The sequence below is a fragment of the Streptosporangium longisporum genome (assembly GCF_039534895.1).
Lineage (GTDB): Bacteria > Actinomycetota > Actinomycetes > Streptosporangiales > Streptosporangiaceae > Streptosporangium > Streptosporangium longisporum.
Genome location: NZ_BAAAWD010000006.1, coordinates 171,882 through 229,552, shown reverse-complemented (window position 1 = coordinate 229,552; position 57,671 = coordinate 171,882). Strand labels below are relative to the sequence as shown.

The 57,671-nt window shown below is 72.2% G+C and carries 40 protein-coding genes, 1 tRNA gene and 1 pseudogene (2 of these 42 cut by a window edge); 23 read left to right on the top strand and 19 right to left on the bottom strand.

The features are described from left to right. Window positions 1-220: pseudogene (locus ABD832_RS05185) on the bottom strand (acyltransferase family protein); its annotated part reaches 608 nt to the left of the window's first position; the annotation flags it as partial. Window positions 221-421: 201 nt separating this feature from the next. Between ABD832_RS05185 and pgfA the strand changes: the two are divergent. From pgfA to ABD832_RS05170, 3 genes are all read left to right on the top strand, one after another. Further along, window positions 422-1,339, top strand: coding sequence for a cell envelope lipid trafficking protein PgfA (gene pgfA / locus ABD832_RS05180; RefSeq protein ID WP_344889128.1), 918 nt, complete (start codon window positions 422-424; stop codon window positions 1,337-1,339). Between the two features lie 246 nt (window positions 1,340-1,585). Then, the gene (locus ABD832_RS05175) at window positions 1,586-2,701 is read left to right on the top strand and encodes an NAD(P)H-dependent flavin oxidoreductase (protein ID WP_344889125.1); all 1,116 of its coding nucleotides are present in this window, start codon (window positions 1,586-1,588) and stop codon (window positions 2,699-2,701) included. A 137-nt stretch (window positions 2,702-2,838) separates the two neighbouring features. Then, window positions 2,839-4,572, top strand: a complete 1,734-nt coding sequence (locus ABD832_RS05170) for a hypothetical protein (RefSeq protein ID WP_344889122.1) — start codon at window positions 2,839-2,841, stop codon at window positions 4,570-4,572. 63 nt (window positions 4,573-4,635) lie between these two features. On the opposite strand, the gene ABD832_RS05165 is transcribed toward ABD832_RS05170, so the two are convergent. Then, window positions 4,636-5,019: a nuclear transport factor 2 family protein gene (locus ABD832_RS05165; RefSeq protein ID WP_344889119.1), complete on the bottom strand. Its 384-nt coding sequence runs from the start codon at window positions 5,017-5,019 to the stop codon at window positions 4,636-4,638. Window positions 5,020-5,121: 102 nt separating this feature from the next. Between ABD832_RS05165 and ABD832_RS05160 the strand changes: the two genes are divergently transcribed. Continuing rightward, a complete protein-coding gene (locus ABD832_RS05160; protein WP_344889116.1) occupies window positions 5,122-6,060 on the top strand; it encodes a LysR family transcriptional regulator in 939 nt (312 codons plus the stop codon). 75 nt (window positions 6,061-6,135) lie between these two features. On the opposite strand, the gene ABD832_RS05155 is transcribed toward ABD832_RS05160, so the two are convergent. From ABD832_RS05155 to ABD832_RS05140, 4 genes are all read right to left on the bottom strand, one after another. Continuing rightward, a complete protein-coding gene (locus ABD832_RS05155; RefSeq protein ID WP_344889113.1) occupies window positions 6,136-7,344 on the bottom strand; it encodes a cysteine desulfurase-like protein in 1,209 nt (402 codons plus the stop codon). Window positions 7,345-7,483: 139 nt separating this feature from the next. Beyond that, window positions 7,484-9,157, bottom strand: coding sequence for a TROVE domain-containing protein (locus tag ABD832_RS05150; protein ID WP_344889110.1), 1,674 nt, complete (start codon window positions 9,155-9,157; stop codon window positions 7,484-7,486). A gap of 299 nt (window positions 9,158-9,456) precedes the next feature. After that, window positions 9,457-9,516, bottom strand: a tRNA-Ser gene (locus tag ABD832_RS05145). Window positions 9,517-9,769: 253 nt separating this feature from the next. Next, window positions 9,770-11,926 (bottom strand): 3-keto-alpha-glucoside-1,2-lyase-like domain-containing protein, encoded by a 2,157-nt coding sequence (locus tag ABD832_RS05140; RefSeq protein ID WP_344889107.1) that lies wholly within the window; start codon window positions 11,924-11,926, stop codon window positions 9,770-9,772. 242 nt (window positions 11,927-12,168) lie between these two features. On the opposite strand from ABD832_RS05140, the gene ABD832_RS05135 reads away from it, so the two are divergent. From ABD832_RS05135 to ABD832_RS05115, 5 genes are all read left to right on the top strand, one after another. Next, window positions 12,169-13,188: a LacI family DNA-binding transcriptional regulator gene (locus ABD832_RS05135; protein WP_344889104.1), complete on the top strand. Its 1,020-nt coding sequence runs from the start codon at window positions 12,169-12,171 to the stop codon at window positions 13,186-13,188. A gap of 206 nt (window positions 13,189-13,394) precedes the next feature. After that, window positions 13,395-14,741 (top strand): extracellular solute-binding protein, encoded by a 1,347-nt coding sequence (locus ABD832_RS05130; RefSeq protein ID WP_344889101.1) that lies wholly within the window; start codon window positions 13,395-13,397, stop codon window positions 14,739-14,741. 189 nt (window positions 14,742-14,930) lie between these two features. Then, window positions 14,931-15,710, top strand: a complete 780-nt coding sequence (locus ABD832_RS05125; RefSeq protein WP_344889098.1) for a carbohydrate ABC transporter permease — start codon at window positions 14,931-14,933, stop codon at window positions 15,708-15,710. Further along, the gene (locus tag ABD832_RS05120) at window positions 15,710-16,561 is read left to right on the top strand and encodes a carbohydrate ABC transporter permease (RefSeq protein WP_344889095.1); all 852 of its coding nucleotides are present in this window, start codon (window positions 15,710-15,712) and stop codon (window positions 16,559-16,561) included. The genes ABD832_RS05125 and ABD832_RS05120 overlap by 1 nt, the downstream gene beginning before the upstream one ends. Before the next feature lie 2 nt (window positions 16,562-16,563). Further along, window positions 16,564-18,192, top strand: a complete 1,629-nt coding sequence (locus ABD832_RS05115; RefSeq protein WP_344889092.1) for an FAD-dependent oxidoreductase — start codon at window positions 16,564-16,566, stop codon at window positions 18,190-18,192. Window positions 18,193-18,325: 133 nt separating this feature from the next. On the opposite strand, the gene ABD832_RS05110 is transcribed toward ABD832_RS05115, so the two are convergent. Further along, a complete protein-coding gene (locus ABD832_RS05110) occupies window positions 18,326-19,141 on the bottom strand; it encodes a crotonase/enoyl-CoA hydratase family protein (RefSeq protein ID WP_344889089.1) in 816 nt (271 codons plus the stop codon). 257 nt (window positions 19,142-19,398) lie between these two features. On the opposite strand from ABD832_RS05110, the gene ABD832_RS05105 reads away from it, so the two are divergent. The 6 genes from ABD832_RS05105 (at window position 19,399) to ABD832_RS05080 (ending at window position 26,962) form a co-directional block, all read left to right on the top strand. Further along, window positions 19,399-20,949: an acyl-CoA synthetase gene (locus ABD832_RS05105; RefSeq protein ID WP_344889086.1), complete on the top strand. Its 1,551-nt coding sequence runs from the start codon at window positions 19,399-19,401 to the stop codon at window positions 20,947-20,949. Between the two features lie 73 nt (window positions 20,950-21,022). Next, window positions 21,023-21,904: a Zn-ribbon domain-containing OB-fold protein gene (locus ABD832_RS05100; RefSeq protein WP_344893320.1), complete on the top strand. Its 882-nt coding sequence runs from the start codon at window positions 21,023-21,025 to the stop codon at window positions 21,902-21,904. Continuing rightward, window positions 21,905-22,924, top strand: coding sequence for a thiolase domain-containing protein (locus tag ABD832_RS05095; RefSeq protein WP_344889083.1), 1,020 nt, complete (start codon window positions 21,905-21,907; stop codon window positions 22,922-22,924). 85 nt (window positions 22,925-23,009) lie between these two features. Beyond that, on the top strand, window positions 23,010-24,167 hold the full coding sequence (locus tag ABD832_RS05090; protein WP_344889080.1) for a thiolase domain-containing protein: 1,158 nt from the start codon (window positions 23,010-23,012) through the stop codon (window positions 24,165-24,167). An 18-nt stretch (window positions 24,168-24,185) separates the two neighbouring features. Then, complete coding sequence (locus tag ABD832_RS05085; protein ID WP_344889077.1) at window positions 24,186-25,778, top strand: acyl-CoA synthetase; 1,593 nt, start codon at window positions 24,186-24,188, stop codon at window positions 25,776-25,778. 170 nt (window positions 25,779-25,948) lie between these two features. Further along, window positions 25,949-26,962 carry a hypothetical protein gene (locus ABD832_RS05080; RefSeq protein WP_344889074.1) on the top strand — a complete coding sequence of 338 codons (1,014 nt, stop codon included), beginning with the start codon at window positions 25,949-25,951 and terminating at the stop codon, window positions 26,960-26,962. Here ABD832_RS05080 and ABD832_RS05075 read toward each other — a convergent pair. Both ABD832_RS05075 and ABD832_RS05070 read right to left on the bottom strand, forming a co-directional pair. Continuing rightward, complete coding sequence (locus tag ABD832_RS05075; protein WP_344889071.1) at window positions 26,868-28,787, bottom strand: Ig domain-containing protein; 1,920 nt, start codon at window positions 28,785-28,787, stop codon at window positions 26,868-26,870. The two genes, ABD832_RS05080 and ABD832_RS05075, sit on opposite strands and share 95 nt — an antisense overlap. 128 nt (window positions 28,788-28,915) lie before the next feature. Further along, window positions 28,916-30,310, bottom strand: coding sequence for a glycoside hydrolase family 43 protein (locus ABD832_RS05070; RefSeq protein WP_344889068.1), 1,395 nt, complete (start codon window positions 30,308-30,310; stop codon window positions 28,916-28,918). A gap of 320 nt (window positions 30,311-30,630) precedes the next feature. On the opposite strand from ABD832_RS05070, the gene ABD832_RS05065 reads away from it, so the two are divergent. The 4 genes from ABD832_RS05065 to ABD832_RS05050 are packed head-to-tail and all read left to right on the top strand — an operon-like array spanning window position 30,631 to window position 35,895. Further along, on the top strand, window positions 30,631-32,559 hold the full coding sequence (locus ABD832_RS05065) for a glycoside hydrolase family 127 protein (protein WP_344889065.1): 1,929 nt from the start codon (window positions 30,631-30,633) through the stop codon (window positions 32,557-32,559). Beyond that, window positions 32,556-34,085 (top strand): extracellular solute-binding protein, encoded by a 1,530-nt coding sequence (locus tag ABD832_RS05060; protein ID WP_344889061.1) that lies wholly within the window; start codon window positions 32,556-32,558, stop codon window positions 34,083-34,085. The genes ABD832_RS05065 and ABD832_RS05060 overlap by 4 nt, the downstream gene beginning before the upstream one ends. Beyond that, on the top strand, window positions 34,061-34,933 hold the full coding sequence (locus tag ABD832_RS05055) for a carbohydrate ABC transporter permease (protein ID WP_344889057.1): 873 nt from the start codon (window positions 34,061-34,063) through the stop codon (window positions 34,931-34,933). Before ABD832_RS05060 ends, ABD832_RS05055 begins: the two co-directional genes overlap by 25 nt. Then, window positions 34,930-35,895, top strand: a complete 966-nt coding sequence (locus tag ABD832_RS05050) for a carbohydrate ABC transporter permease (RefSeq protein ID WP_344889054.1) — start codon at window positions 34,930-34,932, stop codon at window positions 35,893-35,895. Before ABD832_RS05055 ends, ABD832_RS05050 begins: the two co-directional genes overlap by 4 nt. Window positions 35,896-35,988: 93 nt before the next feature. Here the strand turns inward: ABD832_RS05050 and ABD832_RS05045 are convergent, their stop codons facing one another. The 3 genes from ABD832_RS05045 to ABD832_RS05035 all read right to left on the bottom strand — a co-directional run bounded on the left by ABD832_RS05045 (window position 35,989) and on the right by ABD832_RS05035 (window position 38,880). Continuing rightward, window positions 35,989-36,426, bottom strand: a complete 438-nt coding sequence (locus ABD832_RS05045) for a hypothetical protein (protein WP_344889051.1) — start codon at window positions 36,424-36,426, stop codon at window positions 35,989-35,991. A 123-nt stretch (window positions 36,427-36,549) separates the two neighbouring features. Beyond that, on the bottom strand, window positions 36,550-37,554 hold the full coding sequence (locus tag ABD832_RS05040; protein ID WP_344889048.1) for a LacI family DNA-binding transcriptional regulator: 1,005 nt from the start codon (window positions 37,552-37,554) through the stop codon (window positions 36,550-36,552). A 126-nt stretch (window positions 37,555-37,680) separates the two neighbouring features. Beyond that, window positions 37,681-38,880: a LacI family DNA-binding transcriptional regulator gene (locus tag ABD832_RS05035; RefSeq protein WP_344889045.1), complete on the bottom strand. Its 1,200-nt coding sequence runs from the start codon at window positions 38,878-38,880 to the stop codon at window positions 37,681-37,683. Window positions 38,881-39,323: 443 nt separating this feature from the next. Between ABD832_RS05035 and ABD832_RS05030 the strand changes: the two genes are divergently transcribed. Together ABD832_RS05030 and ABD832_RS05025 are read left to right on the top strand one after the other, a co-directional pair. Beyond that, entirely contained in the window at window positions 39,324-42,596 is a 3,273-nt protein-coding gene (locus tag ABD832_RS05030; protein WP_344889042.1) for a galactose-binding domain-containing protein, read from the top strand. Window positions 42,597-42,994: 398 nt separating this feature from the next. Next, window positions 42,995-44,461, top strand: coding sequence for an aldehyde dehydrogenase (NADP(+)) (locus ABD832_RS05025; RefSeq protein WP_344889039.1), 1,467 nt, complete (start codon window positions 42,995-42,997; stop codon window positions 44,459-44,461). 158 nt (window positions 44,462-44,619) lie between these two features. On the opposite strand, the gene ABD832_RS05020 is transcribed toward ABD832_RS05025, so the two are convergent. The 7 genes from ABD832_RS05020 to ABD832_RS04990 form a co-directional block, all read right to left on the bottom strand. Continuing rightward, the gene (locus ABD832_RS05020) at window positions 44,620-47,322 is read right to left on the bottom strand and encodes a hypothetical protein (RefSeq protein WP_344889036.1); all 2,703 of its coding nucleotides are present in this window, start codon (window positions 47,320-47,322) and stop codon (window positions 44,620-44,622) included. Beyond that, window positions 47,319-48,647 carry an SWIM zinc finger family protein gene (locus ABD832_RS05015; RefSeq protein WP_344889034.1) on the bottom strand — a complete coding sequence of 443 codons (1,329 nt, stop codon included), beginning with the start codon at window positions 48,645-48,647 and terminating at the stop codon, window positions 47,319-47,321. The genes ABD832_RS05020 and ABD832_RS05015 overlap by 4 nt, the downstream gene beginning before the upstream one ends. A gap of 206 nt (window positions 48,648-48,853) precedes the next feature. Next, complete coding sequence (locus ABD832_RS05010; RefSeq protein ID WP_344889031.1) at window positions 48,854-50,185, bottom strand: pectate lyase family protein; 1,332 nt, start codon at window positions 50,183-50,185, stop codon at window positions 48,854-48,856. A gap of 121 nt (window positions 50,186-50,306) precedes the next feature. Beyond that, window positions 50,307-51,626, bottom strand: coding sequence for an ABC transporter substrate-binding protein (locus ABD832_RS05005; RefSeq protein WP_344889028.1), 1,320 nt, complete (start codon window positions 51,624-51,626; stop codon window positions 50,307-50,309). A 91-nt stretch (window positions 51,627-51,717) separates the two neighbouring features. Continuing rightward, a complete protein-coding gene (locus tag ABD832_RS05000) occupies window positions 51,718-53,976 on the bottom strand; it encodes a DUF6807 family protein (protein WP_344889025.1) in 2,259 nt (752 codons plus the stop codon). A gap of 81 nt (window positions 53,977-54,057) precedes the next feature. After that, a complete protein-coding gene (locus ABD832_RS04995) occupies window positions 54,058-54,939 on the bottom strand; it encodes a carbohydrate ABC transporter permease (protein WP_344889022.1) in 882 nt (293 codons plus the stop codon). Beyond that, window positions 54,936-55,850, bottom strand: coding sequence for a carbohydrate ABC transporter permease (locus ABD832_RS04990; protein ID WP_344889019.1), 915 nt, complete (start codon window positions 55,848-55,850; stop codon window positions 54,936-54,938). The genes ABD832_RS04995 and ABD832_RS04990 overlap by 4 nt, the downstream gene beginning before the upstream one ends. Window positions 55,851-56,109: 259 nt before the next feature. Between ABD832_RS04990 and ABD832_RS04985 the strand changes: the two genes are divergently transcribed. Together ABD832_RS04985 and ABD832_RS04980 are read left to right on the top strand one after the other, a co-directional pair. Continuing rightward, window positions 56,110-57,081, top strand: coding sequence for a LacI family DNA-binding transcriptional regulator (locus ABD832_RS04985; protein ID WP_344889016.1), 972 nt, complete (start codon window positions 56,110-56,112; stop codon window positions 57,079-57,081). Beyond that, window positions 57,078-57,671, top strand: the 5' portion of a protein-coding gene (locus ABD832_RS04980; RefSeq protein ID WP_344889013.1) for an aldose epimerase family protein. 393 nt of this gene lie beyond the right edge of the window; only the first 594 of its 987 coding nucleotides appear in the window; the start codon lies at window positions 57,078-57,080; the stop codon falls past the right edge of the window. Before ABD832_RS04985 ends, ABD832_RS04980 begins: the two co-directional genes overlap by 4 nt.

Here is a 57,671-nt window from a genome sequence, read left to right as displayed (position 1 = left end):
CGTGGGCCCCGTGAACCCGGCCGGCCCCGGTCCCCTGTACGGTCCGGCGTGCCCAGGGCCGGTAGAGCAGGAAGCCCGAGAGCAGGAAGAAGATCGGCACCCCGATGTCGCCCCGGGAGAGCAGGGAGGGCAGGAATCCCTCCCGCAGGGAGGCCCCCGTCGTGCTCGCCACGTGATAGAGAAGAACGCCGAAAGAGGCGACCGCACGGACGCCGTCCATGGCGTCCAGGTGCCCGCCGACCGCGGGGAGATCGCCCACGTCACCGCCGGCCGGCCTCCGGTGAACCGGCATAGAACCTGTTTCGGTCACTTTTTGGCATCCCTGGTGACGTAGATGACTCCCAGCACTAACATATCGCGAAATGGAACTTGTTATAGGGCAATCGGCACACCTGTATAGCGGACGGCCCCTGGAGGAGCGATGCGTCGCGTCATCGGTTTGGTACTGATCGGAATCGGGGCATTTCTCCTTGTTCTCGCGCCTCTGGTGCGGTTCCAGGTGGCGCCCGCTCTGATCGCCGCGCCGGCCGACCAGTACGGGATCAGCAAGCTCGAGGCCGACGACGCGCAGTACTTCAGCGTCGGGGACAAGGGCAAGGTGGTGACCGGCGATCTCGACATCACCGTCACCACCAGGGGAGACGTCGCCGGAGCCCAGGGGGACCGGGTCGTCTGGGACGAGGTCATGGTGGTGAACGACGTCACCAACTCCAACCCCCTCATCACCTACAGCGAGCGTCGCAGCGCCTTCAACAAGTACACCGGCGAGGGCATCAACTGCTGCTCGGTCAAGATCAACGATGAGCCTGCCCAGCTCCAGGGCCAGATCTACAAGTGGCCGTTCGACGTGGAGAAGAAGACCTACAGCGTCTTCAACTCCACCACCGGCAAGGCGTTCGACGCCAGGTTCGTGACCGAGGAGCAGGTCGGCGGCCTGAGGGTCTACCGGTTCGAGCAGACCATCCCGCCGACCACGATCGACACCCTCTCCGCCCCGGCCTCCTACCTGGGCATGGACGAGACCGGTGACGTGGAGGTCGACCGCGTCTACGACGGCGTCAACACCTTCTGGATCGAGCCGGCCACCGGCTCTCCGGTGCGCCAGGAGCAGCAGCGTCACGACGTGCTCAAGACCAAGGACGGCGTCGAGCGCTCGGTGGCCTTCGTCGCCACCGCGAAGATGACCCAGCAGACCCAGGACGATCTGGTCAAGAACGCGACGGACGGCAAGAACACCATCGCGATGCTCAGGACCACGATCCCGCTGGTCCTGCTGGTGCTCGGGCTGGCCCTGGTGATCTCCGGCCTGCTGCTGGTCAGGCGCCGCGCGGAGCGGTGAGGCGTCCCGGCCGGTGGCCGGGGTCCGCGACGCGACCGGAGGCGACCGGACGAGAACGGCGGCGGGAGGCCGCGGGCGACGCCCGCGGCCTCCCGCTTTTCGCATGCCTTCACGGCCATAGAACTGGAACGCGTTCCACGTTTCTTGATGTTGATTACTCACGAGTAGCTTAGGTTTCGGAACGGAAGAAAGGTTCTGCATTAGAACACGTTGCAGTTTGTTCCCGGGCGGTCGTACAGTCACAGCATGCGGACACGTGTAACCGACATGCTCGGGATAGAGTTGCCGATCTTCGCGTTCAGCCATTGCCGTGACGTCGTCGCCGAGGTCAGCCGTGCCGGGGGGATGGGTGTCCTCGGCGCCCTCTACTTCACCCCCGAGGAGCTCGAGGTCGAGCTCGCATGGATCGACGACCACGTCGACGGCAGGCCCTACGGCGTCGACGTGGTCATGCCCGCCTCCTACGCGGGCTCCGACCTGGGCCTCGACTCCCCCGAGGACCTGGTCGGACGCCTCCAGGGCATGATCCCCCAGGGGCACCGGGAGTTCGTCGACGGCCTGCTCGCCGCCCACGGGGTGCCGCCGCTGTCGGCCGGCGCGGACGCGGGCAGGGTGCTGCTCGGCTGGACCGACGCCACCGCCCGCCCGCAGGTGGAGGTGGCGCTGCGCCACCCGATCGCGCTGCTCGCCAACGCGCTCGGCCCGCCCCCGGCCGACGTGGTCGACCAGGCCCACGCCAAGGGGGTGAAGGTGGCCGCGCTCGCCTCCACCCCCCGCCACGCGATCAAGCAGGTCGAGGTCGGCGTGGACATCGTCGTCGCGCAGGGCACCGAGGCCGGCGGGCACACCGGGGAGATCTCCACGATGGTCCTCATCCCGCAGGTGGTGGACGCCGTCGACGTCCCGGTGCTGGCCGCCGGGGGCATCGGCGACGGCCGTCAGATGGCCGCGGGGATGGCGCTGGGCGCCGAAGGGGTGTGGACCGGCTCCATCTGGCTGGCCGTCGAGGAGGCCGACACCCCCGAGATGGCCAAGCGCCGCATCCTGGAGGCCACCTCGCGCGACACCGTCCGCTCGCGGTCCTGGACCGGGAAGCCCGCCCGGCTGCTCCGCAACGAGTGGACCGACGCCTGGGAGGCGGCCGACTCGCCCGGCACGCTGCCGATGCCACTGCAGTTCATGCTGGTCTCCGACGCGCTCCGGCGAATCGGCCGCTCGGACGCGGCCGAGCTGGCGACCTTCCCGGCCGGGCAGATCATCGGCACGATGAACCAGGTCAGGTCCTCCAGGGACGTCGTCTTCAGCATGATCGAGGGGTATCTGGGCGCCGTGGAACGATTGGGTCGCATCACCGATGAGTAGGTAGCCTCTCCGGGGCGCGTACGTTAGGAACTCATCCAGAGCGACGAGTGTGGAGAACGATGCCGTCCCCCCAGGTCACAGAGCGTGTCCCCGCCTCCCGGGCAGGCGCCCCCCGGCCCCCGTCCCGGGACCGGCGGGTGTTCGCCGTCGCCCTGGTGCTCGTCGTGGGCCAACTCGCCTGGCGGGCCACGATCCTGAACCGGGGCGGCTTCTTCGGCGACGACCTCAACATGATCGGGCGGGCCACGGCCGAGCCGCTCGACCCGGGGTACCTCTTCGGCGTCTACTCCGCGCACGTGATGCCGGTGGGGATGATCGCCAACAAGCTGATCGTCGCCTTCGGCGCCTACGACTGGACGGTGACCGCCGCCGCGCTGCTGCTCCTCCAGCTGGCCGCCTCCCTGGCGGTGTACCGGATGCTGCGCGTGCTGTTCGGGACGCGCCTGGCGATCCTGGTGCCCTTCTCCCTGTACCTGTTCTCCCCGCTCGCGCTGCCCGCCTTCTACTGGTGGGCGGCGGCGGTCCAGGCGCTGCCGCTGCAGATCGCCATCGCCCTGGCCGTCGCCTCGCACGTGACGTACCTGCGCTCGGGACGGGGGACGGACGCGCTGGTGACCGGCCTGTGGTTCCTGTTCGGGCTCTGCTCGTTCCACCTCAAGGCCGTCTTCGCCATCCCCCTGCTGCTCGTCCTGGTGACCGTGCTGTACTTCCCGGTCCGGGAGCGCCTGCGTTCCCTGGCGGTGGTCCTCGGCGCCTACGCGGCCGTGGCGGGCGCGTACTCGATCCTGTTCGTCCTGCAGCTCGACCGGCTGCACGGCCAGAGCGTCGAGACGCCCGCGGCGGAGGTGGCGGGCCGGGCGACGGCCCGGATGCTGGGCGTGACCTTCCCGGTGCTGGCCTCCGGCGGGCCGGGGACGTGGTGGTACACCTTCTACGCGGTGCCGCCGCCGCTGATGGTCGGCGCGGCCTGGCTGCTCGTCGCGGCGGTCGTCGCGGTCACCCTGTTCTTCCGGCGGGGGGCCTGGAAGGCGTGGCTGATCCTCGCGGTCTACCTCCCGGTGCTGATGGTGCCGATCCTGGCCGGGCGCGCCTTCGACAAGGCGCTGGGGGAGGAGGCCCGCTACCTCGCCGACGCCGTCCCGGTGCTCGCCCTGTGCCTGGCACTGGCCACGCTCCCGCTGCTGGGCGAGGCGCGGGCCTACCGGCGCCGGATCCCGGCCCGCGGCGCGGTCCGGGCGGCCTGCGTGGCGCTGGCGGTGGCCGTCACCGCCTGCTCGGTGTACTCCGGGGAGAGGTACGTGGCCGGGACCGAGCCCGGACGCGCCGAGATCCGCTCCTACCTCGCCTCGGTACGCGCGACGCTGGCCGCGGCCCCGCCCGGCACGGACGTCTACCCGCAGAAGACCCCCTACGACCGGTTCGGCTTCGGCTACGGCGACGAGGGCCTCAGCAACCTCACGCTCAGCCCGCTGGCCCCGCCGGAGCTGGCCGCGCTGATGCGCAACCCCCGGCCCGCCGCACGCCCGCTCGTGCTCGACCCCACCGGCCGCAGGCTGGTCCCGGCCCGGCTCACCGGCCCCTACGTCGCGGCCCCGGGCGGCTGCTTCCCGCAGCAGGGTGGGGTGATCTCGATCCCCCTCGCGCACCGGGGCGGCATGGTCGTCCTCGGCCTCGACTACCGCTCGACCGCCCGGACGGCGGCCTACGTGCGGGTCGGCGGGCAGGAGACCGAGGTGGTCTTCGAGCAGGGACCCGGGAAGATCCACGTCCCGTTCACCGAGCCCGGCGGCTCGGTCCGGATCGAGGTGCTCTCGGCCCAGGCCCAGGTCTGCGTCACCGGCGGCCTCTTCGGCGGCCCGGCCCCGGGATGAGGCCGCTCCGGCCGGACGCCGCGTCCCCGGGGCACCGGGAGGCCGGCGGCGTCGCTGCCGGTCTCAGAACATGGTGTTCGCGTTCGCGGAGTGATCGGGAACGGCCTGCACCACGTCCCAGTGCTCGACGATACGGCCGTCCTCCAGCCGGAAGATGTCCATCACCGCGCTTCCGCGGTCCTCGGGCGAGACCTTCAGCAGGCTGTGGGCGACCACCAGATCGCCCTCGGCCACCATCCGCCTGACGTCGATACCGAGCTCGGGGAACCGCTCGACGAATCCCGACACGGCCGCCACGAACCCCTCGGGCCCGTCCGCCGCGTGCGGGTTGTGCTGGATGTAGTGGTCCCCGACGTACCTGGCCGCCGCCTGCGCGGGATCCTTGGCGTTGAAGGCCAGATCGAGGTAGGCCCGCACGACCTGTTTCCCATAATCAAGATCATTCATGATGTGGCCCTTTCCGGCTGATCGTCGATGCGGTTCCCACCTCACCAGACCCGTCCCGCAGCGGGGAAAGACCGTTCCGGACCCTCGCTATACCCTGCGGGTATGGTCGATCTAGAAGTTCGTGAACTGCGCTACTTCCAGGCGGTGGCCGAGGAGCTCAACGTCACGCGCGCCGCCCGGCGGCTCGGGATCGCGCAGCCGCCGCTCTCCAGGGCGATCCGCCGGCTGGAACGCCGCCTCGGCACCGACCTCCTCGATCGCACCGGCCACCGGCTCTCCCTCACCCCCGCCGGGCTGAGGCTGCTCGACGAGGCGCGCCGCGTCCTCGACGCCGTCTCCGCCGCCGCGCACCGCACCCGCAGGGCGGCCCGGCCCACCCTTGTGATCACGGCGAAGCCGTGCGTGGCGACCGGCCTTCTGCGGGACATCGTGTCGGCGGTCGCCGGGATGCCGGAGGCCCCGCACGTCGAGGTCGCCGTCAGCGGCTACGGCGAGCAGCCCGGCATGCTCCGCGACGGCCGCGCCGACCTGGCCCTGCTGGGCTCGCCGTACGACCTGTCCGGCCTCGAGGCCGAGCCGCTCCTCACCGAGCCGAGGGTGGCGGCCCTTCCGCGCACCCATCCCCTCGCCGCCCGCGCCGTTCTGACCTGCAGTGATCTCGCAGGGTCGCCGATGCCGCGATGGCCGGGCGGGAACACCGCCGAGCAGGACTACTGGGCGGGCCGCGACACCGCCCCGGGCGGCGAGCGGCCGGCCGGCCCGACGGTCCACGACACCTCCCAGCTCCTGGAGGTCGTCGCGCTCGGCCAGGCCGTCGCGCTGATCCCCTCCTCGTTCACCGGGCGGTACCACGGGGACGACATCGTGTACCGCCCGGTGCGCGACGCGAGCGCGTACACGATCGCCGTCGCCTGGCGCGAGGGCCTGCGCGATCCGTGGATCGCCCGGGTGGTCCGCGCCGCCGCCGAGGTCGCGGCCGACGGCACGGACCGCGCGGAGCCCGCGGAGCCCGTCCGGTGCCGCGTTCCCCAGAGCGTGTAGGCGGTGGCGAGGGGCCGGTCCCCGGAACGCCCCTGGGCGGGATCGGCCACGGTCACCCGTCGTGACCGGGTACGCCTAGACCCGGCGGGCCAGCTCGCGGACGCCCTCCAGCAGCCGGTCCACGTCGGAGGCGTCGGTGTAGGGGGCGATCCCGGCCCGGACCGCGCCGGTGTCGCCCAGGCCCAGCCGCCGGGAGCACTCCAGGGCGTAGAAGTTGCTCGCGGGGGCGTTGACGCCGCGCCCGGCCAGGAACCGGTAGACCTCGGCGGGCTTGACGCCGTCGACGGAGAACAGCGTCGTGGGCGTGCGCTCGCGCGTCGCCGCGCCGTACGAGGTCACCCCGGCGATCTGGGCCAGGCCGGTGTCGAGCCGGTCGAGCATGGACCTCTCGTGCGTCTGCAACGCCGCCATGGAGGCGGCCAGCCGGTCGCGTCTGCTCCCCTCGCCCGGCACGAGATCGGCGAGGAAGTCGACCGCCGCCGTCGTCCCGGCCAGCAGCTCGTACGGCAGCGTGCCCAGCTCGAAGCGCTCGGGCACCGCGTCGGCGGAGGGCAGCAGCTTGTCGGGGTGGATCGTCTCCAGCAGGGCCGGGTCGGCGGCGAGCACGCCCAGGTGCGGGCCCAGGAACTTGTAGGGCGAGCAGGCGTAGAAGTCGGCGCCGAGCCGGGCCAGGTCGACCGGGGCGTGCGGCGTCAGGTGCACGCCGTCGACGTAGAGCAGGGCCCCGGCCGCGTGCACGCGCTCGGCGATCGCCGGGACGTCCGGCCGGGTGCCCAGCAGGTTCGACGCGGCCGTGACGGCCACCAGCCGGGTGCGCTCACCGAGCAGCCCGGCGATCTCGGCCACGTCCAGCTCGCCGCGCCCGGGGTCGAAGTCGGCCCAGCGGACCGTGACCCCGCGCGCCTCGGCCGCCTGCACCCAGGGCCGGATGTTGGCGTCGTGGTCGAGCCGGGTGACCACCACCTCGTCACCGGGACGCCAGTCCTTGGCGAGCGTGCGGGCCATGTCGTAGGTGAGCTGCGTCATGCTCCGGCCGAACACGACGCCTCCCGGCCGGGCGCCGAGCAGGTCGGCCATGGCCTGGCGGGCCTCGGTGACGATCCGGTCGGCGCGCCGCTCGGCGGCGGTCTCGACCCCCCGGTTGGAGACCGCCGACCCCAGCGCGCCGGCCACGGCCCGCGCGACCCGCTCGGGGACCTGTGAGCCGCCCGGCCCGTCGAAGTGCGCCGCCCCCTCGTCCAGGGCGGGAAAACAGGCCCGTACGGCCGCCACGTCGTATGCCATGAGGTCTCCTCTGTCGCGCCTGCGGCCCATCCTGCCAGGGCACGACCGGCACGAGGCGGGCCGGTGTCGTGCGACCGGGCGGGGGGCCGGTCCGCGACCGGCAGGAGGCGGGCCGGTCGCGGACCGGCCCGCCTCGTTCTCAGCGGCTCCGGAGGAAGCCGTTCACCACCGACGGCAGGGACGCGTCCAGGCCCGCCATGTTGAGCACGCCCGCGTCCTTCGGGTCGCCGATCGAGTGCCCGGCCGCGGTCATCGCGGTGACCACGACGCGCACCTGCGGGTTGACCGCCTCGCGGTAGGCGGCCAGCGCCTGGCTGGGGTGGGAGCGGCCCGCCCAGGTCTCGTTGTCGGTGAAGACCACGATGCCGTCCACGTGCCGCTTCTTCCGCAGCGCCCAGTCGAACGGCAGCGACAGGTCGGTGCCGCCCCCCGAGGGCCGCCAGGAGGCGATCTCCCGCAGGTTCGTCCGCGCGCTCACCCGGGAGGCGTGCACGGCGGTGTCGACGTCGATGACGTGCACGTTCCCCCTCTCGATGCGGGCCAGCATGACCGCCATGGCGCAGCCCACCTCGTACGGGGAGCCGATCTCCGACCCGCCCACGGTGAGGCGGCCGCCCCAGGTGCCGCTCATCGACCCCGAGGAGTCCACCGCGACCAGCAGCCGCCTGTCGGACGGCTCGACCGTGCCGAAGGAGAGCTCGTAGGTCTCCTCCAGCGCGTCCAGGATCGCCGGGACCGGCCGCCACGTCTGGACCTCGGCCCGCGGGTTCGGCCGGGAGCGGCCCGAGGCGTAGACGCGCAGGGCCAGCCACGCGTCCATCGGGTGGATCCGCGCCCGCAGCAGCGCCTCGGCGTCGGTGAGGCGCGCGACCGCGCGGCCGGTGGCGTCGCCCAGGGGGACGAGCGTGCCGATCCTGGTCATCCGCGCGAGGTTGCGGATGAGCGCGGTCAGGCCGACCGTGTCCACCAGCGCGTCCCAGACCTCGGGCTCGCGCAGCATCGCGTCGGGCAGGAACTCCCACGGCACCCGCCGCCCGGACACGACCCGCACGGCCTCGGCCGGCGTGGTGACCGCCCTGGCGGTGAGGAACGCGTCGATCGCGGGCAGCGCCTCCCGGGCCGCGTCGTCGCCGACGTTGCCCGCGATCCAGCCGAACAGCGCCCGGTGCGCGGGCGTGGCGGCCGCGGGGTGGGCGATGCGCAGCACGTCCCGCAGCGCGAGGGCCTCCCCGGCGGGGGTCCTGCGCTGCATCGCCTTGCACGCCCGGAACGCCACCGCGTCCGGCTCGTCGCGCAGGAACCAGCTCGCCAGGGTCGTCCGCAGCGCCCGCCCTGCGACCAGGGAGGAGCCGTTGCGGCTCGGCTTGCCGCCGAGAGCCTTGAGGTAGCCGACGAACATCGCCAGGTGGTCGGTGGTCCGCACGACCAGCGGGAACGCGGCCTTGACGGCCTGGCGGGTGCCGGGGTCACCCCGGGCGAACGCCGCGGCGAGCGCGAAGACGGCCGGGCGGGGCTTGGGCGCGCGGGGCGGCCGCGCGGTGGAGACGTCCACGATCAGCCGGACGGCGCGGGGGCCGTCCTCGTCGATCGCCCGGAACAGCACGTCGGCGTTGTCGGCCGTCAGCCGGTCCTCGCCCACGTAGTACGTGCCCCCGGTGGTGCCGAGGATCAGGAAGTCCTCCAGCCCGTTCCAGACGTCCTTGGCGAAGCCGTAACCGCCGGCGTTGTTGCGGACCTGGTCGCGGCGGCCGGGGAGGCGCCGCATCTGCGACGTCACGATCGTGGAGATCCTCGCGAGTGGATCACGTGCCATGGCGCTCTCCTTCTGGCTCGACCCGCCGGGGCGGATGCGGGGACGCGGCCCGCCGGGGTGCGGGCACGCGAAAGGGGAGGGCGGATGTGGTGACGAACGCCGGGCTTTTCCAATTGCTCTGCCGTCTGAGCTACACCGTGGCCGGGCCACGGTGACGGGACTCGAACCCGCGACCCATTGATCCCATAACCGACGTTCTTCGACCCGCCCTCCCCTTCCGGTCGGTCCTGCCGGTGGTACGGATGTGGGAGCTCCGACCGGCATAGGTGTCCTGGGCCGCTGGACGACGGATCCACGGGTGGATCCGGCGGGATTCGAACCCGCGTCACCCGCTGAGAAGGCGGTAACCGACCGGATTCGACCCGTACCGCAGGCAGGACCGACCGGTTCACCGGGCCGGGAGAAGACGCGGATGTGGCGACCCCGGCCGGCGTCGAGATCCGAGGATCCCGTCAGGAATCGAACCTGTGAACCGATGACCGACCGGGCTCGACCCGTGCCCTCTCCGAGCCCGGCGAACCACGTGAAACGCTACAGAGCCACCGCAGACCGCGCACCTGCATTTCCGGTGGGGCTCACCCAGGCAGCCCGCGTCCGGGGCCCTACGGGGTCCTACGGTGTCGTGACGAGCAGGTCGTCGAGGGTCGCGGTGCCGGAGTGCATGCGCAGGCCGACCCTGCCGGACGCCGGTCCGGTGGCGGGGCCGGCCCAGGTGAGCACCTGGGCCCCGTCGACGAAGCCGGTGACGGCCGGGCCGGACATGGTCACCCTGAGCGTGCGGAACGTGCCGGGGACGACCGGGACGGAGGCGCCGGCGAGCAGGGTGAGCGTGCCGCCGCTCTTCCTGTACAGGTCGGCGGTGTCGGTCGTGTCGTTGAGCCGGAACAGGTAGAAGTCGGACGTGCCCGCGTACCGGAAGACCAGGCCCGCGTTGGCGCCCGCGGTGTTCACCCGGACCCGTCCCTGGACGGTGTGGTCGGTCCAGGGGACGGAGCCGGTGACGGCGAGGCTCTCGGCGGGCGCGGTGGAGGTCTGGGAGTACGCGCCGCCGGTGACCGACCACGACCCGCCGGAGGTCGTCCAGCCCGCCGCGTCGCCGTCGCCGAAGTCGTCCGACAGCAGGACGGTGGCGGGGACGGCGGCCGACTCGTGCGCGCCGCGGTCGGGGGAGCCCTGGTAGAGCGCGGTCCCGAAGAAGTCCCGGCCGCCGGACGGGGAGACCGCGACGCCGCTGTCGATCGCGGGTGAGCCCGGCCGGAGCCGGTAGGCGCCCGCGGAGGCCAGGCCGGTCGCGCCGCCCGGCGTGACGAACCGGGGATCGGCGATGATCTCGTGGGGATCGTCGGGCTGGGAGGCGTTGGTCCCCCAGTAGAGGTTGTGGTCGTAGGTGACGTTGCCGCCGATGCTGTAGGCGCCGCCTGCCTGGTTCACGAAGATGTTGCCGACGTAGGCCACCTGCCCGGTCGACGTCCCGGTCATCTGGCCGGTCTGCCCGGCCGAGCGGTAGAAGACGTTGTTGTGGACCTTCAGGTCGCCCGACCCGTTGACCAGGTGGAACACCCCGACGCTGCGGTCGAGGTCGTTCTGGGAGATGTTGTAGCGGAACACGTTGTCGTCGGTCTGGTCCATCACGAGCAGCGTGCCGCCCTCGTTGTCCTGGCTGTAGTTGTACTGGTAGACGCTGCGGTAGACCTTCTGGTCGAAGTCCCAGGGCTGGCCGTCGCCGTCGAGCCTGCGGGTGCGGAAGGCCTGGTTGAACTGGAAGACCGCGTCGGTCGTGGCGTACATCCACTGCGCGGCCACGACCGCGATGTCGTCGAGGTACGGCAGCGCCGAGGTGGTGGACTCGCCGATCCGGTCGGTGGTGTTGTGCTCGACGAGCGGGGCCAGCCCGGACCGGACGAGGATCCCGTCGCGGTGGATCCGGGTGACGGTGTTGCCGCGGATCACCAGGTTCCGGAAGGCGTCGAGGTCGTGCGCCCAGGTGGTGTTGAGCAGCGCGTCGGTCATGGTCTGGATGCCGGTGTCGGCGACGTTGTCGATGGTGTTGCCCTCGATGAGCACGTCCGTCCAGGTGCTCTCGGGGTCGGTGGCGGCTCCCCGGGCGTGGACGTTGATCCCGCCGGTCCGCCGGTCGGTGCCGAACACGTCGTGGACGTACATGTTCCTGACGTGGATGTGTGCGAGGTTCCCCGCGCCGGTGCCTTCGCCGACGACGAGGACGCCGCTGCGCCGCCGGTCGGTGGGCTGCTGCCCGCTGGTGATCTCCAGGTCGCCGATCTCCCAGTGCGAGACGTTCCGCAGCCGCACCCCGAAGCCCTCGCCGTTCACGGCCGTGTCGGCGAAGTCGACGCGGGGCCTGGCCCCGGTGCCGTACCGGCCCAGCACGATCGGCGATCCGGCCGCTCCCGAGCCGCGCAGGTCGAGGTACTGGCCCGTCCAGACGCCGCCGGACCTCAGCAGGATCCGGTCGCCGGGCCCGAAGGTCTGGGCGTTGACCTTGCCGAGCGTCCTCCAGGCCGTCGAGGGCGAGGTCCCGGCCGCGGTGTCGGAGCCGCCGGTCGCGTCGACGTGGTAGGTGGTCCCGGCGACGGCGGCGCGGGAGACCCCGTCCGTGCCGGTGTGGACGGTGCCGGTGTGGACGGTCGCGGCCGTACGGGAGACGGCGGCCGTGCCGGCGGGGGAGACGGTCCCGGCCGCGTGGGCGGCCTGGGGAAGGAGGAGTGCGCCGACGAGCGCCAGGACGGCGGAGGTGCCGGAAAGCCCCACGCTGATACCTCTGATTCGTATTAGTAATACATGACCTGGGAAAACGTGCTCGCCTCCGATTCGTACCGGGAAGGTAGCCCGCAGGCTTCGCGACCGTCAAGGGCGGGTTTCCGGCAGGTTTCGAGATTCTTTCGCCGAAGGTGTTGACAGCGCCCCGTCCGTCTTGCAAGGTTTCGCCAATACGAATCAGCCAACATCCCTTGATGGCTGTCTCCGCTTGACTGATACGAATTAGGAGAGTGATGGAGGGACAGCGGCGCCGGGCCCGCCAGGCCGACGTTGCCAGGCTCGCGGGCGTCTCCCAGGCCACGGTCTCCGCGGTCGTCAACGGCCGGGGCCCGGAGACCGGGATCCCGGAGCAGACCGTCCAGCGCGTGCTGGAGGCGGTGCGCCAGCTCGGCTACGCCGCCAACCCGGCGGCCCGCAGCCTGCGCGGGAAGCGCAACCGCCTGCTCGGCGTCCACACCTTCGAGTCGATCTTCCCGGTCGACCAGCTCGACTTCTACCACGAGTTCCTGGTCGGCATCGAGCAACAGGCCGTCGCCGACGGCTACGACCTGGTGCTGTTCGCCTCCACCGAGGACCTCGACGGCCGCCGCCGGATCTACACCGACGGGATGAACCGGCTCGCGCTCGCGGACGGCAGCGTCCTGCTCGGTGTCGAGCCCGGCTCCACCGAGCTGGCCCGGCTCGCCGCCGAGGGGTACCCCTTCGTCCACATAGGACGCAGGACCGTGCCCGGCACCGAGATCTCCTGGGTCGGCGCCGACTACGCCAGCGCCACCCGGGAGGTCGTCGGCAGGCTCGCCGCGCTGGGCCACCGGCGCGTCGCCTACGTCACCGGGCCGGACCGGATGGAGGTCTTCCTCGACAAGGAGGCCGGCTACCGGGCCGGCTGCGCCGACGCCGGACTGCCCGAGCTGATGTACGTCACGTCGCAGCTCGACCCGGCCTGGGTCGACGCCGCGCACGCCGGCGGCGTCACCGCCGTCCTGGCCGAGAACGAACCCCTGGCCAGGCAGCTCGTCGCCGCGCTGGCCGAGCGCGGCATGGCCGCTCCCGCGGACATGTCGGTGGTCGTCCTGGTGACGATGACCGAGAGCGGCTGGAGCAGCCTGCGGATCCCCCGTAACGAGATGGGCCGCGGCGCGGTGAAGATGCTCACCCGTATCCTGGCCGGTTCCGGGGACCCGGGCGACCAGCACCACCTGCTGCCCTGCGGCCTGCCCGACGACCACATGATCGGCCCGCCCAGATCCTGACCACGACCGAACCCCCGGTTCCCGGCGACACCCGATCGGCCCGCCCGGACCCTGACGACGAACCACGACCGGCTCCACGGCTCCCGGCGACCGCCTGACGGCCCGCCAGGCTCCCGGCACGGACGAACACCTCCCGGTTCCCGGCGGTCCAGCGCCGGGAACCGCCCTTCCCCCTTTCGAATCACCCTCCGAAACAGGAGCAGCTCATGATCACAAACCGGTGGACGGCCGTCGACAGGCGCGGATTCCTCGCCGCCGCGACCGCCGCGGGCGTCCTTCTCGCCGTGACGGCCTGCGGGACGGGCGGCGGTGGTGCCGGCGGCGCCGGCGGCGCGACCGGCGCGGGAGGCGGGGACGCGAACGCCGCGCTGACCGTCTGGTTCCCCGGCAACTCCGCCCCGGAGATCGAGCTCGTCACCAAGAGGCTGGTGCCGGAGTTCGAGGCCGCCAACAAGGCGAAGGTCCAGGTCACCTTCGTCGACTGGGCTCAGATGTCGCCCAAGCTCAACGCCGGTTTCGCCGGCAACAGCGCCCCCGACGTGTTCGGCCACGGCCCGGCCGCCGCCGCCGGTTTCGCCGCGGCCGGGCGGATCGAGCCGCTCGACGACCGGATCGCCGCCCTGCCCGCCGAGGACAGGACCGACCTCGCGCCCTACCTGGCCGGTGGCCGGGTGGACGGCACGCAGTACCTGATCCCGCTGGGCGGCAACGGTGTCCTTGTCGCCTACCGCAAGGACCTGCTGTCGGAGGCGGGCGTCACCGAGCCGGCCACCTGGGCCGAGGCCGCCGAGGCGGCGAGGAAGCTGACCGTCCGCGAGGGTGGAACGATCCAGCGGGCCGGGCTGATGCTCCAGTCCGCCAAGATCCAGCGCGTGCAGAGCTTCCAGGGGCTGATCGGCTCCGAGGGCGGCACGCTGCTGTCACAGGACGGCCGGAAGGTCACCTGGAACTCGCCCGAGGGCGTGAAGGCGCTGGAGTACTTCGCCGGTCTCTACAGCGGCGACGCCAGGGTGAGCGACCAGCTCGGCCGCGACTTCGCCAACCAGCCCGCCGGGCAGAACCCGCTCGCCACCGGCAAGGCGGCGATGGTCTCCGCGACCGCCGGGCAGGTGCTCCAGATGGTCAAGGCCGTGCCCGGCCTCGCCTCGAAGATCGGGGTGCTGCCCCCGCTGAAGGCCGCGGACGCCAAGACCTTCGGCGGGGCGACCACCGGCCTGTTCGTCAACGCCGACTCGGCGAGGAAGGACCTCGCCTGGAAGTTCACCGCGTTCATGGTCTCCGAGGGCGTGAACGAGCGCTACGCCGAGGCGGTCGGCGGGCTGCCGGTGCGCGCCTCGGCCGCCCAGGGCGCCTACGTCACCGGGCAGCCGCTGCTGAAGCCGTTCATCGACGCCGCCCCCGCCTACCAGGGCAGCCCGAACGTCCCGGCCTGGGTGCAGGTCCGCGACGTGCTCGACAAGCACCTGGAGGAGGCGCTGGCCGGGAAGGCGACCGCGAAGAAGGCCCTGGACGACGCGGCGGCCGAGGCCGGGCCGCTCCTCGCGGCCCAGTGATGGCGCTGCTGGCCGAGCGCGGCGGCGACCGGCCCGCGGCGCCGTCGCGGGCCGGTCGCCGGGGGATCCGGGCGATCCGGGGGGGCCCGGGGCACCTCGGGCAGGGGCCCGACCGGCCGCCGCAGGCTCGTCGGGCTCGTCTTCACCGCCCCGGTCCTGGTCTACCTGGCCGTCTTCCAGCTCTTCCCGGTGCTGTACGGGTTCTACCTGAGCTTCACCAGCTACAGCCCGCTCGACCGGGGCGCTCCCCGGCCGGTCGGCGTCGGCAACTACACGGTGCTGCTCGGCTCGGCCGACTTCCTGAAGTCCCTGCGGGTGACCGTCCAGTTCGTCGCGGAGGTGCTGCCGTTCGCGGTCGGCATCGCGCTCGGCCTGGCACTGCTGGCCAACCGGAGGATCCCCGGCATCGGGCTGCTGCGGGCCGGGTTGTTCCTGCCCAGGATCGTCCCGCTGACGGCGGTCAGCCTGGTGTGGCTGTGGATGTACTCCCCGGACGGCTGGTTCAACGACCTCGCGGGCTCCCTCGGCCTCGCCCCTCGCGACTGGCTCCTCGACGAGGACACCGCGCTGCACTCGGTCGCGGTCATGCGGGTGTGGAAGGCCCTCGGCGGCAACATGGTGCTCTTCCTGGCCGGGCTCCAGGCGATCCCGGGCGTCCTGTACGAGGCCGCGAAGATGGACGGCGCGGGCGCCTGGGCACGGTTCCGGCACGTGACGCTGCCCGGTCTGCGGCCGGTGATGGTCTACGTGGTCACGATCAACATCGTCTACCTGTCGCAGTCGTTCGCCGAGATCTTCATCCTCACCGGCGGCGGGCCGCTCGGCTCGACCACGACCACCAATTACCTGATCTACCAGGAGGCGTTCCAGAACAACCGGTTCGGCTCCGCCAGCGCCATGGCCTTCGTGCTGTTCGCGGCGATCTTCGCCTTCGCGCTCGTCGCGATGCGCGGGAACGGGAGGAAGTGATGCGCAGGCCGGGGTCCGTGGTCGCGCTGGTCATCGCCACGCTGCTGGTGCTCGTCCCGTTCTGGTGGATGGTCTCGATCGCGTTCAAGCCCGAGTCGGAGGTGTTCTCGGCCGAGCCGAGGCTGCTGCCGGACGATCCTGTCCTGGACAACTTCTCCGTCGCCCTGGACGCGGGCAACCTCGCCACCGCGATGACGAACTCGCTGGTCGTCGCCCTGCTGGTGGTCGCCGCCAACTGCGTGTTCGCGCTGCTCGCCGGGTACGCCTTCGCCAAGCTGCCCTACCGGGGAAGCAACGCGATCTTCATGACGATCGTCGCGACCACGATGGTGCCGGTGGCGGTGACCGTCATCCCGCTGTTCCTGATCGCCAAGGGGATCCCGCTGGCGGGCGGGAACGACCTGCTCGGGCGGGGCGGCTCCGGGCTGCTCGACTCGCTGGCCGGGCTGACCCTGCCGCACCTGATCGGGCCGCTCAACGTCTTCCTCGCCCGGCAGTACTTCATGGGGCTCCCCGACGAGCTGGGCGAGGCCGCCCGGGTCGACGGCGCGAGCGAGTTCCGGCTCTTCTGGCGGATCTACCTGCCGCTGGCGAGGCCGCTGGTCGCGACCGTCGCGGTGTTCGCCTTCACCGCCGTCTGGGACGACTTCCTCTGGCCGCTCGTCATCACGAGCTCGCCCGGGACGCAGACCGTCCAGCTGGCCCTGAGCCAGTTCCTGACCGGCGGGAACGTCGCCTACGGGCCCGCCATGGCCGGCTCGGTGCTGGTGCTGCTGCCGGTCCTGGCCGTCTTCGTCTTCAACCAACGCAGTTTCGTCGCCGGCCTGTCCGAGGGCGGCGTGAAGGGATGATCATGCAGGAGACGCACGCGCCGGTGCTGGTGGTCGGCGGGGGCCTCGGCGGTGTCGCCGCGGCGCTGACCGCCGCGCGACTGGGCCGGCGGGTGGTGCTCACCGAGGAGACCGACTGGCTGGGCGGCCAGCTCACCGCCCAGGCGGTCCCGCCGGACGAGAACCCGTGGATCGAGTCGCGCTACGCCTCGCCGAGCTACCGCAGGCTGCGCGAGGGCATCCGCGGCCACTACCGCCGCAACTACCCGCTGCGGCCCTCGGTGGCCGCGCAGCGCCTGCTCAACCCGGGCCTCGGCGTGGTCAGCGGGCTGTGCCACGAGCCCCGGGCGGCGCTGGCCGTCATCGAGGAGATGCTGGCGCCGTACCGGACCGCGGGGCTGGTCACCGTCCTGCTGCGGCACGTGCCCGTGGCGGCCGAGGTGACGGGCGACCGGGTGGACGCGGTCACCTTCGCGCGGCCCGACGGGACCGAGGTGATCGTGACGGCCGACTACGTCGTGGACGCCACCGATCTGGGCGACCTGCTCCCGCTGGCCGGGGTCGAGCACGTGGTGGGCGCCGAGGGCGTCGCCGACACCGGGGAGCCGCACGCCGCGCCCGTGGCCGACCCCCTCGACCAGCAGGCCGTCAGCTGGTGCTTCCCGCTGGAGTACCGGCCGGGCGAGGACCACACGATCGACCGCCCGGCCGGTTACGCCCACTGGAGCACCCACCGGCCCCCGTTCTGGCCCGGACCCCAGCTGTCCTGGACGGACGTGGAGCCGATCGACCTGTCGGTACGCTCGCGCGGCCTGTTCCACGACAACGGGCACGTCCCCGGGGAGCACGATCTGTGGCACTTCCGCCGGATCGTGGCCGCGGAGCAGTACGAGCCCGGCGTCATCTCCCGCGACGTCACCCTGGTGAACTGGCCGCAGATCGACTACTGGGACCGGCCGCTGATCGGCCCCGGCGCCGACCGGGACGCCGCGCTGGCCGGTGCCCGCGACCTGTCGCTGTCGTTCCTGTACTGGATGCAGACCGAGGCCGGATACCCGGGCCTGCGGCCGCGCCCCGACCTCGTCGGCACCGAGGACGGCCTGGCCAAGTCGGTGTACGTCCGCGAGTCGCGGCGGATCAGGGCCGAGTTCACCGTGCTGGAGCAGCACGTCGGGGTACAGGCGCGCGAACGCCTCACAGGGTCCCTCGCCGGGTCCCTCGCCGGTTCCGAGGTGTTCGCCGACGCGGTCGGGCTGGGCTCGTACCGGATCGACCTGCACCCGAGCACGTCCGGCCGCACCTACGTCGACGTCGACTGTTACCCCTTCCAGATCCCGCTCGGCGCGCTGCTGCCGCAGCGGGTCGACAACCTGCTGCCCGCGAACAAGAACATCGGCACCACCCACGTCACCAACGGCTGCTACCGGCTGCACCCCGTGGAGTGGAGCATCGGCGAGGCCGTGGGCGCGCTGGTGGCCCAGGCGCTGGCCACCGGCCTGCCGCCGCGCAAGATCCGCTCCGACCCGGCCCGGCTCGCCGACTTCCGGCGGACGCTGACCGAGACCCTCGGCATCGCCCTCGCCTGGCCGGAGGAGATCAGGACCACCCCGTGCGGCCGGCAGCCCGCCGTCCCGCAGCTCGTGGAGGACTGACGCGACCGCACCGGCCGCACCGGCCGGGTCCCGTCCGGAGCCCGCCGTTCCGGGGCCCGCCGTCCACCGGTTCGCGGGAGACGGGAGACCGGCACGACCGCCCCGGCCCGGCCCGTGAGGGACGGGCCCGGGGTCACTCGCCCCGGTAGACGGCCGGGCGCTTCTCGCGGAAGGCGCGCGAGCCCTCCTCGGCGTCCTCGGAACCGATCACCGGCCAGCCCAGGCCGTCGGAGACCTTCAGCGCCTCGGCCTCGGCCATGCCCAGGGTCTCGCGGTAGGTGCGCAGGATGGCCTGGACGGCGAGCGGGCCGCACTCGGCGACCTGGCCGGCGATCTCCAGGGCGACGGCCAGCGCCCGGCCGTCGGGGACGACCCGGTTGACCAGGCCCATGGACAGCGCCTCGGCGGCGGTGACGGCCCGGCCGGTCAGCAGGATGTCCATGGCGAAGGCGTAGGGGATCTGGCGCGGGAGGCGGACGGCCGAGCCGCCCATCGGGAACAGGGCACGCCTCGCCTCGAACAGGCCGAGCGTCGCCGACTCGGCGACCACCCGCAGGTCGGTGCCGACCAGCAGCTCGGTGCCCCCGGCCACGGCGTACCCCTCGACCGCGCAGACGACCGGCTTGGACGGCAGCGCCTCGGTGTCGCGGAGCAGGCCCTTCCAGTGGAAGTCCGGGATGGCCGCGGCCCGCTCCCTGACCCGGGGGTCCTGCGAGGGGGTGCCCATGGCCTTGAGGTCGGCGCCCGCGCAGAACGTCCCGTTCGCGCCGGTCAGCACGGCGACGCGCACCCCGGGCTCGGCCGAGACGTACGCCCAGGCGTCGGCCAGGCCGACCAGCATGTCCGTGGAGAGGGCGTTGCGCGCCTCGGGCCGGTCCATGGTGACGACGACCACGTGGCCGTCACGCTCGATCCGGCAGTGCGGGGTGCTGATCGGCAGAAGCTCCACGGGACGACCTCCGTTGGTCACGAGCACGTGCCCGGCACTCCTGGATCGGGTGCCGCAGGGCGTGAAAGAGTCGAGGTCCGGGCGGGACCGGTGGCTTATATCAAGCGCTTGCTCGGCATGTCTCCCGGGGTTAGTCTGCCCATGCGTACAAGAACGAATTCTTGTTCCATCTTTCCCGTTCCGCCAGGGGTTGAAGCAAAAAAGAGAACGTGATTCACCCTGACGGTCCTGAGGCCTTTCGACAGAGAGGACGGCCGATGGGCACGCTCGGTTTCTGGAGACTGGCCGCCGCCGACCCCGCCTGGGTGGCCGCGGTGGACCCGGACGGCACCGAACACCGCGCCGGCGACCTCCTGGCCCGTGCCAACCGGCTCGTCCACGGCCTGCGGGACCTCGGCCTGCGGCCGGGCGACGGCGTGTGCGGGCTCGTGCCCAACGGCTCCGACGGGCTGGTCCTCTACCTGGCCGCCCTCCAGGCCGGGTGGTACTACACCCCGATCAACTGGCACCTCACCGGCCCCGAGATCGGCTACATCGTCGCCGACAGCGAGGCCGGGGCGTTCTTCGTGGACGAGCGCCACGCCGAGGAGGGCATGCGCGGCGCCGCCGCGTCCGGCATCGCCCCCGAGCGCGTCTTCGCCTTCGGCCGCATCGAGGGGGCGCGGCCGGTCTCGGACCTGACCGACGGGCGGCCGGACACCGCCCCGGCCGACCGCACCGCGGGCGCCACCATGCACTACACCTCCGGCACCACCGGCAGGCCCAAGGGGGTGCGCCGCCCCCTCAGCGGGCTGGACCCCGACGACGCCGCCGAGCTGATGACGTTCCTGCTCACCCTGTTCGGCGTCACCCCGCGCGGGGAGAACGCCCACCTGGTCACCTCGCCGAACTACCACACCGCGGTCACCCAGTTCGGCGGGACGGCCCTGCACATGGGACACACCCTCGTCCACATGGACAGGTGGGACGCCGAGGAGACGCTGCGGCTCTGCGAGAGGTACCGCGTCACCAGCTCGCACATGGTCCCCACCCACTTCAAGCGCCTGCTCGCGCTCCCGGCCGGGACGCGGGCGAAGTACGACCTCTCCTCGCTCCGGTGGATGATCCACGCCGCGGCCCCCTGCCCGGTCCCGGTGAAGTGGGCGATGCTCGAATGGTGGGGCGACTGCATCTACGAGTACTACGCCGCGACCGAGGGCGGCGGCACCATCGCCACCCCCGAGGGCTGGAGGCGGTACCCCGGCACGGTCGGCACCGCCTGGCCGATCAGCGAGCTGCTCATCGTGGACGAGGACCTGGAGCCCGTCCCGGCCGGGACCCCCGGCACCGTCTACATGAAGATGGCCGGGGTCGCCTTCGAGTACAAGGGCGACCCGGCCAAGACCGCGGCGAACCGGCTGCGCGACCACTTCACCGTCGGCGACATCGGCTACCTCAACGAGGAGGGCTTCCTCTTCCTCTGCGACCGCAAGGCCGACATGATCATCTCCGGCGGGACCAACATCTACCCGGCCGAGATCGAGAACGAGCTGATGGTCCACCCCAAGGTCGCGGACGTGGCCGTGTTCGGCATCCCCGACGACGAGTGGGGCGAGCAGATCAAGGCCGTGGTCGAGCCCGCCCCCGGGGTGCCCCCCTCGCCCGAGCTGGCCGCCGAGCTGGTCGAGTCGCTCCGGGGCCGCCTGGCGAGGATGAAGTGGCCCCGCTCCGTCGACTTCATCGAGGAGATGCCCCGCGAGCCCAACGGCAAGCTCCTCAAACGCAAGCTGCGTGACCCGTACTGGGAGGGACGCGAACGTGCCATCTAGCGAGACCGCCGGGCACCCCGGCGACGGCGGCAAGCACGGAGACCCCGGCGGCGGGGACAGGGACGGCGGCGCGCTGCGGGCGACGCACGTGCTGGAGTTCCCCGGCGGCTACACCCGCACCACCGGGCCGGTGATCGGGCGCTTCCTCACCGAGCTGCGCGACGGGCGCCTCGTCGGGGTCCGCACGGCCACCGGGCGGACGCTGGTCCCCCCGCTGGAGTACGACCCCGACACCGGCGAGCCGGTCACCGGCGAGTACGTCGAGGTCGGCCCGGCCGGCACCGTGGAGAGCTGGGCGTGGGTGAACACGCCGCGCAAGGGCCACCCGCTGGACCGGCCGTTCGCCTGGGCCCTGATCCGGCTGGACGGCGCCGACACCGCACTGGTGCACGCGGTGGACGCGGGCGACGTCAAGGCCATGCGCCCGGGGCTGCGGGTCCGCCCCCGCTGGCGGGCCGCGCGCACCGGCCACATCACCGACGTCGAGAGCTTCGTGCCCGAGGTCACCAGGATCGTCTCCGAGGTCCGCGTCGAGTACACCGTCACCCCCGGCCTGGCGCTGACCCGCTTCCTGGAGGGGGTCGCCCAGGGCGTGCTCATCGGCTGCCGGTGCGGCACCTGCGGGAAGGTCTACGTGCCCTACCGGCTCTCCTGCCCCGAGTGCGGCGTCACGATCACCGAGGAGACCGTCGTCCCGGACACCGGCACGATCACCACCTTCGCCATCAACAACCTGCCCGACCCGCGTGCCCCCGAGGTGCCGTTCGTCTCGGCGTACATCCGGCTGGACGGCACCGACATCCCGATGATCGCGCTGGTCGGCGGGGTCCCCGCGCACGAGGTGCGCCAGGGCATGCGGGTGCGGGCCGTGTGGGTGCCCGAGGAGGAACGGACGATGTCCATGTCGAACATCAGGTGGTTCACCCCCACCGGCGAGCCGGACGTGGAGCTGTAGATGCGCGAGATAGCGATCGTGGCGTTCGCGCAGACCCGGCACAGCGCCGTCGACGAGGGGCAGAGCGAGTCCGAGCTGATCCTGCCGCCGCTGGACGAGGTCAGGGCCGCCACCGGGCTGCGCACGTTCGGCTTCACCTGCTCGGGGTCGTGCGACTACCTGGCGGGCGCGCCGTTCTCCTTCGTCTCCGCGCTGGACGCGCTCGGCGCCTGGCCGCCGATCTCCGAGAGCCACGTCGAGATGGACGCGGCCTGGGCGCTGTACGAGGCGTGGGTCAGGCTCCAGCACGGCGACGTCGACACGGCCCTGGTCTACGGCTTCGGCAAGTCCTCCCTGGGTGACCTGCGGGAGATCATGACGCTTCAGCTCGACCCGTACTACCTGGCCCCGCTCGGCCTGGACCAGGTCTCCTTCGCGGCGCTGCAGGCGTCCGCGGTGGGGGCCGACCGGGCCGAGCTGGACGAGATCGTGCGGCGCAGCCGCGCCGACGGCCGGGCCAACCCGCACGCCCTGGACCTGCCGGAACCGGAGGGAGGGCAGACCGAGGTCGCGCCGCTGCGGCCGTACGACATCGCGCCGATCACCGACGGCGCCGCCGCGCTGGTGCTGGCCGCCGGGGAGGTGGCCAGGGAGCTCGCCGAGCGCCCGGCCTGGATCACCGGGATCGCCCACCGGATCGAGCCGCACTACCTGGGCATGCGCGACCTGTCCCGGTCGGTCTCGGCCGCCGGCGCGGCGCGGGCCGCGGGGGTCGGCAAGGGCGGCGTCGACGTGGCCGAGCTGCACGCGCAGTTCAGCCACGAGGAGGTCGTGCTGCGCCGGGCGCTGGAGCTGCCCGAGGGCACCCGGATCAACCCCAGCGGCGGCCCGCTGGCCGCCAACCCGGTCATGGCCACCGGCCTGATCAGGATCGGCGAGGCGGCCGGGCGCATCCTGGACGGCACCGCGGGCCGCGTCGTCGGGCACGCCACGGCCGGTCCCTGCCTGCAGCAGAACCTCGTCGCCGTGATGGAGGCGTAGCCGATGGAGCCGACGGAGCCGACGGAGCCGACGTGGGCGGCGGGGCCCGCGGGCCGGGGAAGCGAGCGAGGAACGGTGAGCGAGCATGAGCAGTGGTGACCCCTGCGCCGTCATCGGCGTCGGCCAGACCCGCTACACGACCAAGCGGCACGACGTCTCCATCGCCGGGCTGGTCCGCGAGGCCGCCCAGCGTGCCCTGGTGGACGCGGACCTGACCTGGAAGGACATCGACGCGGTCGTCATCGGCAAGGCGCCCGACCTGTTCGAGGGCGTGATGATGCCCGAGGCGTACCTGGCCGACGCGCTGGGCGCCGCGGGCAAGCCGATGATGCGGGTGCACACCGCGGGCTCGGTCGGCGGCTCCACCGCGCTCGTCGGCGCCTCGCTGATCCAGGGCGGCGTGCACGAGCGGGTGCTGGTGGTGGCGTTCGAGAAGCAGTCGGAGTCCAACGCCACCTGGGCCCTGTCCACCCACCTGCCGTTCAGCGCCTCGCTGGTCGTCGGCGCGGGCGGCTACTTCGCCCCGCACATCCGCGAGTACATCCGCCGCTCCGGCGCCCCCGGGCACGTCGGCCACCTGGTGGCCGTCAAGGACCGGCTCAACGCGCTCAAGAACCCGTACGCGCACCTCAAGATCCCCGGCATCGACCTGAAGATGGTCGAGTCGACCCCGATGCTCTGGGAGCCGATCCGCTACCTCGACACCTGCCCGTCCTCCGACGGCGCCTGCGCGATGGTGCTGGCGGCGGCCGACAAGCTCACCGGCACCACCCCCGCCTGGGTGCTGGGCACCGCCATGCGCTCCGAGCCGATCTTCCGCGCGGGCCGCGACACCGTGAACCCGCGGGGCGGCAAGGACTGCGCGGCCGACGTCTACCGGCAGGCCGGGATCACCGACCCGCGCAGGGAGATCGACGTCGCCGAGGTGTACGTGCCCTTCTCCTGGTACGAGCCGATGTGGCTGGAGAACCTCGGCTTCGCCGCCGAGGGGGAGGGCTGGAAGCTCACCGAGTCCGGGGCCACCGCCCTGGACGGGGACATCCCGTGGAACCCCTCGGGCGGCGTGCTGTCGAGCAACCCGATCGGCGCCTCCGGGCTGATCCGGTTTGCCGAGGCGGCGCTCCAGGTCCGCGGCATGGCCGGGGAGCACCAGGTCGACGGGGCCCGCCGGGCCCTCGGGCACGCCTACGGGGGCGGCGCGCAGTTCTTCGCGATGTGGATGGTCGGCAGCGACAAACCCTGATCCCCCAGGAGGGGTGCGATGGAGTTCAACCACGCGGATCTGTTCGAAGGACTCGCCGACGCGATCGGGGATCGCGTGGCCGTCGTCTGCGGCGATCGCCGCCTGACCTACGCCGGGCTGGACGCGCACGCCAACCGGCTCGCCCACTTCCTGCACGACCGCGGCGTGCGCGCCGGGCAGCACGTGGGCGTGCACCTGTACAACGGCGTCGAGTACGTCGCGGCGATCCTGGCGGCGCTCAAGCTCCGGGCGGTGCCGGTCAACGTCAACTACCGCTACGTCGAGGCCGAGCTGCTCTACCTCTACGACGACTCCGACATCGTGGCGCTGCTGTACGACGTGGAGTTCGCAGACCGGGTGGCGGCCGTGGTGCCGCGCGTCCCCGCCCTGCGGCACCTGGTCGCGGTGGGCGGCCCCGCCACGGTCGAGGGAGCGGTGCGCTACGAGGAGGCGCTGGCCGGGCGGCCGGAGACCCGCGGGTTCCCGGCGCGCTCCGGCGACGACCTCTACATCATCTACACCGGCGGGACCACCGGCATGCCCAAGGGCGTGATGTGGCGGAGCGAGGACCTGTTCTTCGCCTTCGGCGGCGGCAACCCCTACGGCGAGCCGCGCACCAGCCCGCAGGAGGTGATCGACGCGGCCGTCGCCTCGGGCCCGATGACGATGATGGCCGTCGCCCCGCTGATGCACGGCGCCGCCCAGATGGCCACGTTCATCACCTGGTGGATGGGCGGCACCATGGCGTACGTGCGGAAGTTCGACGCGGCCGAGGTGCTGCGGACGATCGAGCGGGAGAAGGTCCTGAGCGTCAACATCACCGGCGACGCCATGGCCCGGCCGCTGGCCGACGAGATCGCGACCGGCGGGTACGACCTGTCGTCGCTGTTCGTGCTCAGTTCCACCGGCGCGATCCTCAGCGGGTCGGTGCGCGCCCGGCTGGAGGAACTGCTCCCCGGCCGGATGATCATCGACAGTTTCGGCTCCACCGAGTCGGGCTACACCGCCTCGGCGGTCCCCGGCTCCTCCCCGGAGGCCGGGCTGCGCTACCAGGCCAACCCCACCGCCGGGCTGGCCGTGCTCGACGGGTCCCTGGAACCGGTCGTGCCGGGCTCGGGCGAGGTGGGCACCATCGCCAGGAGCGGACGCATCGCCTCCGGCTACTACAGGGACGAGGCCAAGACGGCCCGTACCTTCGTGACCGACCGGCACGGCGTGCGCTGGCTGCTCACCGGGGACATGGCCACGGTCGAGAAGGACGGCACCATCGCGATCCTCGGCAGGGGGGCGGTCTGCATCAACACCGGCGGGGAGAAGGTCTTCCCCGAGGAGGTCGAGGCGGTCCTCAAGGGTCATCCCGCGGTCTTCGACGCGGTGGTGACCGGCGTCCCGGACGAGCGGTGGGGCAGCCGGGTGGCCGCGGTGATCGAACCGCGCCCGGGGACGGCCCCGACGGCCGAGGAGCTGCGGGCCCACTGCCGGGAGAGGATCTCCGGCTACAAGGTGCCCCGGACGTTCGCGTTCGTCGAGGAGATGGTCCGCTCCCCGGCGGGCAAGGCCGACTACCGCTGGGCCAGGCGGACGGCCGAGGCCGCCGAGCAGTCCCCGTAGTCCCCGCCTGACCCGAGCCCGCTCCGCACCCGGGGCCCCGTGTCCGGGGTCCCGCCCGCAGAGCAGATGCCCGGACCTCCGGAGGGCAGGTGCCCGCAGGAGACGGTGCGGGGGGCCGGTGAAGGGGCGGGGCACGTGAACCGCTCGGGCACCCGATCCGTTCCGAGGGTGTGATCCGCATACTGCTGGCCGCCGTCACGTTCCTGCTCCTGCTGGCGGGCTGCTCCGGGGGACCCACGGAGACCGTGAGCGGCGCGACCGTCGAGCCCACCGGGAACACCGGAGGCGCCGGGAGCACCAGGAGCCCGGAAAACACGGAAAGCATGGAAAGCACGGAAAGTCCGGAGACCCCGGGATCCCCGGGGAGCACCGAAGGCGCCGGGGTCCCCGGGGACCGGTCGTCCGACGTCGTGGTCCGGTTCCACCGGTGCCTCGGGATGACCTGCGACGGGGGCGACGCCATGAGCGTCACCGCCGGAGGGCGGGCCCTGTCCCTGCGGAAGGGGGAGCTGGTCGCCGTCACGCTGCCGCGGGCCGAGCTGCGCGAGCTGCGGGCCGGGATCGTCGCGGACCTGGCGGGGCGGGAGGGCACGCTCGACCGCACCGGGGGCGCCACCGACCAGCCCTTCGCCGTCGTCACCGTGGTGGACGCGGCCGGCAGGACCCACGAGACCCGGCTGGAGGGGTCCCCGACGGCCGAGGACGCGAGGATCGTCGCCGCGATCGACCGTCTCGGCGCGCTGACCGCCCGGATCCGCTCCACCGGCACCCCGGACCGCACCGGGCCGATCTCGGTCACCATGTACGAGGACCCGAACACCCGGACCGGCCGCGAGGCGGCCTGGCCCGGAGGCGTCCCCACCCCCGTCACGTCCGGCAACCACGGCGTCCGGGAGTACCGGGGGGGAGCAGGCGGAGGCGGTGCGGGCGGCCCTGGGCGGCCCGGGGGACGAGGTGGGGGTGCGGGCCGGGGACAAGGTCCTGGTCGCTCGCTGGGAGGCGGTTCTTCCCTGAGCCGCCTCCCCGCCGCGCCCCTGTCCCCGGCGCGCGTCCGCCGGTCCGGCCGGTACGGGCCGGACCGGCGGCGGGTCAGGCGAAGGACCTCACCTCCAACAGCCCGACCGCGTCTGGATCACCGTTCAGCACGACCCGCAGCCGGGTGGTGCTCACCTGGCCGAAGGTGACCCGGTTGAAGGCGTCGGCGGCGACGGGATAGCCGCTCGGGTTCGGCACGTCGACGTAGGCGCTGCCGTTCCAGTACTGCAGTCTCCACGACGCCGGCCTGTCGACGCCCTGGCCGTCGTCGAAGAAGTAGACCTCCGCCGACCGGAGGGTCTGCGCCGACGGCCAGGTGAGCTCGGCCCACTGGGTGCCGGTCTCGGGCCAGGTGCCCCAGCGCGGGTTGACGGTGTCGTTGGAGGAGGCCGGGACGACGCCGTCGTTGATCGCGGCGACGCTCTCCCAGGGGGAGGTGTAGGAGGCCGACGGGGTCGCGGCGGTGGCCAGGTTCTGCTCCGCACCGGCTCCGAGGGTGAAGGTCCTGGTCACCGGGGTGCTGAGCCGGTCGTAGTCGCGCAGCTGCACGGTGAAGGTCGCCGGGGCCGTCGAGGTGGTGGTCCCGGTGATGGCGCCGGTGAAGCGGTTCAGGGTGAGGCCCGGGGGGAGGCTCCCGGAGGTGATCCTCCAGTCGTAGAAGGGCACGCCGCCCTTGGCGGCCAGCGTCTGCTGGTAGGCCTGGCCGGCGACGGGCCGGGGCAGGGCGGTGGTGACGATGGACGGCGGCAGGAACGGGGTGAGGTCGCGGTTGATCCGCCACCCGGCGTTCTCGGCGATGAGCAGGGCGAGCTTGGTCAGCATCCAGCGGCGGGTGGGGAACATGTGCGTCCAGCCGCCGCTCTGCCCGCTGAGGCGGTCCCAGTAGGGCTGGGTGCCGGGGATGTGGTAGCCGGACGTCTCCACCGGGACGACACGGCCCTGGTAGGCGATGACGTCCTGGTCGTTCACGCCGCCGGAGTCCACGTAGGCGCGCATGCCGGCCCAGTCGCTGTGGTAGGCGACGGCGTGGCCGTACTCGTGCATGACCAGGCCGTGGACGTCCAGCACCGAGCCCTGGATCTCCGTCCTGTACCAGTCCTCGTCCGCGAGCGAGGTGAACAGCTGCTTGCCCGCCTCGTCGTACTCGAAGATCATCGCGGTGGACCGGTGCAGCGGGCCGGGGAGCTGCTGGCCCTGGCGGGTGTGGTACTTGCCGTTGCGCGCGGGGTAGCCGGTGGAGTGCGGGCTCTGGATGCCGCGGAAGAACACGTACATGCCGTCGTAGGCGCGGTCGTTGGTGACGTTGATCGTGTTCTGCCACTCGTTGCCGGGCAGGTGGTTGTTCTCCGCCCCGGCCGCGACCGTGTCGAACGGCGCCATGTCGAAGAACCGGAACCAGTCCTTCACCGCCTCCTCGGCCGCGGTGCGGAAGGCCGGCTGCGAGAAGTACCCGGTGACGGTGTCGTGGCGGTAGTCGAAGGTGACGGGGATGGAGGGCTGCAGCGCGGTCTTCTCGTCCTGCTGCACCCTGATCGGCATGGACTGGGTGTACACCTGCCTGCCGGCGTCGGTGGTGGTGAGCCGGAGCGTGTACAGCTCGTCCTGGCCGGGGGCGCGCTTGGAGTGGATGGCCAGCCGGAAGACCTTCTGCTCCGACGCGTTGGCGAACGTCAGCCGCTTGGTGGCGCCGGTGGCGGTGAGCTGGCTGGGCAGGTCCATCATCAGGCGCGAGGTGCCCTCGGCCTTGAGGTCGACGGTGACGGGGTAGGTCACGCCCTCCGGGGGGCGGACGGTGAGCTCGATGTAGGGGTTGGCCAGGTAGCCCTGCCAGTCGACGAGCTGGACCCCGTGGTCGTTGATCGTCCTGCCGAACATGTCGACGACCGTGACGGTGGGGGCGGCCTGCGCCGCGGGCGCGGGCACGGCGACCAGGGCGGAGGCGAGGAGCAGGAGGGAGACGAACAGGCGTTTCATGACATACGACCTCGATTCTTCGGTGCCGGTGACGACGGCCCCTCGCGAGGCGGCGCCCGGTGGGGACGGGGCCCGGCCCGCGGGGCGGGCCGGGCGGCCCGGTGGGGGGTGAGGGGCGGCGACGCGGTCTAGGAGAAGACCTGCCACTCCAGCACGCCCGTGGAGAGGGCGGGCCTGGAGGTGATGCTCATCCGCAGCCGGGTGGTGCTGACCTGGCCGAACGTGGTCGTGTTGAAGGTGTCGGCCGCGGTCCCGCAGGACGACTGGCCGGGCACGTTCACGTAGGCGCTGCCGTTCCAGTACTGCACCTGGCAGGAGGCCGGCAGGTCGATGCCCTGGTCGTCGTCGAACCAGTAGGTCTTGACCGACCTGACGTTCTGGGCGGTGGGCCAGCGGTACTCGATCCACTCGGTGCCCTGGTGGTCCCAGTTGCCGTAGGCGCCGCGGCTGCGGTCGGCCGAGCCGGCCGGGGTGTAACCGTCGTTGACGGCGCCGAGCGTCTCCCAGGGGGAGACGTAGGAGGTGGACGGCGTGGCGCTGAGGGCGAGGTTGGCCGGGCCGGTGGGGCCGGTGGTCTGGACGACCTTCTGCATGGTGCCGTCGGCGTTGAAGTACAGCCTGTCCAGGGTGACCGACCTGCGGAAGTTGCCGCCGCCGGGGGCCGCGGCGTTGTGGTACACCATGTACCACTGGCCCTTGTACTCGATGATCGCCGGGTGGTTCGTGGTGGAGGAGACCTGGTCCAGCACGACGCCGCGGTGCGTCCACGGGCCCATGGGGCCGGAGGCGGTGGCGTAGCGGACGCAGGCGTAGCCGGGGGCCGAGCAGCCGGAGTCGTTGGCGGCGTAGGCCAGGTAGTAGACGCCGTTGCGCTTGAACATCCAGGGGGCCTCCCAGAAGTTGCTCACGCCGGACGGGGTGACGACCGATCCGTTGATCGAGGTCATGTCGGCGTTGAGCCGGGCGGCGCGCAGCCCGTAGTAGGAGCCCCAGTACATGTAGACCTGGCCGTCGTCGTCGGTGAAGACGGTGGGGTCGATGTTGAGCGGGGAGGAGTTGGGGGTGGAGTCGCTGATCAGCGGCCCGCCCTTGGCGTCGGTGAACGGTCCGGTCGGGCTGTCGCCGACCGCGACGCCGATGTTCATCCAGCCGGGGCCGTTGCCGTTGATCGAGACGTACCAGTAGTACTTGCCGTTGGCGCCGCGCTCGACCTCACCGGCCCACGCGTCGCCTCCGGCCCAGGAGAAGTTCGACAACGACAGCCTGGCGCCCTGGTCGGTGAAGCTAGTGGCGTCGCCCGAGCTGTAGACGTGCCAGTCGCGCATGACGAAGTTGGTCCCGCCGGCCGGCGCCTCGTCGTGCCCGGTGTAGAGGTACAGGGTGTCCCCGACGACCAGCGCGGCCGGGTCGGCGGTGTAGATCGAGGTGGTGATCGGCGCGGCGGCGGTGGCGGAACCGCCGGCGGTCATGACGAGGGAGAGCCCGAGGGCCGCGGCGATGATCGCCGACCAGCGTCGTCTCATGGGTGAACGCTCCTGGGGGGTCTGAGCGGGAGTGTTGTTAGCGCTAACGCGACGTGCCGGGAGCCGACGCGCGGTGCGTGTCGGGCGGTGTTCACTTTCGGTTGGACCCGAGTGTTGGCGAAAACCGATATCTCGTCAAGACGTGCTTTTCGCATGAGCGATGTCGCCGGAGAAAAACCGCAGGTGAGAGCGGGAGTCATCTCCTGAAAAGGTTTTCAGAATCGTGTACGTGCAAGGTCGGTGAGAGGGGGTCTTGACGGGTGATGTGTCACATCTTACCGTCCGGGGAGAAAACCTATTCCGAATTTTTCGGGAGTGCGATGCCTGACGTACGTGATCAGATCCGCGGTCCGGTGGTCCCCCCGGCGGGCACGCGACGGCCGCTCGGTGTCGACGACGTCGAGATCGGCGGGGGGCCCTTCGGGCGATGGCAGCGGATCAACCGCGAGGCCGGCATCGCGCTCGGCCGGGAGAGGATGGAGAGCTCCGGCGTCCTGTCCAACCTGAGATGGGCCGCGGGGGAGGGGGACGGGCCGTACCGGGGCTACCGCTTCCAGGACTCGGACCTGTACAAGCTGCTGGAGGCCGTCGCCTGGGAGCACGGCCGCGACCCGGACGGGTCCTACCGGGCGTTCGTCGCCGAGTCCGCCGCCCTGCTGGCCAGGGCACAGCGCGCGGACGGCTACCTCAACTCGCACTACCAGACGGTCAAGCCGGACAGGGTCTTCGCCGAGCTGGAACACAGCCACGAGATGTACTGCGCCGGGCACCTCTTCCAGGCCGCGGTGGCCGCCGTCAGGACCGGCTGCGGCGAGGAGGCGGGCGAGGAACTGCTCGCCGTGGCGCGCCGCTTCGCCGACCACCTCGTGGACGTCTTCCTGACCGGCGGCCACGGCGGTCACGGCGGTCTGGACGGGCACGCCGAGGTCGAGACGGCCCTGGTCGAGCTGTACCGCCTCACCGGTCACCGGCCCTACCTCGATCTCGCGGCCGGGCTGGTCGACGCCCGGGGCAAGGGGCTGGTCGCCGAGGTCGGCACCGGGCCGCTCTACGCGCAGGACCACCTGCCCGTACGGGAGGCCGGCACCCCGGTCGGGCACGCCGTGCGGCAGCTGTACCTGGACGCCGGGGTCGTCGACGTCGCCGTCGAGACGGGGGACGCGTCGCTGCTGGAGTCCTCGGTGCGCCGCTGGGAGGACATGGTGGCCACCAAGACCTCCGTCACCGGCGGGCACGGCTCGCGGCACGACGGCGAGGCGTTCGGCGAGCGCTACGAGCTGCCCCCGGACCGCGCCTACAACGAGAGCTGCGCGGCCGTCGCGAGCGTCCACTGGAGCTGGCGGCTGTTCCTCGCCACCGGGCACGGCCGCTACACCGACCTGATCGAACGCACGCTGTACAACGCCTTCGCCGCCTCCACCTCCGCCGACGGCACCCGGTTCTTCTACGTCAACCCGCTGCAGCGCAGGACCGACCTCGTCGAGGACGCCTACCTGGGCAGGCGCCGGGAGTGGTTCGCGTGCGCCTGCTGCCCGCCGAACATCATGCGGCTGGTCTCCTCGCTGGGCCACTACGTGGCCACGGCCGACGACGACGGGCTGTCGGTCCACCAGTACGTGCCCGGGCTGATCCGCGCCGGCGCGATCACCCTGGCCGTCGAGACCGACTACCCCTGGGACGGCCGGATCGTCTTCACCGTCCGCGAGGCTCCCGGCACCGTCCGGACGCTGAGGCTGCGGATCCCCGCGTGGAGCGCGACGGGCGAGCTGACCCCCGGCCCGGACGGCTACGCCGCCATCCGGCGGGCGTGGCGGCCGGGCGACACCTTCACCCTCGACCTGGACATGTCCCCCCGGCTGGTCCACCCGCACCGCAGGATCGACGCGCTGCGGGGGTGCGTGGCCGTGGAGCGGGGGCCGCTCGTCTACTGCTTCGAGCAGGCCGACCAGGACGCCGACGTCGAGGACCTGGCGCTGGAGCCCTGCACGCCGCTGCGCGTCGTCGACCGGCCCGACCCGCTCGGCCTGCCCGGGATCGGCAGGACCGTGCTGATCGAGGCGGACGCCGTGCGCCTTCCCCCGGCGCCGCCGGCCGGCCTGCCGTACTCCACCCTCCCGGCCGGTCCTTCCACCGCAGCCCGGCCCGGCACGAGAACGACCGCCACGGCGATCCCCTACCACCAGTGGGACAACCGGGACGGCGGCGCCATGCGGGTCTGGATCCCCCTCGCGCAAGGACGCACTCCATGAGACGACGGGACCTGTTCAGGATGGGCGGCCTGGCCGCCCTCGGCGCCGCGACGGCGGCCTGCGGCGCGGGCGGCGGGGCCGAAAGGGCGGGAAGGGCGTCGCTGCAGTTCATGTACTGGGGATCGGCGTTCGAGCAGAAGGCCGTCGCCACGATGCTCCGGGAGTTCGAGCGCAGGAAGCCCGGGGTGAAGGTCTCGGCGCTGTTCACCCCCGACGAGTACGACGTGAAGCTCAACACCCTGGTCGCCGGGAACCGGATGCCCGACGTGGGATACGTGCCGATGGCGATGTCGTTCCGCCTCGGCGAGCAGGGGAAACTGCTCAACCTCTTCCCGTACCTGACGAAGTACCCGCAGCTCGCGGGCTACCTCCCCGACGCCTACCTCTGGTCGGGGCAGGACAGGCTGCACGGCGTCGCGACCGCCAACGAGATCGAGCTGCTCTGGTACAGCAGGTCGGCGATCGCGGAGGCCGGGGCCGAGACGCCCCCGGCCCTGGCGGCGAGCGCCTGGACCTGGGACCGGCTGGTCGAGAACGCCCGCAAACTGACGGTGGACCAGGACGGGAGACACCCCGACGAGTCCGGGTTCGACCCCCGGCGGATCAGGAGGTTCGGGATCTCCTGCAGCCTGACCTACCCCCCGGCCTGGTACGGGTTCCTGCGGAGCAACGGCGGTGACTTCGCCGACGAGGCGGGCCGCAGGTGCCTGCTCGACAGCCCCGAGGCCATCGAGGTCTTCCAGAACCTCCAGGACCTGATCTACGAGCACCGCGTCTCCCCGGGCCCCGGGCAGCTCGCGGCCACCGGCGACGACGTGCCCGGCACCAGCATCCTGCTGAAGACCAGGCGGGTGGCGATGGTGGTCGACGGGCACTGGAGCCTGCTCGACATGAACGAGAGCAAGGTGGACTACGGCATCGGCGTGCTGCCGGTGTACGAGCGGCCGTACACCACCGCGCAGGTCGCCGGGGGCCTCGGCGGTGTTCGCCGGCACGAAGCACGTGGAGGAGGCGGTCGAGCTGTTCGCCTTCCACATCGACCCCCGCCACGTCGACCTGTACGCGCGCGGCCTGTGGATGCCCCAGGAGCGCAGGTACTACGAGGACCAGGCCGCCATCGACTCCTGGACCAGGAACGACTCCCACCCGCCGGAGTTCCGCACCGCGGTCGTCGACTACGCGCGCGACCACGGCGTACCGGCCTTCGGCAACCGGATCAGGGACATGACCGTCATCGGCTCCGACGTGCTCACCCCGGCCCTGCAGGAGATCGAGAGCGGAAAGCGCCCGGCCGCGGCGATCCTGAAGGAGGCCGCGCCGAAGATCACGGCCATGCTGCGCGGCCGGCACCACAACCAGGGGTTGTGAGATGCCCGCCCTCCCCGGCCGGCGCCTCTCGGACCACCGTCTCCCCGGCCGGCGTCTCTTCGGCCGGCGTCTCTTCGGCCGGCGTCTCCCCGATCGGCGTCTCTCGGGCCGGCGTCTCTCCGGCCAGCGGCGCATGGAGCGGCGCTGGGGCGTGCTGATGGCCGTGCCCGCGATCCTCGGCTTCGCGATCTTCACGGCCGGGCCGATGGTGGCCTCGTTCGCCTTCAGCCTCACCGACTGGCAGATCGGCGGCACCCCGTCCTTCGTGGGCCTGGACAACTACGCCGCGCTGGCCGGGGACGAGCTGTTCTGGACGTCGCTGACCGTCACGACGTACTACACCCTCGGCGCCGTGCCGCTCGGGCTGATCGTCGCCTTCGCCGTCGCCCTGCTGCTCAACCAGCGGGTCCGCGGGCTCTCGCTCTGGCGGACCGTCTTCTACCTGCCGACGCTGGTGCCCGCGATCGCGAACGTGGTCCTCTGGATCTGGATCTTCAACCCCGACTTCGGCCTGCTCAACTCCCTGCTGCGCCAGGCCGGCCTGCCCGCCGGGCAGTGGATCTACGACGAGGCGACCGCGATCCCCTCGCTCATCGTCATGAGCACCTGGGGGTTCGGCAACACCATGGTGATCTTCCTCGCGGGCCTGCAGGGAGTGCCCCGCCATCTGTACGAGGCGGTCTCCATCGACGGCGGCGGACCCCTGCGGCGCTTCTGGCACGTGACCCTGCCCATGATGACCCCCACCATCTTCTACAACCTCGTCGTCGGGGTGGTCGGCACCTTCCAGGTCTTCAACCAGGCGTACGTGATGACCGAGGGCGGCCCCGACCACTCCACGCTCTTCTACGTGTACTACCTGTTCCGCAAGGCGTTCGTCGAGAGCGAGATGGGGTACGCGAGCGCGCTGGCCTGGGTGCTCTTCATGATCATCATGGTGCTCACCTTCCTGATGTTCCACAACGCCCGGCGCTGGGTGTACTACGAGATGGCGGGTGCCCGATGACCGCGACCGGTGCCCCGCGCCGCCCGCGCCCGGAACGGGACGGCGCTCCCGGCCCCCCCGGCACTCCCGGCGTCCCGGACGTCCCCGGCGTCCCGCCCGCCCGTGCCGGGGCCGCCACGACGCGCCGTCCCCGGCGGTACCGCAGGGTGCTGGTCCACCTGGCCCTGGTGGCCGGGGCCCTGCCGACCCTGGTGCCGTTCGTGTGGCTGGTGCGCAGCTCGCTCATGGAGGACGCCCAGATGTTCGTCGCGCCTCCCGAATGGATCCCCTCGCCCTTCCGGTGGTCCAACTTCACCGAGGCGCTCACCGCCCAGCCGTTCGCCCTCTACCTCCTCAACACGGTGATCATCGCCGTCGTCAGCGTGCTCGGCACCGTGATCACCTGCTCGATCGCCGCCTTCAGCTTCTCCCGGCTGCGCTGGCGGGGACGCGACGCGGTCTTCGCCGTCCTGCTCAGCGCGGTGATGCTGCCGTACGCGGTGACGCTCATCCCGACGTTCGTCATGTGGCAGGAGCTCGGCGCGCTCGACACGTTCGTCCCGCTCACCGTGCCGAGCTGGTTCGCAGGGGCCGGGGGAGGGGTGTTCAACGTGTTCCTGCTGCGGCAGTTCTTCCTGACCATCCCCTTCGAGCTGGACGAGGCCGCCTACATCGACGGCGCCTCGCCCGGCAGGGTCCTGTGGACCGTCGTCCTGCCGCTGTCCCGGCCCGCGATCGTCGTGGTCACCATCTTCGCGTTCATCGGCACCTGGAACGACTTCCTCGGGCCGCTGCTCTACCTCAACGACGAGAGCAGGTACACCCTCTCGCTCGGCCTGGCCTCCTTCCAGAGCGTCTACATCACCCAGTGGGGCTACCTGATGGCCGCCTCGGCCGCGGTGATCGCGCCGATCATCGCGCTCTTCTTCTTCCTGCAGCGGTACTTCATCGAGGGGGTCACGCTCACCGGCATCAAGAACTGAGGGCCCCCGGGAACCTCTACGGGGAACCGCGATCGCCGATCGGGAACCTCTCCGGGGAGCCGTGATCGCCGGCGGGGACGGACGGGCGCGCGTTCACGCGCCGTCCTGCCCGTCGGGCTCTCCCGCGAGCGCGCGTGCGTCCGCGACGGCGTCCTCGTCCCAGCCATGGTGACCCGGGCTCTCCGGCCTGGCCTGCTCGTCGATCCACCGGTTGTGGGCCTCCCAGGCCGCCTGCTTGCTGGTGCCCAGCGCGGCGCCGATCTGGGACCACGAGGCGCCCGCCCGGCGCGCGGAGCGCACGGACAGCTGGCGTCCGTAGGTGGCCTTGCGTGCGATCACCTCGCTGAGCGCGAGCGCTTCCAGGGCCTCGCCCCGGGTGAGCGGAGCCGCATCGGCGACACCGGCGACGTCGTCGTCCTCGTCGCCCTCCTCGGGCGGCGTCGCGAGGGCGTCGCGCGTCCGCAGCGTGTCGTAGCGGGTGGCCGCGCCCAGCAGCGTGAACCGTTGTTCGAGATCGTCGGGAGTCGTCATGACCCGAGTATTTCGTCAAGCCACCCTGACGTCAAGGTGTCTTGACGTCAGGGTGGCCTGACGATTACGGTCCGGCGAAGGGAAGAGGCCGTGCCCGGGACAGGAGAACCGGGGGGGACGCGCTCAGACCGTGGAGTCGCGGATGACCAGGCGGCAGGGCATCCGGTGGACACCCGGGGTGGCCCGGCCGTCGATCGCGGCGAACAGGTGCTGGGCCGCCGTACGGCCCAGGGCCTCCAGGTTCATGTCGATCGTGGTCAGCGGGGGCCTGGTCTCGGTGGACAGGACCTCCCAGTTGTCGTAGCCGACGACCGCCAGATCCTCGGGCACCCGGCGGCCCCGCTCGCGGACGGTCTCCATCAGGCCCGCCGCGATCTGGTCGCTGCCGCACACCACCGCGTCGGTCTCGGGATCGGCGCGCAGGATCACGTCGGCGGCCTGCCGCCCCCAGCGCTGCGACCACGCGCCGTACAGCACCTGCCCGCCGGACAGGGACAGACCGGCCTCCTCCAGCGCGGACGCCACCCCGGCGGCTCGCTCGCGGGCCGCCTGGTAGTGGGTCGGGCCGGTGACGTGGGCGATCCGGCGCCGTCCCAGGGTCAGCAGGTGCCGTACGGCCTGCGCGGCGCCGTCGACGTCGTCGGGCACGAACGACACGTCCGCGGGATCCTGGGAGGGTGCGTAGGCGTAGACCACCGGTATCGGCAGGTCGCGGCTGACCGACGGCCGGGGGTCGGTGCTCTCGCCCACCACGATCAGGCCGTCGACGCGGCGGGTGAGCAGCGTCCGGACGTGGTGCTGCTCGCGGATGGCGTCCCCGCGCGCGTCGCAGAGCAGCACCGCCATCTCGCCCGCGCCGAACGCGTCCTCCGCGCCGAGCAGCACGGGGATGCCGAACCGTCCCACGCTGTCGCTGGTGAGCAGGCCCACGGTGCGGGTCTGCCCGGACAGCAGGCCGCGGGCCAGGGCGTTGGGCCGGAAGGAGAGCTCCTCGGCGGCACGGAAGACGCGCTCGCGGGTCTCGGCGCGCACCTGCCCGCGTCCGTTGAGCGCCTTGGAGGCCGTCGCGATGGACACCCCCGCGCGGGTGGCCACGTCGGTGATCGTGGCGTGTCGTTGGGGAGCCATCTGAGAGAAAACCTTTTCTACTGGGGGACGTCCACCCCCGTCGAAGATAGTCGCCGACGTGCCGTGGAGCAAGCCCGCCCAGGCGTCTGACAAGGGCATATACCTGGTACGGCGAGTAAAAACCTTTTATCGCCGATCGCGCTCCCGCGGGGACGCACCCGGCCGGTCGTCCTCGCCGTGCCGGCCGCCCTCCGCCCGGTCCCCTCCGGCGGGACCGGCCGCCTCCACGGGACCGGTCGTCCCCGCCCGGCCGGCCGCCTTCACGAAACCGGCCGCCTTCACGGACCCGGTCGTCCGTGCGGGCCCGGCCGCCTTCGCGGGACCGGTCGACTCGCGGATCACCAGCCGTCCCGGCCGGCGGACGACACCGGAGGCCCGGTGCCCGTCCAGCGCGGCGGACAGGTAGCGCACCGCCGCGGCGCCCATCCGTTCCAGGCCGGGGTCGACGCTGGTCAGCGGCGGGTGGCAGTCGGCGGCCAGCGGGGTCCAGTTGTCGTAGCCCACCACCGCGACGTCACCGGGGACCAGCCGTCCGAGGTCCGCCAGGGCCTGGCAGGCGCCGTCGGCGATCTGGTCGTTGCCGCAGAAGATCGCGTCCACCCCGGGCTCCGCGCCGAGCAGCGCGCGCGTCGCGTACCGTCCCCAGCGCCGCGACCACTCGCCGTGGAACGGCCGCCCACCGGCCAGGCCGAGCCCGTGCCCGTCCAGCACGCCGCGCAGGGCGGTCAGCCGGTCACGCGCGGCGCGGTAGGACTCCGGGCCGGTGATGTGCCCGACGCGGCGGCGGCCCAGCGACAGCAGGTGCTCGGCGGCCAGGCGCGCGCCGCCCGCGTCGTCGGCCAGGATCGACAGGTCCCGCGGATCGTCGGACTCGCCGTAGACGTAGACCACGGGCACCGGGACGTCGCGGGTCAGCGAGGGACGCACGTCGTTGTCCTCGCCCAGGATGACGAACCCGTCCACCTGCCCGGCCGTCAGGGTGCGCAGGTAGTGCTCGCGGCGGCGGGGGTCGCCGCGCGCGTCGCAGAGCACCGCGGACATCCCCTCGCCGCCCAGCGCGTTCTCCGCGCCGAGGAGCACCGGCATCGCGAAGCGCCCGTCACGCTCGTCGGTGAGCAGCCCGATGGTGCGCGTACGGGCCGCGGCGGACCCGGGGGCCGCGCCGGGCCGGAAGGACAGCTCGGCCGCGGCGCGCCGTACCCGGAGCCGGGTGGTCTCGGCGACCTCGGACCGGTTGTTGAGGGCCTTGGAGGCCGTCGACACGGACACCCCCGCGCGCCTGGCCACGTCGGTCAGGGTCACCGCTTCGGATCGATGTCGACCCACCGAAATCCTTTCCAGGTCGTCGCGACCGTGTCCGGGTCTCGTACACGCGCGGCTCAGCCTATGCCGCACCCGTCCCCCCGATCAACGGTCGGGTACCGGTCCGCGTTATCGAAATTTAACATTGCCGAAAACCTTTTCGGGGTCGATCGTGAACTAGGACGCGGTCTCCGTCCGCGCCGGCCGTTCCACCGTCCCCCGTTCTCCGTCCCCTCGCCCCTCGCCCCTTGTCCCGCACCCCGCCCGACCCCCGGCCCCCGGCCCGACACCCGGTCCTACCCCCACCCCCCGCCGCACCGCCACCGCGCCGCCACCGCGCCGCCACCGCGCCGCCGGACGGCGCAGAACCCCCTACGCCCCAGCGGGACCCTCCCGGAAGGTCCCGGCACCCCCCAAGGACGTGACGCATGCCGACATCAGCCCGCTTCAGACGACGATCAGTGACCGTGGCGGCGACGCTCTGCCTCGCGATGAGCTCGCTGACGGTCCTCGCCCAGGAGGCGTCCGCGGACCAGCCCATCGGGTACCCGGCCTTCACCGGCCCGGCCGTCCCCGCGCCACCGGTCGGGTACAACAGCGGCAACATGATGAGGGCCGTCTACGACGCCGAGAGCTCCGGGACGAACTTCTGGATCGACCGGCTGCTCGCCCGGCCCGGCAGCGACCCCTCCGACGCCGACGGCGGCATCCTGATGACCCGCGGCCGGGCGTTCTTCATGAAGACCCACACCCCGGGCACGCTGGGGTTCGCCGGCAAGGCCGCCTACATCGAGAGCATCAACGACCAGAGCGCGTTCACCGTGACGGTCACGCCGGGCTCCCTCAGCGAACAGGTGAGCCAGCGCTGGCAGGCGCCCAGCCACTACAGGAGCGTGCACACCGGCAGCGGCATCCGGGTCGAGCAGACCAAGTTCGTCACCGAGAACAACGTCGCGGTGGCCAACCTCTCGATCGTCAACACCGGCTCGGCCTCCACCACCGTGCAACTGCGGGCCGCCTCGCCGTACGCGACCTCCGGCAGCGGCGACGAGCTGACCGGCACGGTGAACTCGTTCAAGAACCTGACCACGATCCGCCCGCGCCTGTCGGGCGACGGCTTCACCGCCTCCGGCGGGGCTCTCACCCGGTCGATCACCGTCGCGGCCGGGGCCACCGCCACGGCCAAGGTCGTGATGGGCTTCGTCACCGACGAGATCCCCGAGTCGCTGAGCGAGTACAACACCTACAGGGGCTACAGCAACGCCACCGCGTTCGCCACGCACGTGCGGGCCTACAACCTGTGGTGGGCACAGAACATCCCCTACTTCGACGCGCCCGAGCCGGCCATCAAGAAGAACTACTACTACCGCTGGTGGCTGATGCGGTTCAACAGCCTGGACGCGAACCTGCCCGGCCAGACGTACCAGTTCCCCACCTCGATCGAAGGCGTGCTCGGCTACAACAACGCCATCGCGCTGACCCAGCCGATGCACATCGACGACCTGAAGTACCTGCGGACCCCGCTGTACGCCTACGGTGACTGGCTCTCGGTCGGCCAGACCTCCCGGGGCGGCCGGTTCATGGACAACCCCGGTGACCCGGACAACTGGTCCAACAGCTACACCCAGTACATCGGCGAGGCGGCCTGGAAGAGCTACCAGATCCACGGCGGCCAGCCCGCCATCGCGGCGAACCTCGCCAAGTACGCCGAGGGTGACGTCAAGGGCCAGCTCAGCCACTACGACCGTGACGGCAACGGCCTGATCGAGTACGACTGGGGCGCGCTGACCGGCAACGACGCCGACGCGGTCTCCTTCCACTGGCGCGCGGGCAACCTCGACCGCACCGAGTCCGCCTACGTCTACAGCGGGGCCCTGGCCGCGGCCCAGGCCTACGACACGATCGGCAACGCCACCAAGGCCGCCGAGATGCGCGCCCTGGCCACCCGGGTGCAGAACGCGGTCGTCAACGTGCTGTGGAACCCCACCGCCAAGGTGCTGCAGCACCGGCACGTGGCCACCAACGCGCTCAACCCGTGGAAGGAGATCAACAACTTCTACCCGTACGCGGTGGGCCTGATGCCCAACACCGCCACCTACCGTGAGGCGTTGCGCCTGTACGCCGACCCCGCCGAGTACCCGATCTTCCCCTTCTACACGGCCAACCAGCGCGACAAGGCCGCGGCTGCGGCGGCCGGCAACCCCGGCAGCAACAACTTCTCCACCATCAACTCCACCGTGCAGTTCCGGCTCTACTCCTCGGCGCTGCGCAACTATCCCAGCCCGTACATCTCCAACGAGGACTACAAGAAGCTGCTGTACTGGAACGCCTGGGCGCAGTACGTCGGCGGCAACACCCAGTGGCCGGACGCCAACGAGTTCTGGGCCAACTGGAACGGCTCGTCCATCACCTACCGGTCGTGGATCCACCACAACATCCTCGGCAGCAGCAACTGGACGCTGATCGAGGACGTGGCCGGGCTGCGTCCCCGCAACGACAACAAGGTGCAGCTCTCGCCGATCAACATCGGCTGGTCGCACTTCGCGGTCAACAACATCCGCTACCGCAACGCCGACCTGTCGATCGTCTGGGACGACCCGGCCGACGGCGTGACCCGCTACCCGGGGGTGCCCCAGGGGTACTCGATCTTCATCAACGGGACCCGCGCCGCGACCGTCAACCAGCTCGTGCCCTTCGTGTGGGACCCGGCCACCGGCGGGGTCACCTTCACCGGCACCGCGGGCACCGTGGCCCACAACGTCGCGGTCCCGGGGATGCAGGCACCCCAGCAGGTCGTCCACTCCGAGGCGCGCGTGGTCGACGCGCTCGCCAAGGCCGGGGTCGACCTGAGCGCGAACCTGACCAACCTCGCCCAGGGCGCCACCGTGTCGGCCTCGCACACCGCCTCGGGCACCAGCGTCGGCGCGGCCGTGGACGGGTACCCGATCAACGAGCCCTTCTGGGGAGCGGGCGGCTCGCCCAACGCCCAGGACTGGTACGAGGTCAACCTCGGCAGCGCCAGGACCCTCGACGAGGTCAGGCTCTACTTCAAGGACAGCCGCCCGGCCAGCGGCACCTACCGGGCGCCGTCGTCGTACCAGATCCAGTACCTCAACGGCTCCACCTGGACGAACGTCGCCGCGCAGGTCAGGACGCCGAGCACCCCGCAGGGCAACTACAACCTGGTCCGGTTCACCCCGGTCAGCAGCGCCCAGCGGGTCAGGGTGCTGATGACCAACGCCTCCGGGGCCAAGAGCGGCCTCACCGAGATCAAGATCTACAACCGGGGCGGGACCCAGCAGCCGCCCACCGGCAACCTGGCGCCGTCGGCGACGCCCTCGGCCTCCTACACCTCAGCGTGGGAGTCGGCCGCCGCGCTCAACGACGGGATCGACCCGGCCTCGTCCAACGACACGGTCAACCCGCGCTGGGGCACCTGGCCCGAACAGGGCGAGCAGTGGGCCCAGCTGACCTGGCCGTCGGCGGTCTCGGTCAACCGGGCGCAGGTCTACTTCTTCGACGACGGCCAGGGCATCGACCTGCCGGCGTCGTGGAAGCTGCAGTACTGGAACGGCACCGCCTACGCGGACGTGCCCGGCGCGAGCGGCCACCCCGTCGCGGCCGACCAGTACAACAGCGTGACGTTCACCACGGTGAGCACGACCCGGCTGCGCGCGGTGCTGCAGAGCGCCTCCGGGGCCTCCGTCGGGATCCTGGAGGTCAAGGCGTTCGCGCCGTAGCGAACGCCCGGCGCTCGTTCCGCGGTGATCCCCGTGTCCCCGGTGGCCGGCCACCGCGTGGTGACCGCCCGACGATCGGCGTCCGCCCCACGAGGGCCGTCCGCCGGGCGGAGGGGACCACGAGTCCCCTCCGCCCCGCTCCCCGGCCTCATCCCCCCGGCCTCATCCCCTCCGCCCCGTCCCCCCGGCCCCATCCACCCCACCGCGTCCCCCGCCCTGCCCGGCCGGGGGACGCGGTGGTGTTTCATGGTGATTCGCGAGGTCTGAGGGGTAGCGAGAGGATGTCGGATGAACGGCCTCGCGCAGGCCGACGAGGTGGCCGCTGTTACGGAAAGCGCTTACCGTAGGAGGGTGGTCCCCGCGGGGCGTCAGAGGCTCCATTCAGGAAAGGCTTCATCTTGATCCACTCAGTTGACCCCAGAACCGGTGAGTCCACCGGAGATCCCTTCCCCCCGACCTCGGACGCCGAGCTGGACGCGATCGTCGAGGCGGCCCGTATCGCCGGGTCCTCCTGGCGTTCCGCCGACCGGGCCCCCGTGCTGGAGGCGGTGGCGGCGGCGCTGGAGGCGAACGTCGAGGAGCTGTGGCGGGCGGCCGACGCCGAGACCGCGCTCGGCGAGACCCGGCTGCGCGGCGAGGTCGGGCGCGCCGCGGGCCAGTTCCGGCTCTTCGCCCAGGTGCTGCGGGACGGCGGCCACGTGGAGGCGGTGATCGACCACGCGACGGCCCAGCCGCCCGTACCGGACCTGCGCCGGATGAACCACCCCCTGCCCGGCGTGGTGGGCGTCTTCGCGGCGAGCAACTTCCCCTTCGCCTTCTCGGTCGCGGGCGGCGACACCGCCTCGGCCCTGGCCGCCGGCTGCCCGGTCGTGGTCAAGGCCCACGACGGGCACCCGCGTACGTCGGAGCTGTCGTGGCGGGTCATCAGGGAGGCCCTGCCCGATCCGGACCTGCTCGGCCTGGTCAGCGGGCTCGACGCCGGCAAGCGGCTGGCCGGGCACCCGTCGGTCTCGGCCGTCGGCTTCACCGGCTCCATCCCGGGCGGCAAAGCCATCCAGGCGCTGATCGCCGAGCGCCCCGACCCCATCCCGTTCTACGGCGAGCTGGGCAGCGTCAACCCGGTCGTGGTGCTGCCGTCGGCGTCCCGCGACGGCCTGGCCCAGGGCTTCGCCACCTCGCTGACCCTGGGCACCGGCCAGTTCTGCACCAACCCCGGGCTGGTGTTCGTGCCCGACGACGCCGAGCTGCTGGCGTCCATCGCCGACGCGGTCTCCGCCACCGAGGGCGGGCCGATGCTCACCGAGCGGATGCAGGGCGGCTTCCTGCACGGGCTGGCCAGGCTGGGCAAGCTCTCCTCGCTGGCCCAGGGCAAGCCGGGGGAGGGGGCGTTCGCGGTGACGCCGCAGGTGTTCGTCACCGACCTGGCGACGTTCGCCGGGGACCCGCACGGCATCGCCGAGGAGTGCTTCGGCCCGGCGGCCGTCGTGGTGGTCTACACCGACCCGGCCGAGCTGCCCGCCGTCCTGGAGCGGCTGGACGGCTCGCTGACCGCGACGATCCACGCGACCGACCCGGTCGAGGCGCGCGCCAGCTCCGAGGTGCTGCTCAAGAAGGCGGGACGGCTGATCTGGAACGGGTGGCCGACCGGGGTCGCGGTCCGCTGGGCCATGCACCACGGCGGTCCCTGGCCCTCCAGCACCGCCGCCGCGCACACCTCGGTCGGCGCCGCCGCGATCCGCAGGTGGCTGGTCCCCACCGCCTACCAGGACTGGCCGGCCGAGCTGCTGCCGCCCGAGCTTCGCGACGACAACCCGCTCGGCATCCCCCGCAGGGTCGACGGCGTCCTCGTCGAGAGCCGCGCCTGACGCCCGTCCCTCTCCCCACGCGGCCGTCCTCCCGCGTACGGAGGGGACCGGTCCCCTCCCGTCCGTACGGAAGGCGCCGGGCCCTCCGTACGGGAGGCGTGGCCGGTGCGGAACGAACCGGCCACGCCCGGACGGACGCCGGCACGGATGCCGTCAGGTCATGACGGGGCTCCGGTGAGCTGGGCGTGAAGGCGGCGGCACTCGTGGACGAAGCGGATCGTCCGGCGGCTGCGCGCGAACTCGGCGACGACCGGGATCTCCCCGCGCGCGCCGGTCCAGCGTGCCACGTCGGCGGCGAAGGCGACGAGTTCGGTGTGGGGCACGGTGATGCGCCGTCCCTCGCCCGGCAGTATCCCGGGCAGCAGGGTGCGCAGGATGCGCCACACCTCGTGATGACCGCCGGCGTCGGCCAGCTCGGTCAGGGCCGCCATGGCGGGGCGGATCTCCAGCCAGGTGCGGCGCAGCACCAGCGCGAGCTGACGGCCGATCGCCTCGGCGGGCAGATCGCCTCCGGCCGCCATCCGCAGGACCACCGGGATCGTCCCGGGTGCGCGGCTCCCCAGCAGGAAAGCGATGATCACCGCCGTCGCCTCGCCCACCGGGCCGTCGCAGGCGGCCAGGCCGGACAGTTCCACCGGGGTCACGCTCGTGTACCAGTGACCACGGAGCACGAACGGCAGCATGTTCACGGCCACCACCTCGCGGTGCGAGGGCAGCACGGCCGGCCACCCGCCCATCCTGGTGCCCATGTCCTCGCCCGCCCAGTCGGACGGCTGCCGCATCAGCACCTCGTCGATCAGCTCGTCACCGGTGGGCGCGGCCCGCAGCACCGGGGTCAGGCGGACCGCGGTGAAGTGCTCGGGTTCGCCGTCGTCGAACTCGACCATGGACGCGCCCACCATGTGGGACCACCGGAGACCGCACTCCGGGTCGGGCATGCCCTGCCCGGCCAGCCACCCGGCCGCCCTGCGCGCCGCCGCGGAATCGATCTTCGCGGCCCGGTCGGCGGCGGCCGGGTGACCGCCCCGGGGCAGCCGCAGCAGCGCCTGCGCCAGATCGGCCCGCAGCGGTTCCACGCCCGCGGCGGCGCACGTCTCCAGCCGGTCGAGCAGCACGTCGGGATCGAGGTGGCCGGTCGTCCACGTCGGCGTGGCCAGCAGCACCGGCGGCAGCGTGCCGGCGCGCAGGGCCCCGTACAGCTCCGCGTAGCGGTTGACGAGGACGTCGGACGGCGGCGAGAGACGCTCCGGGTGCGGGAGCCGGTGCCGCCGCCGCCACTCGTGCACGGGAGGAAGCGGCTCGGGCTGGAAGGAGCGCAGCCGGGGCGGGACGAAGCCGACGGTGACCGCCACGAGCGGCTCGTCCGGGCCGAAGGGAGGGATCTCCGGCAGGGTGCCGGGCATGACGAGTTCCTCGGCCAGCACGGCCTGCCACTCGTCGGGGTCGGTGATCTCGTCCCTGTCCGGCCGGTACCCCGTCCGCTGCTCGACGTGCGGCTTCAGCCTCCGGCACAGATCCGCGCGGTCCTCCGCGACCCCGGTGACGAACGCCGCCATCCAGCGCTCCCGGTCGATCCACCGCTCGTGCTGGCCGGGGAAGATCGACGGCTCGGGGAAACGCCCCGGTGAGGGCACCTGCGGCAGCGGCGGGAACTGTCTGGCCTCGATCAGCTCCTCGACGGCCCCCTCCCCGCCGAACCGGGCGGCGAGCCTGGCGCCCACGTCGGCGGGGAGCCCGGGGATCGCGTCGAGGATCGCCTCGGTGTGGCCGGCGAACAGGCCGGAGTGCTTCAGGGTGAGCTCGGCCGCGCGGTTGCGCACGTCGAAGGACTTGTGCGCGTACGCCGTGGTCAGCGCGGTCACGAGATCGGCGGCCGCCTCGGGTGTGGCCCGGATCGCCTGGTCGAGCCAGCGCAGGCCTGTGGCGGCGAGCTTGGCCTCGTCCCGGAAGGTGAGCGCGTCGACCGCCTCGACCAGGTCGGCGTGGTCGAGCGGCATCGCCTCGCGCACCTGTCCGGCGGCCACCTCGGCGACCGTGCCCGGAGCCGACGGCAACAACCGCAGGTAGTCGCGCAGGCGGGGCGCGGACTCCGCGGGCGTGGGGTCGAGGAGCATGTGCAGCCGGACGAAGAACCGCAGGTCCTGCGCCTCACCGCCGCGCAGGAAACGGCTCACGCAGCCGTCGAGCACCTGCTCCCTGGGCAGTTCGCGGGCGACGGCGGCCAGCCAGCGGGTCGGCCGGGGCTCCAGCCGCTCGTCGCGGAGGGCGCGGCCCGCGCCGTCGGCGTCGAAGACGCGAGGCAGCAGCACGGGGGTCAGCGGGTCGTCGGCCACGCTCGGCGCGGCCAGCCAGGCGGCCACCAGCGGGTCGTGGTCGGGCGGTACCGCGCCGGACTCCCGCAGCAGCGCCACGGCCAGCGGCGCGATGCGGTCGGCGGGACGGCGCACCCGCCGGGCCAGCCGGACCGCGACGTCACGACGCCACTCCGGTGGCCGGGTGGCCGCCACCCGGCACACCTGGGCGACATTGGGGTCGTCGGCCCAGCGGCGGTTGACGTCGCGGCCGGTCATCCACGTCACCGCGGCCGCCGGGCCGGTGATGACGCCGACACCGGTCAGCAGCAGCGCGCCGGCCAGCCTGTCGAGCAGGTCGCCGACCTCCCAGGAGGCCATCTCCTCGAAGTCGTCGGGATGCCGGGCGCGTACCTGCTCGGTGTGGACACGGCGCAGCTCCTTGACGAGGCCGGGCAACCGCCCGCTCAGCTCGGCGCGCTCCTCCTCGGTGAGCGTGACCAGCCGGTCGGCCAGGCGGGTGACCTGGTTGCGGGTGATCAGGTCGCAGATCTCCGTCCAGAGGGTCATCCGGAGACCTCCACGGCGGCGCGCGCGACGATCCGGGCGGCCAGCACGTGCTTGCACGGCCCACGGGAGCCGCGATGGTCCCACCACCACTCGCAGGTGCAGGATCCGTCGGCCAGCGAGACCCGGCGCGCGCCGCCGGGGGTGCGGACGGTGGCCAGCTCGCCTTCGAGGTGCACGGCACCCGCGTCGACGAGCCTGCGCGCCTTGGCCAGCCGCGGGTTGAGCAGGATCACGTTGTCCTTGTCGTAGGGCAGCTCACGGTGGAAGTGGGCGGCCTCCGCCAGGTCGTAGCCGACCCGGCCGGCGACGCCGAGCCGCGTCAGCGCGGCCCGTACCCGGCCGGCGGGCAGGCCCGCGCGGTCGGCCAGCAGGCCGATCTCGATCTCGGGCTCGAAGTTGAGCAGCATGCCCACCACGTCGGCGTCGTCCTCGGCCTCGTCACCGGCCAGGTCGTCGAGCACCGCGCCCTCGCCGGAGAAGCCGCGCCAGCGCTCGGGGGAGAGGGTGAGCGTGTAGCGCATGCCGGGCAGCTCCAGCTCCCAGGCGCTGGAGGCGGCGTCGGCCGGGCCGTACACCCGCAGGGACTTCGCGAAGCGCAGCAGCGGCAGGAGGGTGCCGAGCCGGTTGGGGCCGGCGAGCTGGACCGAGCCCGGAACCTGATGGCCGGAGACCCTCAGCTCGCGTCCCGCCTGCGTCACCCACACCGTGCCCTTCCGGGGCAGCCCGCGCAGGAACCGCACCGCCGTCATGCCGGTCAGCTCACCGCGCTGGTCCATGCCCGAGGCGATGACCTGCACCTCGGCGAAGCCGCGCAACCAGCGCTCGGGCAGCGGCACCTTCTTCTCCACCACCGCGCCGTCCATCGTGGTCACGACCAGCTCGTCGAGCCCGACCCCCAGGTGCAACGGGTCACGCGCGCCGATGCGCGCCAGCGCCTCCCGGAGCGGCGCGTTCACGTCGACGTTGGTGGTGCCCCGGTCGAACACCTCGCCGTCGAGCGCGCCGTTCAGCAGATCGAGCCGGGCGTACACGCCGCCGCAGGCCGAGAACGACTCGAACCGCAACCGGTCCCCGTTGCACGTCACCACCGGGTCGCGCACCCAGCCGGGCCGCGCCTGCGGCTGGTGGTAGCGGGCCAGCGCCACGTCGGCGACGCCGAGCAGGGCCGCGGCGGCGGGGGCCGCCTGGGTCACCACGCCGCTGAAGAACCGGGGTGCCACGGCCGGGCCGGACAGGGCCCGCCCGCCGGAGGTCGCCAGTCCGAGACGGCCGTCGACGAGGGAGGAGGGCGCGGCGTACGTGTACGCCTGCGTCGCTGAAGTCATGGCCGGGACGTTAGATCACCTCACCGACAAACCGGCGCCGCGGACGCCGGTGGTCGGCGGCCCCCGGGGGCATCGGGGACCGCCGGGTCCATCGGGACCGCCCCGGGTCCGCCGGGACGGCCGGGTTCACCGGGTCGGTCGGCTTCATCGAGCTACCGGAGCGGGTTCCCGGGGCGGGTTCCCGGGCCGGGTTCCCGTGCGGGGCCCTAGCGGAGCTCGCCGGCGCCCGCGTGGCGGGAGACCGAGCGGCGCACCGACTCGGCCGGGTCGATCCCGGTGTGCAGGACCGGCGTCCAGCCCGCGTCCGCGCCCAGGTCGGGGTCGTTGACCGCGTTGTGGACGGCGACGAGGTCGATCGGGACGACCCGGCCCCCGACGCGGAGGACGTCGCCGCGGGAGGTCATGGCGGTGCCGCCCCAGTTGCGGACGAGCGAGGCCGGGTCCACCGCACGGCCCAGCCGGAAGAAGTTGTTCTCGGAGAAGATCTGCGACTGCACGCCCACGCCCAGCGCGTACGAGAAGGTCTCGGCGTCGGGGATCTCGTAGTGGTTGTTGTAGACGTGCACCTGGCCGAAGCGCACGCGCGGCAGCCGCTGGAGCACGTTCTCGAAGTGGTTGTGGTGGACGGTGACGTTCAGCTTGCCCGCGTCGTTCGCCGGGTTGTTGGTCGAGCCGATCAGCATCGTCTTGTCGTGGCCGGAGAACCGGTTCCAGGACGCGGTGACGAAGTCGGAGGCGTTGGTGATGTCGAGCTGGCCGTCGTGGACCTGGTACGGCCTGCCGAAGTGGCGCGGCTGGGCGGAGTCGGGGTTGTCGCCGTCGGTGAAGGTGTTGTGGTCGACCCACACGTGCGTGGAGCCGGTCACCGTGATGTTGTCGTAGAGGGAGTTCCAGTTGCCCTCGGCGCCGTCGGTCGGGTCCCACTGCGGGAAGCAGTCGGCCGTGTCCTCGAAGGTGATGTTGCGGATGATGACGCTGTCGGCCTTGTCGACGTGCAGGTTGAGGCCGCGGAGGCGGGCGTCCCTGCCCAGGCCGACGACGGTGGTGCCGGAGCGGACCTTGAGCTTGATGTCGGCGGTCTGCCGGGCCGCCGAGGCGACGCGGGCGGCCTCCAGCGGGCCCGACGGCTTGGCCGTCCTGCCCCACACCGCCGGGTCGTACGCGGCCAGGTAGCCCTCCAGCGTGTAGCCGCCGGTGACGTAGTCGGCGCAGGTGCTCTCGGGGGCGATCGTCCCCTTCACGTAGACGATCGACGGGGAGGGGGCGGCGAGCGCGGTGGCCAGCTCGGTGCGGGTGGAGACGACGTGCACGTTCGACGCGGGTGCGGCGGCGCCCCCGGTGGTGCCGGTGCCCTCGGAGGCCCAGCCGTCACCCGCGGGCAGGGTCTGGCGTCCCAGGTCCGGCCGTGGGCCCTGGAACGGGGCGGTGCCGGAGGACGGGGACACGACGGTGGCGGAGGTGGCGGAGGTGGCGGAGGCGGCCGGGGCGGCCAGGACCGCCAGGGAGAGCAGGGCGGTGAGCGCGACGGCTCGTTTCATGGTGGTTCCTTCACGGGTCAGGCGGAAGGAGGCTCCGTACGGTCCCCGAGAGCCTTCCGGGTGGTGGGAGGCGGGCGCGCCCCGGTCAGGAGAGACGCACCCACCTCCGGTCTGTGAGGGCTCAGCCGCCGTTGCGCTGTCTGTACGACGTCTGCGCCTCGGTCAGCTTGGCCGCGAACGCGTCCAGGAAGTCCTTGGCGGGCAGGGAGCCCTGAAGGACCTTCTGGAACTCGGGCTCCATGTCGGTCTTGGTGATCGCGTTGAACTCCGGCAGGTGGTAGGGCATCTGCACGACCTTCGTCGCCGGGTCGTTGAGGACCTTGAGCGCGGTGGAGACGTGCTGCAGCCCGGAGACCCAGGGCTCGTCGCCGACGTCGGTGTTGGCCGGGAGCACACCGGTCTTCTCCGACCAGTAACTGTTCATCTCCTTGGAGGCGACGAACTCGGCGAACCGGTACGCCGCGTCCTTGTTCCTGCCGGAGGCGAACACGCCGACGCCCGAGACCGGGTTGGACAGGATCGAGTGGGCACCGGACGAGGACGCGGGCACGGCCATCGCGGCCACCTTGCCCGCGCCGAGCGTCTTGGCGTGGTCCTGGTACGAGCCCAGGTTGTGCTGCATGATCCCGATGTTGCCGCCGTCGAACTGGGCGACCATCTTCGTGTAGTCGTTGCCGATGTCGGCCTCGGGGGTGACCTTCTTGTACAGCCCGGCCAGCCGGGTGAGGGCCTCCACGTTCCTCGGGTCGTTGACGGTCGCCCTGCCGGAGGCGTCGAAGATCTCGGTGATGCCGGACTGGCCGTACACGACCTCCAGCATCTGCGCGATCGAGCCGGCGCCGCCGCGGAGGGTGAAGCCGTAGCGGTTCCGCGCGGTGTCGGTCAGCCTCTCGGTGGCGGTGAAGAAGTCGTCCCAGGTCCTGGGCGGCTGGAGGCCGGCCTCCTTGAACCAGTCGGTCCGGTACCAGAAGACGCCCATGTTGGTCGACAGCGGGACCATGTAGGTCCTGCCGTCCGGCACGGTGTTCTTGACGGTGGACAGCACCTGCTCGTTCAACCTGCCGTTCAGCGCGCCGCCGGAGAGCCGGTCGTCCAGCGGTTCCAGCGCCTTCTGCGCGACCAGGCCGGCGAGCATGGCGGTGGACATGCCGCCCACGTCGGGCAGGCCGCCGCCGGCGACGGCGGTGTCGTACTTCTGCTGGGCCTGGGCGATCGGGATGCCGACGTACCTGACCTGGATCCCGGGGTTGGCCTTGTTGAACTCGGCGATGATGTGCTGCCACACCGGGGTGCGCGCCGGGCCCCCGTTGTCGTCCCAGAAGGTCAGCCTGGTCTTCCCGCCTTCGGAGGCCGACGGCTCGTCCGAACCGCAGGCGGCCAGGCCGGTGCCCAGGGTCACGGTCACGACCAGGACCGCCAGGCGCCTCGCGCGTGAGGTCATTGCCCTCCACCTCTCTCTTTCGTGTCCCCCGACGTGGTGTGACCGTACGGGTACGCGGCCCCCGGCGGGAGACCCCGCCGCGCCCGGCCCGTCACCACGCGACCTCCTCGGCGATCGCCGCGGCCTCGCGCGGGCTCAGCCGCCCGTCCGCGACGACGGTGACCACCCGCCGCCGCAGGACGTTCTCCACCACCAGCGGGGTGTCCCAGGCGAGCGCCGTGCCCACCCCCGGGTACTCCTCCACCCGGACGAACCAGGGATCGTCCCGCTGCACGAACACCAGGGTCCACTTCTGCGCCGTCATGGCCAGCCAGGGCGCCGTCGAGCCGTGCACGGCCGATTCGCCCTCGGCGTCCGCGGTGAAGACCCGGCGGTCGGCGGAGGACGCGGGGGCCCGCCAGAAGAACCCGCCGTACCCGGCGCCCGCGCGGCCCTTGGTGGCCGAGCTCCGGATCACCAGCGGCTCGCCGGTGAGGTTCGTCAGCGTGAACGACACCTCCAGCGCCCAGCAGCCGATGAGCTCCACCGCCCGCACGCTCCGCGCCTCGCGGGCCGTCTCGGTGCCGTCCGGGCCCTCCCAGGCCAGTGCCTGCCCGAACCCCGACGCGTCCGACCAGGTGAACTCCAGGTGCCGCTGCACGCCGTGGTCGCCGAGCCAGGACGGACCGGCGTCGCGGACGTAGGTGCGGCCTCCCCAGAAGTTGCCCCCGCCCAGGTCGGAGATGGCGACGCAGACGCCCAGGTGGTGGGGGTGGTCGGCGGGCGCGACCTCGGTCACGGTCGTGCCGGCCAGCGTCCGCACCGGGTGCAGGTACGGCCGGGGCGAGGACGTCCGAGGCATGTCGGGCGCCACGACGTACTCGGCGACCTTGCGGCCGTGCGCCACCAGCACCGGCCGCGCCGGTTCCGGCCGGACCGCTCCCGGCCCCGCCCCCGGCCCCGCCCCCGGCCCCGGCCCCGCCCCCGGCCCCGGCCCCGGCGGGAGCGCTCCCGTCTCCGGCCGGGCCGCTCCTGTCTCCGGCCGGGCCGCTCCCGCGGAGACGCCCGGCGAGGGGCTCGCGGAAGGGCCTGCCGCACCGTCCTTCGCGCCACCCGCCGCACCGGGCTTCCCGTCGCCCTTCCCGCTGTCCTTCGCGTCGCCCTTCGCGCGGCCTCCGGGGAGGTCGTGCGGGTACGCGTCCTCCGGACGCGCCTGCGGGGGCACCGCGAGGATCACCGGGCCGTCCCCGGCGCCCGACGGGTCCCCGGTCCCGGTCTCGGCTCCGGGGAAGGGCCTGCTCCAGGGCACCCGCAGCTCCGAGTAGAGCGCCAGCCGTTCCGCGCTCGCCGCCGTCACCTCGGCGATCCTGGGCAGCACCCGGCGCTCGGCGCCCACCTCCTGGAACACGTCCGGGATGGCCCGGGGCGGGGGCGCCAGCCGTACCGCCTCCAGGACGCGCATGAAACCGGCGGTCCCCTCCAGCGGCACCAGCAGTTCCGCGCCGTCGCGCAGGTGCGCGACGAGGTTCTCCAGCAGGTCGGTCCTGGGGTGCACGACCGAGGTCCCGTCGAACTCGATCCGGTCCTCGGTGTAGGTCAGCCTGATCCGTCCCCGTTCGCCGTGCACGATCAGGTACGGCTCGTGCCGCCGGTCCGCGCAGAGCGAGACCGCGACCGTCACCGTGGTCCGGTCGTCCATCCGGAGCCGCACGCACGAGGTGTCGTCCGCCTCGATCGCGTTGGCCCGGTAGAGCTCGACCTCGACGTCCCGCACCTCGGCACCGGAGACGGCCAGCGCGGTCGCGGTCGCGTGCGCGAGCGGGTTGGTGAGGGCGCCGTCCACGACCGGTACGCCGTCCACCTCACGCCTGCCGGCCCAGAAGACCCGGCCGTAGTAGGAGTAGGGCCGTTCCCACGCGCCCGCCGCGCCGATCCCGGTGACCCGGCCGATCGCCCCCTCGGCGATCATCCTCCGCACCGCGGGGACGGCCCCCGAGCCCAGGCTCTGGAAACCGACCTGGCAGGCGAGCCCGGTCCGGCGCGCCGCCCGCGCGATCCGCAGGTAGTCCGCGTACGTGGCGGCGGGCGGCTTCTCCAGCAGCAGGTGCGTGCCGGCGAGCAGCGCCTTCTCCGCCAGGTCCGCGTGGGTGTGGATGGGCGTGCACAGGATCGTCACCTCGGCTCCGGTACGCCCGATCAGGGCGGCCAGGTCGCCGGAGAACTCCGTCCCGTCCGGCAGGCCGTCGACCGGCCGGACGTCGCACACCCCGACCAGCTCCACCAGCCCGGCCTCGGTCAGCCTTCGTACGTTCGACAGGTGCCACCAGCCGTGCCCGTGCGCCCCGGCCAGTACCACGCGAACCGGTTCCATCACGCCGCCTCCCATCGCAGTCCGGGTCTCACGGGTTCCCCATCTCGGCGGCCGGGCCCGGGGACGGCTTCGCGGAGGACGTCATCCCTTCACCGCCCCGGCCGACATGCCCTGCACCAGGTAGCGCTGGATCACCGCGAAGACCAGGACGACCGGCACCGCGGCGACGACGCCGCCCGCGGCCAGGGCGCCGAAGTCCACGCCGAACTCGCCCAGGGTGTACGCGAGGCCGACCGGCACCGTGAACTTCTCCTGCTCGCTGATGAACATCAGCGCGAACAGGAAGTTGTTCCAGCTGTGGATGAAGGCGAACGAGCCGACCGCGACCAGCGCCGGGCGCAGCAGCGGCAGCACGACCGCGAAGAAGCCGCGGAGCCGGCCGCATCCGTCCACCCAGGCGGCCTGCTCCAGCTCCACCGGGATGTTCCTGATGAAGCCGCTGAGCAGGATCAGCGAGAGCGGCAGCTGGAAGACCGTCTCGGCGATCACCAGGCTCCACAGCGAGTTGACCAGGCCGAGGGTGCGGAAGATCTCGAAGAGCGGGATCAGCATCATCGCGCCGGGGATGAACTGGGTGCAGAGCATCCCGATCATGAACAGCGTCCGGCCGCGGAACGCGTACCTGGCCAGGGCGTAGCCGCCGGCCAGGGCGACCACCGTGGTCATTACCAGCGAGGCGACACCGACCATCAGGCTGTTCCTGAAGAAGATCGCGAAGCTCAGGTCGTTCCAGACCGTCGCGAAGTTGTCGAACGTGATCGGCCAGGGCAGCAGCGAGGTCGACCCGCGGGGCCGGAACGCGAACACCAGCATCCAGTAGAAGGGCACCAGCGTGAACAGCAGGTACAGCCCGAGGGGGACCCAGATCTCCCACCGGCGGGCCCGTCCCCGGTCCTGCCGCCCGGTCCGCGGCGCGGTCGCGGGCGGGGCCAGCCGCGGCCGTTCGGCCGTCTGGAGGGTCATGGCTTCGCTCCGAACCTGCTCAGCCGCAGGTAGGCGATCGAGAAGAAGGTCAGGATCAGGAAGGCGACGGTCGTCAGCGCCGAGCCGTATCCGAAGTCGTGGGACTGCACGGCCTTGGCGGCCACGTACAGCGGCAGCGTGGTGGTGGCGTGCGCGGGGCCGCCGCCGGTCAGCGTGTAGAGCAGGTCGACGTTGTTGAACTCCCACACGCAGCGCAGCAGGGTGGACAGGATGATCGCGTCCCTGAGGTGGGGGAGCGTGATGTGCACGAAGCGCCGCAGCCGCGCGGCCCCGTCCACCGAGGCCGCCTCGTAGAGCTCTTTGGAGATCGTTTGCAGGTCGGCCAGCAGCAGGATCGCGAAGAACGGCACCCCGCGCCAGAGCTCGGCGAGCACCGCGGCCCAGAAGACCGTGTCGGGGTCGGCCAGCGGCGCGGCCCCGTACCGCATCAGTCCCAGGTCGGCGAGGTAGCGGGACAGCCCGGTCGTCGGGTTGTAGAGCAGGATCCAGATGCCGGTCGTCAGCACCCCGGAGACCGCCCAGGGGGAGAAGACCGCCGCGCGGGCCAGCCCGCGGCCGACGAAGGTCTCGTTCACGATCAGCGCCAGGGCCAGGCCGAAGACCAGCTGCAGGGCGACCTCGACGCCGACCCATTTGAGGCTGAAGCCCAGGCTCTGCCAGAACAGGGGATCCTCGAACAGCAGCGTGCGGAAGTTGTCCAGGCCGGCGAAGCCGTTGTCCCAGGGTCTGGTGACGTTGTAGTGCTGGAGGCTGTAGTAGAGGACACCGGCCATCGGATAGACGAGAAAACCCAGCATGGCGATCACCGCGGGTGCGATCAGCACGTAGGGGGTCCTGGAGGCACGACCGGGACGGCGGCGCGTCCGGGGACTCGCCGGAGTGATTGCCATGACCGGCAACTCCTTCCGAGTCGGCGTCAGGAACTGCAACCGGTTGCATGAAACATTGCGGACATCTCCCGGCAACGTCAAGGGCCCAATTTGGTAAACGCCCGCTTATCTGCCCATTTTTCGTTATTTGCAACTTTCAGCGGTCCGGATAGGATGCCGGAACCTTCCGGGAATCGTGTGATTCGGTCGTTGACAGCGGTACAACCGCTTGCACTAATGTTCTCCAGGACCCGCGGGAGGGTCGCGACGAAGGAGCACGGTGGCAGCGACGATCAGGGACGTGGCGCGGGCGTCGGGAGTGCACGTCTCGACCGTGTCCCGCACGTTCTCGGCGCCGCACCTGGTCAACAGCGAGACCCGTAACCGCGTGCTGGCCGTCGCCGAGGACCTCGGCTACCGGCCCAACCGCGCCGCGCGCGCCCTGACCACCGGCAGGACCCACAACATCGGCCTCATCGTCGCCGACATCTCCAACCCCTTCTTCCCCCCGCTGATCAAGGCCGCCCAGGCGCACGCCAGGGCCCGCGACTACCACGTGTTCGTGGCCGACACCGACGAGGACCCGCTGGTCGAGGAGGAGCTGATCCACACCCTCGCCAAGCAGGTGGACGGGGTGCTGCTGTGCAGTCCCCGGCTCTCCAACCGGGTGATAGAACGCCTGCACGCCGACGTGCCGTTCGTGGTGGTCAACCGCCGGGTGAAGGGCATGCCGACGATACTGATGGACATCGGCCAGGGCGCCCGGCTCGCGATCGAGCACCTGGCCGGGCTCGGCCACCGCAGGATCGCGCTGCTGTCCGGCCCCACCGGCTCGTGGACCAGCGGCGAGATGTGCGCCGCCGCGGCCGCCGCCGAGGGCGTCGAGGTGGTCATCATGGGCCCGAACGCGCCCACCGAGCGGGGCGGGCTCGCCGCCGCCGCCGAGGTGATCGGCTCGGGGGTCACCGGCGTGCTCGCCTACAACGACCTGGTCGCCATCGGGCTCATCGAGGGACTGTACGAGCGGGGCGTGCGCGTCCCCGGCGAGATCAGCGTGGTCGGCGTCGACGACATCGTGTCCGGCCGGCTGAACCGCCCCAAACTGACCACCGTGGCCATGCCCACGGCCGCCGCCGGGCGGATGGCCGTCGATCTGCTGCTGCACTCCTTCGGCGACGGAGCCACGCCCACCCTGGCGACCCTGGAGACCAGCCTGGTCGTCCGCGAATCCACCGGAGAGGCGCAGAAATGAACGTCGGAACCACCCCGTCGGGCGAGCCGGTCGAGCGGCACCTGCTGTCGAAGGGGCGGATGCGCGCCTCGATCCTCAGCTACGGGGCGATCCTGCAGACCCTGGAGGTCTCCGGGACGAACGTGGTCCTCGGCTACTCCGACCTCGCCGACTACTTCACGCGCAGCCGCTACTTCGGCGCCGTGGTCGGCCGGTACGGCAACCGCATCGCCGGCGGGCGCTTCACCCTCGACGGCCGGACCTACGAGCTGCCGGTCAACAACGGCCCCAACAGCCTGCACGGCGGGACGTACGGCTTCGACCGGCGCGTCTGGCAGGTCACCGACGCCTCGGACACCGCGGTGACCCTGCGCCACGTCAGCCCCGACGGCGAGCAGGGCTACCCCGGCACGCTCGACGCCTCGGTCACCTACACGCTCGACGAGGACGCGATCCGGATGGACTACCGGGCGGTCACCGACGCGCCGACCGTGCTGAACCTCACCAACCACTCCTACTTCAACCTCGCCGGTGGCGGTGACGTGCTGGGGCACGTGGTCCGCATGGACGCCGACCACTACCTGCCGGTCGACGACACGCTCATCCCGACC

What these genes read in the sequence shown, in the direction of transcription:
- pgfA (WP_344889128.1), top strand. Translation starts at nt 422, where the DNA reads ATGCGTCGCGTCATCGGTTTGGTACTGATCGGAATCGGGGCATTTCTC.
- ABD832_RS05175 (WP_344889125.1), top strand. Translation starts at nt 1,586, where the DNA reads ATGCGGACACGTGTAACCGACATGCTCGGGATAGAGTTGCCGATCTTC.
- ABD832_RS05165 (WP_344889119.1), bottom strand. Translation starts at nt 5,019, where the DNA reads ATGAATGATCTTGATTATGGGAAACAGGTCGTGCGGGCCTACCTCGAT.
- ABD832_RS05160 (WP_344889116.1), top strand. Translation starts at nt 5,122, where the DNA reads ATGGTCGATCTAGAAGTTCGTGAACTGCGCTACTTCCAGGCGGTGGCC.
- ABD832_RS05155 (WP_344889113.1), bottom strand. Translation starts at nt 7,344, where the DNA reads ATGGCATACGACGTGGCGGCCGTACGGGCCTGTTTTCCCGCCCTGGAC.
- ABD832_RS05150 (WP_344889110.1), bottom strand. Translation starts at nt 9,157, where the DNA reads ATGGCACGTGATCCACTCGCGAGGATCTCCACGATCGTGACGTCGCAG.
- ABD832_RS05135 (WP_344889104.1), top strand. Translation starts at nt 12,169, where the DNA reads ATGGAGGGACAGCGGCGCCGGGCCCGCCAGGCCGACGTTGCCAGGCTC.
- ABD832_RS05130 (WP_344889101.1), top strand. Translation starts at nt 13,395, where the DNA reads ATGATCACAAACCGGTGGACGGCCGTCGACAGGCGCGGATTCCTCGCC.
- ABD832_RS05120 (WP_344889095.1), top strand. Translation starts at nt 15,710, where the DNA reads ATGCGCAGGCCGGGGTCCGTGGTCGCGCTGGTCATCGCCACGCTGCTG.
- ABD832_RS05115 (WP_344889092.1), top strand. Translation starts at nt 16,564, where the DNA reads ATGCAGGAGACGCACGCGCCGGTGCTGGTGGTCGGCGGGGGCCTCGGC.
- ABD832_RS05105 (WP_344889086.1), top strand. Translation starts at nt 19,399, where the DNA reads ATGGGCACGCTCGGTTTCTGGAGACTGGCCGCCGCCGACCCCGCCTGG.
- ABD832_RS05095 (WP_344889083.1), top strand. Translation starts at nt 21,905, where the DNA reads ATGCGCGAGATAGCGATCGTGGCGTTCGCGCAGACCCGGCACAGCGCC.
- ABD832_RS05090 (WP_344889080.1), top strand. Translation starts at nt 23,010, where the DNA reads ATGAGCAGTGGTGACCCCTGCGCCGTCATCGGCGTCGGCCAGACCCGC.
- ABD832_RS05085 (WP_344889077.1), top strand. Translation starts at nt 24,186, where the DNA reads ATGGAGTTCAACCACGCGGATCTGTTCGAAGGACTCGCCGACGCGATC.
- ABD832_RS05075 (WP_344889071.1), bottom strand. Translation starts at nt 28,787, where the DNA reads ATGAAACGCCTGTTCGTCTCCCTCCTGCTCCTCGCCTCCGCCCTGGTC.
- ABD832_RS05070 (WP_344889068.1), bottom strand. Translation starts at nt 30,310, where the DNA reads ATGAGACGACGCTGGTCGGCGATCATCGCCGCGGCCCTCGGGCTCTCC.
- ABD832_RS05065 (WP_344889065.1), top strand. Translation starts at nt 30,631, where the DNA reads ATGCCTGACGTACGTGATCAGATCCGCGGTCCGGTGGTCCCCCCGGCG.
- ABD832_RS05060 (WP_344889061.1), top strand. Translation starts at nt 32,556, where the DNA reads ATGAGACGACGGGACCTGTTCAGGATGGGCGGCCTGGCCGCCCTCGGC.
- ABD832_RS05055 (WP_344889057.1), top strand. Translation starts at nt 34,061, where the DNA reads ATGGAGCGGCGCTGGGGCGTGCTGATGGCCGTGCCCGCGATCCTCGGC.
- ABD832_RS05050 (WP_344889054.1), top strand. Translation starts at nt 34,930, where the DNA reads ATGACCGCGACCGGTGCCCCGCGCCGCCCGCGCCCGGAACGGGACGGC.
- ABD832_RS05045 (WP_344889051.1), bottom strand. Translation starts at nt 36,426, where the DNA reads ATGACGACTCCCGACGATCTCGAACAACGGTTCACGCTGCTGGGCGCG.
- ABD832_RS05040 (WP_344889048.1), bottom strand. Translation starts at nt 37,554, where the DNA reads ATGGCTCCCCAACGACACGCCACGATCACCGACGTGGCCACCCGCGCG.
- ABD832_RS05020 (WP_344889036.1), bottom strand. Translation starts at nt 47,322, where the DNA reads ATGACCCTCTGGACGGAGATCTGCGACCTGATCACCCGCAACCAGGTC.
- ABD832_RS05015 (WP_344889034.1), bottom strand. Translation starts at nt 48,647, where the DNA reads ATGACTTCAGCGACGCAGGCGTACACGTACGCCGCGCCCTCCTCCCTC.
- ABD832_RS05010 (WP_344889031.1), bottom strand. Translation starts at nt 50,185, where the DNA reads ATGAAACGAGCCGTCGCGCTCACCGCCCTGCTCTCCCTGGCGGTCCTG.
- ABD832_RS05005 (WP_344889028.1), bottom strand. Translation starts at nt 51,626, where the DNA reads ATGACCTCACGCGCGAGGCGCCTGGCGGTCCTGGTCGTGACCGTGACC.
- ABD832_RS05000 (WP_344889025.1), bottom strand. Translation starts at nt 53,976, where the DNA reads ATGGAACCGGTTCGCGTGGTACTGGCCGGGGCGCACGGGCACGGCTGG.
- ABD832_RS04995 (WP_344889022.1), bottom strand. Translation starts at nt 54,939, where the DNA reads ATGACCCTCCAGACGGCCGAACGGCCGCGGCTGGCCCCGCCCGCGACC.
- ABD832_RS04990 (WP_344889019.1), bottom strand. Translation starts at nt 55,850, where the DNA reads ATGGCAATCACTCCGGCGAGTCCCCGGACGCGCCGCCGTCCCGGTCGT.